Here is a 56596-nt window from a genome sequence, read left to right as displayed (position 1 = left end):
CCCGCCCGCTGGTCCAGCTTCGACGCATCGTCACCCAGTGGCGCCAGCGCGGCGGGACGCTTGAAGCCCCGGACCGCCGCGGCATGCCGGACGAGATTCGCGACCTGGCGGAGAGCTTCGTGGCCGGCGCGGAAGCGCTGGCGGCGCGGGAGACGGACCTGAAGGCGGCGCGCGAAAGGGCGGAGATCCTGGCCTCCGAGGTCCATCACCGCGTCAAGAACAACCTCCAGATCGTGAGCAGCCTGCTGGCCTTGCAGGCGCAGCGCGTGACGGACCCTGCCGCCAGGACGGAGTTCGAGGCCGCGCGCGACCGGATCGGCGCGATCGCCACGCTCCATCGCCACATGTACACCCATCACGATCCGGAGGCGATCGACCTCGGCGCCTTCATCGAGGAACTGGGCGTGCAGCTTTTCGCCGCGGTCGGGGACCGCCCCGGCCGCCGCATCCAGCTCGACGTCTCGGCGCCCGCGCTGCGGATCTCCTCCGACCAGGCGGTGCCGCTGGCGCTCATCATCACGGAAGCCGTCTCGGCCGCGCTGAAGCAGGGCTTTCCGCCCAGCCGCGGCGGCCGCATCACCATCCGCGTGGAGGCCGACGACCGCCGCGCCAACCTCGCCATCAGCGATGATGGCGTGACGCCGCGCAGCGACGACCAGCTGCGCGCCATGCTGCTGCGCGGCCTGGCGCGCCAACTGGGCGGCGAGTTGAAGCGGCAGGAGGCGGGGCTGACGCTGGATTTCCCCCTGCGCTCGCCCCTGCCCCGCCCGCCGCCTTCCGTCAGGCCGCCCCCTGCACCGGAGCGGGGCTCCCCGCGTTGATCTCCGCCGGCGCGGTGCGCTGGCGCTTCACCAGCAGCTTGTTCAGCGCGTGCACATAGGCGCGGGCGGAAGCGACAATCGTATCCGTATCCGCCCCCTGCCCGTCCACATGCTTGCCGCCTTCCTCCAGCCGCACCGTCACGCGCGCCTGCGCGTCGGTGCCACCGGTGACGGACTGTACGGCGTAGAGCTTCAGGTTCACCTCATGCGGGAAGGCCTGGCGCAGCGCCGCGAAGGTGGCATCCACGCCGCCATCGCCGCCGGCCACGCCCTCGCGCGCCTCCCCATCCACTTCCAGCGCGATGGAGGCGATGGGCCGCGTGTGCATGCCGGTGGAGACGCTGAGCCCGACCAGCTTGATGCGGTCATTGGCGCGGACGACCTCGTCATCCACCAGCGCCACGATGTCCTCGTCATAGACGACCTTCTTGCGGTCGGCGAGGTCCTTGAACCGCTTGAAGGCGTCGTTCATGGCGTTGTCGCCGACATCGTAGCCCAGCGCCTTCAGCTTGTCCTTGAAGGCGGCGCGGCCCGAATGCTTGCCCAGGACCAGCGACGACTTCGTCCAGCCCACGCTTTCCGGCGTCATGATCTCGTAGGTGGAGCTGTCCTTCAGCATGCCGTCCTGGTGGATGCCGCTCTCATGCGCGAAGGCGTTGCGGCCGACGATCGCCTTGTTCGGCTGCACGTCGAAGCCCGTGATGGTCGCCAGCAGGCGCGAGGTGCGCAGGATGTTCGGCGTGGCGACGCCGTTCGCGAAGGGCAGCGCATCATGCCGCGTGCGCAGCACCATCGCGATCTCCTCGAGCGACGCATTGCCCGCGCGCTCCCCGATCCCGTTGATGGTGCATTCCACCTGCCGCGCGCCGGCGCGGATCGCCGCGATGGTATTCGCCACCGCCAGGCCGAGGTCGTTGTGGTTGTGGGTGGAGAAGATGACGCGCTCCGCCCCCGGCACGCGGTTGCGGACGGTGGCGAAGATGTTGTGCATGTCCTCCGGCACCGCATAGCCGACGGTGTCGGGAATGTTGATGGTGGTGGCACCCGCCTTGATCGCGGCCTCCACGCAGCGGCAGAGGAAGTCGATCTCGGTGCGCGTGCCGTCCTCCGCGCTCCATTCCACATCCGCCGTCGCGTTGCGCGCGGCGGTGACGGAGGAGGTGACCAGCGCCAGCACATCCTCCGGCTCCATCCGCAGCTTCACGCGCATATGCAGCGGGCTGGTGGAGACGAAGGTGTGGATGCGGCTGCGCGCCGCGGGCTTGATGGCTTCGGCCGCCCGCGCGATGTCACCCGGCGCCGTGCGCGCCAGGCCGCAGACCACCGGCCCGTCCTTGCTGAACTTCTGGGCGATGGCGTGAACGCTTTCGAAGTCGCCGATGCTGGCGATGGGGAAGCCCGCTTCCAGCACATCGGCGCCAAGTTCGTGCAGTGCCTCCGCCATGCGGATCTTCTCCTCCAGGTTCATGGAGAAGCCGGGGGATTGCTCACCATCGCGCAGCGTGGTGTCGAACACGATGATGCGGTCGGGGTCCATCGCCCCGAAGGACGGATGATTGATGGCCATGGGAGGCGTTCCTTCAATTCGTCGTTGAGCCATGCGCGAGGGCGCAACTGCCCTCAGGGTCCCCTGAGCGATGCCGGCCTGGATCGGCCGGGCGTTACGCCCAGGGGTGGCTAAGTCGAAGAAGAAGAAGCGCGCGCAGGCACAGACCCGCCCGGGGGGCGTTGGTCGGCTCGAAAAGGCGCGCGCGGAGCGTCATGGCTGCCCGCACCCTAACCGCGACCGCGCGGCCCTGCAAGCACTGGCGCGCAAGCCGCGGCGGGGTCACGATACCGCCGTTAAGGGTGGGGAAACGAAGCCGATGGCGTTCAAGGTGGTGGTCGGCCGCAGGCTGGCGGCGGCAGGGATGGCGGTGCTGGAGGCGCGGCGCGACCTCGACATGACGATCCTGCACGACCCGACCGAGGCCGAATGGCACGCCGCCCTGGCCGATGCCGAGGCCTGCATCGCCTGGACCAACCGCGTGGACCGCGCCGCGCTGGCCATCGCGCCGAGGCTCCGCGCCGTCTCCCGCATCGGCGTCGGCTACGACACGGTGGACATCCCCGCCTGTTCGGAGCGGGGCGTCGCGGTGATGGTCGCCAACGGCTCCAACGACCTGTCCGTCGCCGAACACGCCATGATGCTGCTGCTGACGGTGGCGCGCCGGGCCGTCGACATCCACAACCACGTCGCGCGAGATGGCGGCTGGTGGCCGCAGGACGGCCTGCGGATGGTGGATCTGGCGGACCGCAAGGCGCTGGTCGTGGGCTATGGCCGGATCGGCACCCGCGTCGCGCAGTACCTCAAGGCGTTCAGGCTGGACGTCGCCGTGCTCGACCCGAACTTCGCCCCCCACCGCATCGCCGCCGACGGCTTCCGCTGCGTCCGTGACCTGCATGCCGGCCTGGCCGAGGCCGATGTCGTGACGCTCCACTGCCCCTTGATGCCGGCCACCTACCACCTGATGAACGAAGCCGCCTTCGCCGCCATGAAGCCCGGCGCCATCCTGGTGAACACCGCCCGCGGCCCCGTGGTGAAGCAGGATGCGCTGGTGGCGGCGCTACGATCCGGCCACCTGATGGGCGCCGGCCTCGACGTGCTGGAGGTGGAGCCCGCCCTGCCCGGCAACCCCCTCCTCACCCTGCCCAACGTCGTCATCAGCCCGCATTCCGCCGCCAGCACGAAGGAGGGCCTGGACCGCATGGCCGCCTTCGCCGCGCAGAACATGCTGGACGCGCTGGATGGCAAGCCGGACCCGGCGATGATGGTGAACCCCTGGATATTGCAGGGGCGCTGAAGCCAGGCTCCAGGCCCCGACAGACCCCTGTCAGCCGATGGTTCCCGCTGACCGCAGGCGGGTCAGCGCCAGCGGATCGGGGAGCCCCAGTTCGCCGCTTTGACCATGCAGGGACAGCAATCCCTGCACGACCTCCTCGCAGAGTTCCAGGTCGATCGTCGCCGCCCCAACTGCATTCAGCAACGCCTGCACCGCGTCGACGCCGCCGAAGTGGGAGCGCCGCTGCGTCAGCGGGCCGTCGATCTCGTAGGGACAAAGGAAATTCCGGCCGTCCGGGAAGGGCTCCGGCTTGCCGATGCGAAGCACCAGGTCAGCCATGCCGCGCACCTGGTATCGCCGCTCGGCAATCACCTCCATCGCACCCCTTCACGCCTCCGGCGCATGCCGGCGAAAATGTTCGACATTGGCGGGGTGGTGGGGGTGAAGCGCCGGGTCAGGAAGGTCGAGGTGATCTTTTGCACCGTCCAAACTCAGGCGCCCTTCCAGATATTCGTCGGAAAGCTCCAGCTTCAGCCGGATTGCATAAATGGCGAGGATCAAGGCCTGCAATGCGTCAGCGCCGCCGAACGACCCCTTGATGCTGGTCTTCGGCCCCTGGATCTCATAGCCGCAGAACCAGTTTCCGTTCTCCTCCATGATGGGCTGTTCGATCGCCACGCGGAGTTCGGGCCGGCCATCCACCTCATAGACCCGGGTCGCGATCACCCCCCGTGTCACGGGGTGGTGCCGGGCGGATGCACCGCCCACCAATGCCGCGCGATATCCGCCCGCCGCGCCACCCAGACCTCGTCCCGGTGCTTCGCCACATGCGCGAGGAAGCGCTGCAAGGCCCGCGCGCGCCCGGGCCGCCCGACCAGCCGGCAATGCAGTCCCACCGACATCATTTTCGGGCTGCCCGCGCGCCCTTCCTCCAGCAGCAGGTCGAAGGCGTCGCGGAGATGCCGCTCGAACCCATCGGGATCGCCGAAGCCCGGCGGCACGGCGAACTTCATGTCGTTGTTGTCGAGCGTGTAGGGGATGACCAGCACGTCCTTCCCCTCGACCTTCACGTAATGCGGCAGGTCGTCATCATAGCTGTCGCTGTCATACAGGAACCCGCCATGCCGCGCGACCAGGCGGCGCGTCATCGGGCTGAACCGCCCCGTGTACCAGCCGACCGGCGGCGTGCCCGTCAGCCGCGCGATGGTCTCCACGCAGCGGTTGATATGCTCGACCTCCTCGGCCTCGCTCATCGAGTGGTAGTCGAACCAGCGCCAGGCGTGGGACGCCACCTCATGCCCCGCTTCCGCGAAGGCGCGGGCGACATCCGGGTTCAGTTCCAGCGCGCGGCCCACGCCATAGACGGTGAAGTTCAGCCCCTGCTGCGCGAAGAGCCGCATGACGCGCCACACGCCGGCCCGCGCGCCGTAGTCGAACTGCGTCTCCGTGCTGCGGTTGCGCTCGCCGACCGTGGGCGACCCGCCCGGCACCTCATGGAGGTAGAGCTCGCTGCCCCGGTCGCCGTTCAGGACGGTGTTCTCGCCGCCCTCCTCGTAGTTGAGCACGAAGGAGAGTGCGAGCTTCGCGCCGCCCGGCCATTTCGGGTCGGGCGGGTTGGCGCCGTAGCCGCGGAGGTCGCGGGGATAGCCGGAGCCGTCATCGGGGAAGCGGGCGTCTGTCATGCCCGGAACAGTGGCAAGCGCCGCCCCTCCCGGTCAATCGCGGCAGATGAACGGCACGAAGCTGCTCGCCGTCCCCGCATTCATCGCCGCGATGGTCATGACATCGGCCATGGCGATCTCCTGCGGCGACCGCGGACAGACATCCCGCGTGCGGCAGCCGGAGGCGATGAAGGCCTCGTGCCGAGCGAGGAACTCCTCCGACAGCCCGACGCGCCCGAACCGCGCCAGCGCCTGCGGCCACATCTCGCCGTAGCGGCTGCATTTCTCCGCGGTCCAGTCGCGGGACTGCGCGGCCGCTGGCGAGGCCAGCAGTACCAGCAGGATCGCCAGCCGGATCATCGTGGCACCACCGGCACCGCCACCTCGTTCCGCCGCAGCGCGGGGATGGTCCAGGGCGGATCGTAGAACCAGCCCACCACCTCGCCCGCCGCAACCCAGCGCGTGGCGGGCAGCGCCGCTTCCAGACGTGCCCGCGCCGCCGCCACCGCCGCCGGGCTCGGCACGCCCGTGAAGCGCAGCACCGCCACCGTCTCCCCCGGCACCTCCGTGATCGAGACGCGCGGGTCGTTCGGCGCCGGCGGATCGCGCAGCGCGGCGGGCAGGAAGAAGCGGATGCGGTAGCCGCCCGGCGTCGCCGCCTGCGCCACCGGCGCAGTCATGGCGATGCGCATCCGATCCTGCGCGACCGGCGCCGTCATCGCGATCCGCGCCGATCCCTGGTTGCCCCCGAAGATGTAGCGCGCCAGGCGGGAGAACCCCTCGCTCCGCGCCGCCTCCTCGGCTCCCTCCACCACCGTCTCGGCGGCCAGGCGCGGCGCGTAGCGGCGGAATTCGATCCCGGATTCCGTGCCCAGCGCCTCGTAGCGCGGCTCCTCCGTCCCCGACCTCACGCCGACAACCGAGCAGGCGGAGAGGAGGACGGTGGAGGCGAGGGTCGCAAGGCGCTTGAGCATGGCGGCACCGCTACCACCCCGCGCCTGCCATCGCGAGCCATTCCGGCCGCCGTCACGCGCTTGCGACGGCCGCGGCGAGTCCGACGGGCGGGCTCGCCAGCGGCTTGCGGCCCCGCGCCATCGCCACCGCACCGGCCATGCTGGCCTGAGCCAGCGCGACCTCCGCCGCCCCTTCCGCGAAGGCGGCTTCGGCGGCTTCCGCGACAAGCCGGTGATAGCCCGCGACATCGCCGCCCCGGAACGCCGCCCAGGCGCCCGGCACCAGCCGCACATCGAGCGTCGCGCCATGCCGCGCGGCCGGTTCCTCGAACACCCTGCGGCTCGGCTCCATCGTCGTCTCGACGGCGCAGAGCACCACCACGCGCCCGCCGCCCTTCGTCGCGGCCTCCGCCAGCGCCGCATCCACCCGCAGCACCGGCACGGGCGCGCGGGCCAGCGCGACGCCCGGCCCGACCGTGGAGCAGGTCAGCAGCACCGCATCCACGCCGGGCCCGGCCAGCGCCTCCAGCGCGCGTGCCGTCCGCGCGGCGATCGCCTCCGTCAGCCCGCCCGCGGCTTCCGCGTCCTTCAGCAGCGTCTCATTGACCGTGTGTCGCAACACCACGCCCGGCGGGCAGGCCGCGTCGAACACCGCGACATTGCTCCCGGCCGTGTGCAGGCAGGCGATGGTCTTCATGGTGCTTCCCCCCAGAAACGACGAAGGGCGGCGGGTTGCCCCGCCGCCCCCCGAGACGGCGTCTCCGCCCGCCTCAGTTCCGCGCCTTGTCCACCAGCTGGTTCTTCTTGATCCAGGGCATCATGCCGCGGAGCTTCTCGCCCACTTCCTCGATCGGGTGCTCGGCCAGGCGGCGGCGCGTCGCCTTGAAGGAGGCCTGGTTCACCTTGTTCTCCAGCATCCAGTCGCGGGCGAACTTGCCCGACTGGATGTCATTCAGCACCCGCTTCATCTCGGCCTTCGTCTCCGCCGTGATGATGCGCGGACCGGTCACGTACTCGCCGTATTCGGCGGTGTTGCTGATCGAGTAGTTCATGTTGGCGATGCCGCCCTCATAGATGAGGTCGACGATCAGCTTCACCTCGTGCAGGCACTCGAAATAGGCCATCTCGGGGGCGTAGCCGGCTTCCACCAGCGTCTCGAAGCCCGCCTTGATCAGCTCGACCAGGCCGCCGCAGAGCACGACCTGCTCGCCGAACAGGTCGGTCTCGCATTCCTCCTTGAAGGTCGTCTCGATGATGCCCGAACGCCCGCCACCGACGGCGGAGGCGTAGGAGAGCGCGATCTCCAGCGCATTGCCGGACGGGTTCTGGTGCACCGCGACCAGGCAGGGCACGCCGCCACCCTTCTGGTATTCGCCGCGCACCGTGTGGCCCGGGCCCTTCGGCGCGATCATGAACACGTCGATGTCGGCGCGCGGCTCGATCAGGTTGAAATGCACGTTGAGGCCATGCGCGAAGGCAATGGCGGCGCCCGGCTTCAGGTTCTCATGCAGGTGGTCGCGGTAGAGGTCGCCCTGCAGTTCGTCCGGCGTCAGCACCATCGTGACATCGGCCCACTTCGCCGCATCGGCCGGGGACATCACCTTGAAGCCCGCGGCTTCCGCCTTCTTCCAGGACCCGCCCGGCCGCAGCCCGATGACGACGTCGGCCACGCCGCTGTCGCGCATGTTCATGGCATGGGCATGGCCCTGGCTGCCGAAGCCGATGACCGCGACCTTCTTGGCCTTGATCAGGTTCACGTCCGCATCGCGGTCATAGTACACGCGCATTCTCAGGCTTTCCTTCTAGCTAACCCGGGTCTCGGGTCTGTGATGCACCAATTCATGGATGAACCCAAGCTTCCGCGCCACGGGGGCAGACAGGACAAACGGGTATAGGTCCGGTGTCCCCATGCTGCGGTTGATCTCGTTCATCGCCACCGTCAGCGGCGTCCAGGCCGCGAGGATGTCGTCCATGCCGGCGCGGTAGGGGTCGAAATCCACCTCCGCCTCCAGCACGCCCTCCCGGTCCAGCCGCGGGCGGATGCGCAGGCCGACGCTGCCCGCCGTCTCCAGGCTATCGACCATGTGCAGGTAATGGGCGAAGCACTCCGCCCAATCCTCATGCGGATGCGCGGCCGCGTAGGCGGAGATGAACTCCCCCCGCCAGTCGTCATTCGCGCCCCGCGCGTAATGCGCCTGCAGCGCGGCCGCGTAATCCGCGCTCTCATCGCCGAAGAGCTCGCGGAATTCCGCCGTTCGGCCGGCGCGTTCCACCAGCACGATGAAGTACCAGTGCCCCACCTCATGCCGCATATGGCCGAGCAGGGTGCGGTAGGGCTCGTTCATCAGCCCGCGGCGCTTCTCGCGCTCCGCGTCATCCGCCTCGCGCAGCGCGATGGTGATGTGCCCCTCGTCATGCCCGGTCATGGCGGGCTGGCCGTCCACATCGGCCAGGAAGCTGAAGCGCAGCTCCGCCGTCTCATGCGGCAGGCCGAGACGCTGCAGCGTGTAGAGAAGCCGCCGCTTCGCCCCTTCCAGCTTGCGCCACAGCGGCAGGTTCTCCGCCACCGTCAGGTCCGGCACCACCTCGTTGTGGCGGCAGGACGGGCAGAAACTCTCCTCGTCATCCGCGGGCAGGAACCAGTTGCAGGCGTCCTGCGCGGCGTTGGCGCAGGGCTTCCACGGACGATGGTCCAGCATGGCGGTCACGCCATCGGCCTCGAAGGCGGAGATGCGGCCGTGCCGGGGCAGGAACCCCAGCGCGGATCCGCACTTCTCGCAGGAGGTATTCTCGAAATGCAGCAGGTTGCTGCACTTCTGGCAGGCAAAAAGGCGCATGACTCGGGCTCCACGGTCGGTTCGCGGTGCGAACGGCGCGAGACCCGACAAGGTTTCAGCCCATCAGCGCATGGGTACCGCGCGCAATCGCAACGGCCCCGGTGCGGGAGATTTCCTTCAGCCCGATCGGCCGCATCAGCGCGCAGAAGGCGTCGATCTTCTCGGCATTCCCCGTCATCTCGAAGACGAAGCTTTCCGTCGTCGCGTCCACGACCCGGGCGCGGAAGGCATCCGCCAGGCGCAGCGCCTCCACCCGATGGTCGCCGGTGCCGACCACCTTGATCAGCGCGAGTTCACGGACGAGGTGCGGCCCCTCCAGCGTCAGGTCGCTCACCTTGTGCACCGGCACCAGGCGATCGAGCTGCGCCTTGATCTGCTCGATCACCATCTCGGTGCCGGAGGTGACGACGGTGATGCGGGACAGCCGCCCCTCCGCATCGACGGGGGCCACCGTCAGGCTGTCGATGTTGTAGCCGCGGCCGGAAAACAGGCCGATGACGCGGGCGAGCACGCCGGCCTCGTTTTCAACCAGCACCGCAATGGTTGCGGCGCGCATGGCAGTTCCGGTCTTGTCGGACATGGGATTCGATCTTGGTCAGAAGGTCGGGAAAGCGGGGCGCGCGAACGCCCCGCGGTGGTCACGCGGCGTGGTGGTCAGACGAGGACCTTGCCCTCATCCGTCACGCCGGCGACGCCGCCTTCCTGCCCCGGGCCGAGGATCATCTCGTTATGCGCGGCGCCCGAGGGGATCATCGGGAAGCAGTTCTCGTCCTTGGCCACGGCAATATCGGCGATGACCGGACGATCCGTCGCCAGCATCTCCCGGATCACGTCGTCAAGCTGATCGGCCGAGGTCGCACGCAGCCCCACGCCGTGGAAGCTCTCCGCCAGCTTGACGAAGTCCGGCAGCGCGGCGGAGTAGCTCTCGGAATACCGGCCGCCATGCAGCAGTTCCTGCCACTGCCGCACCATGCCCATGTATTCGTTGTTCAGGATGAACACCTTCACCGGCAGGCGGTACTGCGCCAGCGTCGCCATCTCCTGGATGTTCATCAGGATCGACGCCTCGCCGGCGATGTCGATGACCAGCGCATCGGGATGCGCGATCTGCACGCCCATCGCCGCCGGCAGGCCGTAGCCCATGGTGCCGAGCCCGCCCGAGGTCATCCAGCGGTTCGGCTTCTCGAAGCCGAAATACTGCGCGGCCCACATCTGGTGCTGGCCGACCTCGGTCGTGATGTAGGTGTCGCGGCCGGATTCCCGCGTGATCTCGTACAGGCGCTTCACCGCATGCTGCGGCTTGATGATCTTGCCCTGCTGCACGTAGCGCAGGCAGTCCTTCGCGCGCCAGGCGTCGATCTGCTTCCACCAGGCGGCCAGCGCCTCCCGGTCCTGCGTGGTGGTGTCTTCCTTCCAGGCCTGGATCATCGCCGCCAGGATGCGCCCGGCATCGCCGACGATGGGCACGTCCACCTTGACGTTCTTGTTGATGGAGGACGGGTCGATGTCGGCGTGGATCTTCTTGGAGCCCGGCGAGAAATGGCTGAGCTTGCCCGTCACCCGGTCATCGAAGCGCGCGCCCATGTTCAGCATGACGTCGCAGCCATGCATCACGAGGTTCGCCTCGTAGGTCCCGTGCATGCCCAGCATGCCGATGAACTGCTTGTCCTGGGACGGGAAGGCGCCAAGGCCCATCAGCGTGTTCGTGCAGGGGAAGCCCGTCAGGTGCACGAATTCCGTCAGCAGGCGCGACGCCTCCGGCCCCGCATTGATGACGCCGCCGCCGGCATAGACCACCGGCTTCTTCGACGCCTTCAGCAGCGCCACCGCCTTGCGGATCTGGCCCATGTCGGGCTCCGCCTGCGGGCGGTAGGACCGGTGCGGCTGGGTGGCGGGCGGCGCTTCCGCATAAGGCGCCTTGTTGATCAGGATGTCCTTCGGCAGGTCGATCACCACCGGGCCGGGGCGGCCGCTGCGGGCGACGTGGAAGGCCTCATGCACCACCCGCGCCAGGTCGTCGGACCGCTTCACCAGGTAGTTGTGCTTGGTGGCGGGGCGCGTGATGCCGGTGGTGTCGGCTTCCTGGAAGGCGTCGTTGCCGATCAGGTGCGTCGGCACCTGGCCCGTCAGGCAGACCAGCGGCACGCTGTCCATCAGCGCATCCAGCAGGCCCGTCACGGCATTCGTGGCACCAGGGCCGGAGGTCACCAGCACGCAGCCCACCTTGCCGGTGGAACGCGCATAGCCCTCCGCCGCATGCACCGCGGCCTGCTCATGCCGCACCAGGATGTGGCGGATGGCGTTCTGCTGGAAGATCGCGTCGTAGATCGGCAATACCGCGCCGCCGGGATAGCCGAAGATGACCTCGACGCCCTGGTCCTTCAGCGCGCGGAGGACGACTTCCGCACCCGACATCGTCAGGGGCGTCTGGTCGGCGTGCTGGGTGGTGGCGGACATGGGTCGGTCGGCTTTCCTGTGGCTGGCGTGGCGGCGCGAGGCACCGCGAACGCCCCGTCATCTACGCCCCCGGACTCCCCCCGTCAACGCGACGATCAACAAAAGCGATAATTTTTGCCAGTTCGCATTCCGAAAATTGCTCTAGACCCTCGCACCGCGCATGGATGCTATGCGTGAGCGCAGGGGGCGCCAGCGCATGATGCCGGAACCAGGTCGCCTGGCGCTTGGTGTATTGCCCCGTATTGAGGATGGCGCGCGTGGACGCCGCCTCCAGCGTCATCCGCCCCGCCTGGACGGCCAGCAGTTCCGGCACCCCATGCGCGCGCATCGCCGGCAGCGCGGGGTCCAGCCCCTGCGCCCCCAGCGCCGCCACTTCCTCCATCGCGCCGGCCTCCAGCATCGCCTTCCACCGCCGCGCGATCGCCGATCGCAGCGCGGGGCGAGGCGGGTCGAGCACCACGGCGGCGAAGCGCCAGGGCGCCGGCACGGCGCCCCCCTCCCGCTGCCAGGCGCGCAGCCCCCTGCCCGTTCCCGTCACCACCTCATAGGCACGGGCAAGGCGCTGGCTGTCGGTTGGCCGGAGCGAGGCCGCCGTCTCCGGGTCCAGCGCCGCCAGCCGGGCATGCAGCGAAGCCGGCCCCTCCGCCTCCAGCAGCCGCCGCGCCTCCGCCCGCGCCGCCTCCGGCACCGGCGGCACCTCGGCCAGCCCCTCCGTCAGCGACAGGAAATAGAGCCCCGTTCCGCCACACAGGATCGGCACCCGCCCCGCCGCGCGGGCTTCCTCCATCGCCGCAAGCGCCGCGCACCGCCACCACGCCACCGTCCCGGCTTCCGCGGCCGGCCGCACGCCATAGAGGGCATGCGGCACCATCGCCTCCTCATCCGGCGTCGGCCGCGCCGTGATCACCCGCAATTCCCGATAGACCTGCATCGAATCGGCATTGATGACGGTGCCGCCGACGCGGAGCGCCAGCGCCAGCGCCAGCGCGCTCTTCCCGCTGGTGGTCGGGCCGGCGACGATGATCGCGGGGGGCAGGTCTGGGCTTGTCATGCGCCTGATGTTGCACAGCCCGGACGCCAATGGCATGGGGCGCCCCGCATGCCCCATATCCTGACCCTGGTCGCCGCCCCCGGCGCGCTCGACCCCGCCCTCGTCTCCCGCGTGCGCGGCGCGCTGGAAGCCCTCGGCGCCGCCCCCGGCACGCCGGACTGGCTGGCGGAGCGGGAGGCCGTGGACATCCCCTTCGCCGATGCCGCCGCCGAACAGGCCGCCGCCGCGGCCCGCGCCGCCCTGGCCGATGCGCCCGTGGACGCCATCGCCATGCCCGCCGAGGGCCGACGCAAGCGCCTTCTCGTCGCCGACATGGACAGCACCATCGTCACCAGCGAGACGCTGGACGAGATCGCCGCCTATGCCGGGCTCAAGGAGAGGATCGCGGAGATCACCCGCCGCTCCATGAATGGCGAACTCGATTTCCGCCAGGCGCTGGTGGAGCGCGTCGGCATGCTGGCGGGCCTCGATGTCTCGGCGCTCGAGGCCACCTGGGCGCAGACTGCGATGATGCCCGGCGCGGCCGAACTCGTCGGCACCATGCGCGCCAACGGCGCCACCTGCTGCCTGGCCTCCGGCGGCTTCACCTTCTTCACCGGCCGCGTGGCGGAGAAGCTCGGTTTCCACCACCACGTCTCCAACGTGCTGCTGATCGAGGATGGCAGGCTGACCGGCAAGGTCGCGGAGCCCGTCTTCGACCGCAACGCCAAGCTCACCACGCTGAAGCGCCTGGCCACCGAGAACAGCCTGCCCCTGGCGGCGACGCTCGCCGTCGGCGACGGCGCCAATGACCTCGACATGATCCAGGCTGCGGGGCTCGGCGTCGCCTACCGCGCCAAGCCGGTCGTCGCGGCCGCCGCCCGGGCGCGGGTGGACCACACGGACCTGCTGGCGCTGCTCTACATGCAGGGGTATCGGCGGGCCGACTTCGTCACCGCCTGACGCTGCGGCGGGGGGGCTGCCCCCCCAGCCGCGCCCGTCAGCGCGGCCTGATCTCCACCGCCAGCACCTCCTCATCCGCCCGCGCCTTCGTCACCAGGTTCGCATTCCCCGCATGGGCGGAGTGCACCAGCCCGACGCCGATGATCAGCGCCTCATCCACCGTCCGCTGCACCAGCGCCCGCAGCAGCCGGTTCCGCTCCGCATCGTCCAGCGTGGAGCGCGCCCGCGCGATCTCGGCATCCACCGCCGGCACGCCGTAGCCCGTGAAGTTCAGCGTGCCCAAGCCCGGCACCGTGCCGTTGGTGTGGATCTGGGAGCTCAGCAGGTAGGACGTCTCCCCGGTCAGGGACCCGAAGACGGTCACGAAGACCCCGTATTCCCGCCGGTTGCGCCGCGTCAGGAAGGTCGCCTGCGGCACCACCTCCACCGTCGTGCGGATGCCGATCCGCGTCCAGGCGGCCGCGATCGCCTGGCAGATGCGCGGCACCCGCGCCGGAGAGCAGAAGAGGTTCAGCCCGAAGCCCTGCCCCCAGCCCGCTTCCGCCAGCAGGGCGCGGGCCGCGTTGAGGTCGGCCGCCGGCAGGGCACGGTCCGGGATGGCGCCGAAGACGAAGGGCGGCACGGGCTGGTCGGTCGGCTCGGCATAGCCTTCCATGATCTGGCGCGCGATGCCCTCCCGGTTCAGCGCCAGCGACATGGCGCGGCGGACGCGCACGTCCCGCATCGGGTTCTGGCCGTTCGCGTCCACGCCGGGCGGGCTGGCGCGCTCCACATCCGGGTAGATGTTGACCGCGTAGATGGAGGGTGCGGCGAAGAGCGCCACGCGCCGGTCGGCCGCGATGCGCGCCGCATCCTGCAGCGGCACGTTGTTGATGAAGTCCACATCGCCGGCCAGCAGCGCTGCCACGCGCGCCGGATCGTTCGGGATCGGCGTCAGCACCGCCTGTTCCCAGGGCACGCGACCGCCCCACCACTCCTCGTTCCGCCGCAGCACGAGCGGCGCGTTGGTGGACCAGGAGCCGAGCTTGAAGGGCCCCGTCCCGATCGCCGCCTGGCCGCTGTTGAACTCGGGATTGCCGAGCCCCGCCACGGAGCGCGGCACGATGAAGATCTGCGTCAAATTGGTGGGCAGGATCGGCAGCGGCCCGGAGGTCCGGATGCGGAAGGTGAGGTCGTCCACCACCTCCACCCCCGTCACCCCCGACAGGTAGATGGAATAGGGGTTGGGGTTGCCCGGCACGTTCGGCACCCGCTGGAAGCTGGCCGCGATGTCGGCGGAGGTCAGCGGGCTTCCGTCATGGAAGCGCACGCCGGCGCGCAGCTTGAACTCCCAGGTCGTGTCATCGACGACGCGCCAGGACTCCGCCAGGCCCGGGCGCAGCGCCATCTGGTCGTCGCGCATGACCAGCGTCTCATAGATGTTCCGCAGCGCCCCCGTATTGGCCAGGTTCAGCAGCCAATGCGGGTCGAGCGTGCTGGGCGGGGCCTGCATGCCGATGCGCAGCGTCTGCGCCGCGGCCGGCGGCGCCAGCGGCGCGGCGAGCGCGATCGAAAGCCCGAAGGCCAGCCTTGTCACGAAGCCCATGCAGCCCGATCCCCTTCCGCGCCGGCCCCGCCGGCATCCCGTAAGGCGCGAGAGTGCCACCCTCGCCGCGCGCTCGGCCAGGGGTGGGCGGCGCCGAATTCAGTAGCGCGAGGCACCGTGTTGCCTCTATGTTCCTGTCGCCACGGCCCCTCCATGTCCGCCTCGCGGCGCTCCGGCCCCCGCGAAAATCGCGACTAAAGGTGCATAAGTGGCATAAACGGCTTAAAGTCCTAACCCGTTTTAGTGGCAGTTCTGCAACAGGCCAGCACCATCGCCGGTTGTTTCGCGGCACGCTGCGCCGCGGCATGGCCCTTCCTGCGGGCTTGCCGCTGGGATATGGCTTCGCCTCCGCAAGCCACTCCCCTGGAAGCCCCCGCCGCATGGCCCGCCTCCGTTTCTCCTCCGGGAGCCGATTCGAGGAAGAGATCGGCTATTCCCGCGCCGTCGTGGACGGCGACTGGATCTTCGTCTCCGGCACCACCGGCTACGACTACGCGACCATGACGATCGAGCCCGGCGTGGTCGAGCAATGCGACCAGACCTTCCGCAACATCGAAGCCGCGCTGCGCCAGGCCAATGGCCGCATCGACGACATCGTGCGCGCCAACTTCATCCTCCAGGACCGCGCGGATTGGCCGCCCTGCTGGCCGGTGGTGAAGAAGTGGCTCGGCCGGGTGCGCCCGGCCTCCACCATGATCGTCGCCGGCCTGCAGGCGCCGGAGATGCGGATCGAGATCGAAGTGACGGCCCGGCTGCGGCGCCGCGAAGGGGACAAGTAGCATGCGCTTCGCCGTGGACCGCCTGGACCACCTGGTCATCACCTGCCGGGACGTGGAGACCAGCGCCGGCTGGTACCAGCGCGTGCTGGGGATGGAGCGGGAGGAATTCGGCGAACAGCGCCGCACCGCGCTCCGCTTCGGCGGCCAGAAGCTGAACCTCCGCCCGAAGGAGGCGACGCAGCAGGCCTGGTTCTCCTCCGTCGTGGCGGAACCCGGCACGCAGGACCTCTGCTTCGTCGTCACCGTCTCCGCCGATGACGTGGTGTCCCACCTCCGCGGCTGCGGCGTGCAGGTCGAACTCGGCCCCGTGCCGAAGCAGGGCGCGCTTGGCCCCATCACCTCCGTCTATTGCCGCGACCCCGATGGCAACCTGATCGAGATCGCGACCTACGGGGACCGCTTCCCGGAATAGCGTCCATGGGGAAGCGTGATGGGCGGCCGCGGTCGCGGCTGCCTATCTTGCGGGGTGGAGGGTCCCCATCATGACGAACGCCACCCGCACCGAGACGGACAGCCTCGGCACCATCGACATCCCGGCCGACCGGCTCTGGGGCCCGCAGACGGAACGCGCGCGGCGCCTCTTCCGCATCGGGACGGAACGCTTCCCGCCCGGCCTGATCCGCGCCGTGGGGCTGCAGAAGCAGGCGGCGGCGGAGGCCAATGCGCGCCTCGGTGAACTTCCCGCCGACATCGCCGCTGCCATCGCCGCCGCAGCCGGAGAGGTCGCGGAGGGCCGCCACGATGCCGAGTTCCCGCTCCCGGTCTGGCAGACGGGGTCCGGCACCCAGACCAACATGAACGCCAACGAGGTCATCTCGAACCTCGCCAACCGCGCCCTCGGCCAGCCTCTCGGCAGCCGCAGGCCGGTGCATCCGAATGACCATGTGAACCGCGGCCAATCCTCCAACGACAGCTTCCCGACGGTCATGCATGTGGCGGCGGCGGAGGCGGTCTCCCGCCGGCTGATCCCGGCGCTCGGCGTGCTGCTGGCGAGCCTCTCGCGCCGCGCGCGGGACTGGGAGGCGATCGTGAAGATCGGCCGCACCCACATGATGGATGCGGTGCCCGTCACGCTCGGCCAGGAAGCGGCGGCCTGGGCGCGGCAGGTGGAACACGGCATCGCGCGGCTGCAGGACGCGCTGCCGCGGGTGCTGGAACTGGCGCAGGGCGGCACCGCCGCCGGCACCGGGCTCAACCGCCACAAGGATTTCCCGCAGGTCTTCGCGGAGATCATCGCCGCCCGCACCGGCCTGCCCTTCCGCCCCAACCCCAACACCTTCGAGGGCATGGGGGCGCATGACGCGCTGGTCGAGCTGTCGGGCGCGATGAACACTATCGCCGTCTCGCTCAACAAGATCGGCAACGACGTCCGCCTGCTCGGCAGCGGACCCCGCGCCGGCTTCTCGGAACTGGTGATCCCGGCCGACGGACTCTCCTCCTCCATCATGCCGGGCAAGACGAATCCGACGCAGTCGGAGGCGCTGACGATGGTGGCCGCCCAGGTCATGGGCAACCATGTCGCCGTCACCATCGGCGCGGCGCAGGGCCACCTGGAGCTCAACGTCTTCAAGCCCGTCATCATCCACAACGTCCTGCAATCCGCGGGGCTGCTGGCGGATGCGGCGGAAAGCTTCGCCGCCAACATGGTGGACAAGCTGGAGCCCAACCACGCCCGCATCGCCGACAACCTCGCGAAGTCGCTGATGCTCGTCACCGCGCTCAACCCGCGCATCGGCTACGACAAGGCCGTCGCCATCGCCAAGCTCGCGCTGGCGGAGGACATCACGCTGAAGGCCGCCGCCGCGCGGCTCGGCCATGTGAGCGAGGCCGATTTCGACCGCTGGGTGGTGCCGGCGGAGATGGTGCATCCCGGCACCACGCTGGATGGCGGCGGATGAGCGGCACGGCCCGCCACCTCCGCAAGCGATCCTTCCGGCTGGCGGGCCACCGCACCTCCGTCGCGCTGGAACCCGCCTTCTGGGCGGCGCTGGAAGCGATCTCCGCGCAGCGCGGCAGCAGCCTGGCGGCGCTGGTGGCCGAGGTGGATGCCGCCCGCACCGACATCACCATCCCCCTGGCGAGCGCTTTGCGCGTTGCGGCACTGGACGCGGCGCGTGACGGCGAACTGACAAGGCGGCTTGACACAACACCGTCGGGTTAAGGTCCGGGTAACGGCGGGCGTGGAACAATGGCCTGGCGACGACGGATGAGTGGCTCGGCTGATGAAATTCCTGGGCGGAGGCGCTGACACGGCGCTGGTAGCGGCGATCGAACGGTCGCAGGCCGTCGTCGAATTCTCGCCCGCCGGCCGCATCCTCCGCGGCAACGACCGTTTCCTGCACAGCATGGGCTATGCGGCGCAGGAGGTGCTCGGCCAGAACCACGCCATGTTCCTGCCCGCCGAGGAACGCGACGGCAGCGCCTATCGCGCGTTCTGGGACAGGCTCCGTCGCGGCGACCATCAGTCCGGCGAGTTCCGACGCATCGCCAAGGGCGGGCGGGAGGTCTGGCTGCAGGCCACCTACACGCCCATCCGGGGCCTCGGTGGCCGGGTGACGCGCGTGGTGAAGTTCGCCAGCGACGTCACCGAGGCCAGGCAGCGCGCCGCCAGCGACGCCGCCCGCATCGCCGCCATCGACCGGGTCCAGGGCGTCATCGAATTCGCGCTGGACGGCACCATCCTCGACGCCAACGCCAATTTCCTCGCCGCCATGGGCTATGCGCTGGAGGAGATCCAGGGCCGCCACCACCGCCTCTTCATGCGGGATCGGGACCACCAGGCGCCGGACTATGCCGCCTTCTGGACCGCGCTGCGCCAGGGGGAGGTCCGCGCCGGCGAATTCATGCGCATCGCCAAGGGCGGGCGAGAGGTCTGGATCCAGGCAAGCTACAACCCCGTGCTGGACCCGGCCGGGCGCCCCGTGCGCATCGTCAAGTTCGCCACCGACATCACCGCCGCCAAGCGCCGTGCAGCCGATGACGCCGCGCAGATCGCCGCCATCAACCGCGCCCAGGGCGTGATCCAGTTCGGGCTCGACGGCACCATCCTCACCGTGAACGAGAACTTCGTCACCGCCACCGGCTACGGGGCGGAGGAGCTGATCGGCCAGCACCACAGCCTGCTGATGCCCCCGGGCGAGGCCTCGACCGAGGCCTATCGCGCGCTGTGGCAGGCGCTCGGCCGGGGGGAGGTCCGTGCCGGCGAGTTCCGGCGCCAGGGCAAGGGCGGGCGGGAGATCTGGCTGCACGCCACCTACAACCCCGTCTTCGACCCCGCCGGCCGCGTGCTGAAGGTGGTGAAGTTCGCCACCGACATCACGGCGGAGATGCAGCGCCGGCGCCTCTTCGCGCTGCTTTCGCTGGTGACGGACGAGACCGACAGCAGCGTGATCATCTGCGACGCCGCCGGCCGGATCGAATACGTGAACCGCGGCTTCACGCGCATGACCGGCTATTCGGCGGAGGAATCGCTAGGCCGGAAGCCCGGCGACTTCCTGCAGGGCCCGCAGACGGACAAGGCCACGGTGGCGCGCATCCGGGACCGGCTGCGGGAAGGTGTCCCGGTCAATGAGGAGATCCTAAACTACAGCAAGGCCAAGGAGCCCTACTGGATCTCGCTCGCCATCAACCCGGTGCGCGGCGCGGATGGCCAGGTGGAGCGCTTCGTCGCCGTCCAGGCCAACATCACCGCGACGAAGCAGGCGGGGCTGGACGCCGCCGCGCGGCTGGACGCGATCGACCGCGCCAACATCGTCATGGAATGGGATGCGGCGCGGCGCCTGGCCCGTGCGAACGACGCCGCGGTCACGGCACTCGGCCATGCGACCGAGGATGCGCTGCTGCGATCACCGACGCTCGCGCATGACCGGGTCTTCGATGCCACGCAGGCGGAGGTCATGGCAAAAGGCGACGCCCTCACCCTGACGGTCGAGCTCCACCATGTCGACGGCTCCCCCATCCATCTCTCCGCCACGGCCCAGCCGCTGATGGATGTGGAGGGACGGCAGGTGCGCACCGTGCTCTACGCCGCCGACGTCTCGGCCCGGCGCAAGGCGGTGCGGGAGACGGAGCGCGTGATGACGGAGGTGCTGGACCGCATCAACCGCGTCGCCTCCGAGATCGGCGGCCTTTCCGCCCAGACCAACCTCCTCGCGCTCAACGCCACGATCGAGGCCGCCCGCGCCGGGGAAGCCGGCAAGGGCTTCGCGGTGGTGGCGGCGGAAGTGAAGACGCTGGCGGCGCGATCCGCGACCGCGACGGGGGAGATTTCCACCCTCGTCTCCGACACGCGCAGCCGGATCGAGGACCTGATCGCGATGGCGTAGCGGGGCTATTGCGCCGCGCGCCACCGCGCCCAGGCGGCCGTCTCCGGGAGGGCGCGCGGGCCATCGGCGGGCCCGGTCAGGCGAAGCCCGAGGTCGGGCGCTTCCGGCACCGCGGGGCGAGAGAGGATGTGCAGGTCGAGCGCGCTGCGGGCGAGGTCGATCTCGCCTCCGATGGTCGCGGTCGCGCCGCCTTCCGCCGCCAGCCGCGCATCCTCCAGCCGCAAGCGCCCGGCCGTGAGCCGGCCCGTGGCGTCCAGCCGGTCGAAGGCCGTCGCGCCATCCAGCAGCGCGCGACGCGTCGCCCGTTCGGCCGCGATGGGATCCGCCAGCGTGGTGGCCTGCGCGGCCGCCGCCAAGTCGAAGCCCGCCACCACGCCGTCCCGCATGGCGATGCCGATCTGCCCCTCCAGCGTGCCCAGCAACGCCGACGGCGCATGGCCGGTGGCAGAAAGCGCGAAGCTGGTATCGCCGCGCCCCGCGGTCAGGTCCACCGGCACGCCGAAGAGCGGGCCCGCGATGCTGGCGCCGGCCAGCCGGCCCTCCGCGGTCAGCCGCGGCGGCGACCGCGCGTCGATCGCCAGGCTTGCCTGCGCCTCCAACTCTCCACCGGCCAGCCTGGCGCGTACAGCCTCCACCGCCATGCGCCCCTCGGCGAGCTTCACCGTCGCCTGCGCCTGCTCCGCCACGATGCCCGCGATCTCGAGCCGCGCGGCCTCCAGCGCCACCTCGCCGTCGATCCCGGCCAGCGCCTCCAGCCCCAGCGGGTCGCCGCTGCGCCATCCCACGAAGGGCAGCGGCAGCCTTTCGGCGGAGAGCCGTCCCGTCAGCCGGGGGCGGCCACCCAGCGCCAGCGCCAGGGCGCCCCGCGCCCGCATCGCGCCGGCGACCAGTTCGAAGCTTTCCGCCGACACGCCCTGCGGCCCGGCGGCGAGCGAGGCGATGAGGGAGAAGGACCCCTCCCCCAGCCAGCTGCCGGCGTCGCTGCGGAAGGCCTCCGCCAGCAGGCGCGGCGCGCCGGGATGGCGCAGCGTGATGCTGGCCGAGCCCTTGCGCTGCGGCAGGTCGAGCGTGCCGGTCGCCTCCAGCCGCAGCTCCCCGATCTCCGCCCCGCCGCGCAGCGCCAGGGCATCCAGCGTGCCGCCGCCGGACAGGCGGAGCGCCAGCGGCATGCCGGCGATCGCGGTGCGGTCCGGCCACTCCCCGGGGACCAGGCCCATGACGCCGCGGCCCGAGGAACCGCTGGCCTCGATGGTCAGGTCCTGCAGCCGGAGCTGCGGGCCGAGCGCCAACACGCCGGAGGCGGCGACGTCCGTATCCGCCAGGCGGCCGGACAGCCGGCGCAGCGTCAGCCTGCCATTCTCCAGCGCGCCATCCAGCGAGGCGCGTTCCATCACCGCCTCCCCCAGCGTCACGCGATCCGCGGCCAGGCGCAGGTTCAGGTCCACCGGTCCCAGCGCGCGGCTGGCCTGCGCGGGATCGAGGCCCTGCGGCAGCCAACGGGCGAGGTCCAGGCGATCCATCGTCAGGCCGATGCCGAGCGCCGGTCGCGGGCCATGGCGCAGCACGCCGGCGCCGGAGAGGCGGATATCGCCGAGGGTGGCCGCCAGTTCGGGGATGGCGGCCTGCGCCTCCTCCAGCACCAGGCGGAAGCGCCCCTCCCCCCGCCGCAGCAGGCCCGGATCCAGCTCCTCCACCGGAAGCCCCACGGCGCCGAGGGTGGCGCGCATGTCGGGGCCCGCGAAGCGCGCGCGGAGCTCCAGCCGCCCCCCCGCGGTCGCCCCCGCGAACTCCATCTCCGCCTCCCCGGGCAGCAGCAGGGAGACGTCGGTCAGCGTCAGGCGCCCATCCTCCAGCGTCGCGGCGCCGCGGATGCGCCGCAGCGCCACGCCCTGGAAGCTGCCGGCCTCCGCCGAGAGGTCGAGCGCCATCGGCACGGGGCGCGCGGCACCCTGCCGCAGCGCCGCGACCCAGCCATCCAGGTCAAGCCGGCTGGCGACCAGCGCGACATCGAGCCGCGGCGCCGGCAGCAGGCGGAGCGCGATGGAGCCCCGCGCCGGCACGCCACCGACATCCATCACCAGCTGATCCGCCGCGATCAGCTCGGCGGAGGCGTTCAGGCGGCCCGCGAGCCGGAAGGGCACCGCGGGGCCGGCCATCAGGGCGGCGAGGTCCGGGCCACGCGCCTCCACGCTGCCCTCGAAGCCCGCACCCGGCACCAGCACGCCGCGCGCCGTCCCGCTGGCTTCCGGCAGCGTGAGCGACAATTCGAGGGTCGCGACGCCGTCCCAGCCAGGCCGGCCCAGCGTGCCGGAGAAGCGCGCGGCGCGCCCTGCCCAGGTGAAGCTGCCCGAGGATTCGATGGCCTGCGCGAGCCCCGCCGAGGTCAGGCGGGCATTGACGCCTTCCAGCACCGCGTCGCCGATGCGAACCCGGCTGTTCTCGACCCGCGCATCCAGCTCCGTGATCCAGGCCGGGGGCCGCAGCGTCAGCAGCGCACCGGGCGGCCAGGGCAGCGTCAGCTCCGCGCCGACCAGCGCGATCTCACGCGGCGCGAGCCGGCCGGCGAGCAGCGCGCCGAGGTCGAGCCGCACCCGCAGGAGCTGCGCCGTGACGCTGAACTCCTCCCCCGGATCGCCGATGGCGACGCCGCCGGCGCGGACCATCGGCTGGGGCAGCAGCAGCAACTCGACCGGGCCGTCCAGCGTGACGGTCCGGCCCAGACGGTCGCTCGCCAGTTCGGCCAGGCGGCCGCGCCAGGGCTCCCAATCCACCAGGCGCGGGCCGAGCCAGAGCCCCAGCACGGCCAGCAGCAGAAGGGAGACCAGCGCGGCGGCAAGGCGCTTCATCCGGCGGACGGGCTGCCCCAGCCGCCGCCGCCCGGCGTTTCCAGCGCCAGCACGTCGCCGGGTTGCAGCGCGGCGCGGTCGCAGCCCTGCATCGGGTCGATGCGGCCATCGACGCGCTCGACCCATTGCCGCCCGGGCGCGCCGGCCCCGCCGCCCTGCAGGCCATGCGGCGCGACGCGGCGGCGGGAGGCGACGATCACCGCCTCCATCGGGCGCAGGAAGCGGATGCGCCGGCGCGAGCCATCGCCGCCCGCGAAGCGCCCGGCGCCGCCGGAGCCGCGGCGGATGGAAAACTCCTCGAGCCGCACGGGATAGCGGAGTTCCAGCACCTCGGGGTCCGTCATGCGCGTGTTGGTCATGTGCGTCTGCACCGCGGCCGTGCCCGGGAAACCGGGGCCGGCGCCGGTGCCGCCGCAGACCGTTTCGTAATATTGGTAAACCGCGTCCCCGAACAGCAGGTTGTTCATCGTCGCCTGGGCGGAGGCACAGGCGCCGAGCGCCGCGAGCAGCGCGTTGCAGGTCATCTGGCTGACCTCCGTATTGCCGGCGACGACCGCGGCCCCAGGGCGGGGCGAGAGGAAGGTGCCCTCCGGCACGACGATGTCGAGCGGCACCAGGCAGCCATCATTGAGGGGGATCTCCTCCCCCACCAGGCAGCGGAAGCAGTAGAGGACGACGGCGCGGCAGACCGCGGCGGGGGCGTTGAAGTTATCGGGGCGCTGCGGGCCGGTGCCGGTGAAGTCGATGGTGGCGCGGCGGTTCGCGCGATCGACGCGGACCGCGACCTTGAGCGGCGTGCCATCGTCGATCGTCGTCTCGAAGGCGCCATCCTGCAGGCGGTCGAGCACGCCGCGCACGGCGGCCTCCGCATTGTCCATGACGTGCTTCATATAGGCCCGCACCGTGTCGAGACCGAAATCGCGCACGGCGCGTTGCAGTTCCTGCACGCCCTTCTCATTCGCCGCGACCTGCGCGGTGATGTCGGCGACGTTCACGTCGGGGCTGCGGGCGGGGTAGCGGGCGGAGCCAAGGAGTTCGCGGAACTCCGCTTCCCGGAAGCGGCCCTGCGACACCAGCAGGAAGTCGTCGATGACGACGCCCTCCTCCTCCAGCGTCGCGGAGCCCGGGGGCGTGGAGCCGGGCGTCAGGCCGCCGATATCCGCGTGGTGGCCGCGGCTGCCGACGAAAAACAGGATGGTGGTGCCAGCCTCGTCGAAGACCGGCGTGATGACCGTCACGTCTGGCAGATGCGTGCCGCCGTTGTAGGGGTTGTTGAGCGCGACCACGTCGCCCGGCCGCAGCGTGGCGCCGCGGGAGCGGATGACGGTCCTGACGCTTTCCCCCATCGCGCCGAGATGGACCGGCACATGCGGCGCGTTCGCCACGAGGCGGCCCGTCTCGTCGAAGATGGCGCAGGAGAAGTCGAGTCGTTCCTTGATGTTGACGCTGAGGGAGGTGTTCTGAAGGACGGCGCCGGTCTGCTCGGCGATCGACATGAAGAGGTTGTTGAACAGCTCCAGCATCACGGGATCGACGCGGGTGGCATCGGCGATGCGCGCGGCCTGCCGCTGCTCCGTCCGGCGGAGCACCAGGTGATTGGCTGGCGTGACTTCCGCGGTCCAGCCGGGCTCGACGACGGTGGTGGCGATGGCCTCCCGGATCAGCGCGGGGCCGGCGATGCGGTCGCCGGCGCGCAGCGCGTCCCGGTCCAGCACCGGGGCCTCCCGCAGGGCGCCGCCGGTGAAGACGCTGGTGGTGGCGAGGCGGGGCAGGTTCTGCCCGGCGTCGCGCGGCGGCAGCGGGGCCTCGTTCACCGCCTCGCCGGGCGAGGTCACTTCGACCACGCAGGCCTCGACGACGATCTGGCGTTCCGGCGTGGCGAAGCCGAAGCGGCGGCGATGGGATTCCGTGAAGGCCTCCACCACCGCCGCATGATCGCCGAAGGGCACGGGCAGGAAGCTGTCGGTACCGGCATAGCGCAGGTGCAGCCGGCGCGCGGCCCGCAGGGCCCCGGCCGCCGCGCCCTGGCGCACCAGCTCGGTGCGGCCGGCTTCCTCCAGCCCATCGAGGCGCGTGGCGAGCTCGGCCATGGCATCCGCGGCGAGCGGCGCTTCGACCGCGGCTTCCCGGATCGCGCTCTGGTCCGCGAGGCCCATGCCGTAGGCGGAGAGCACGCCGGCGAAGGGGTGGATGAACACCGTCTCCATGCCGAGTTCGTCCGCCACCAGGCAGGCATGCTGGCCGCCGGCGCCGCCGAAGCATTGCAGCGCGTAGCGGGTGACGTCGTGGCCCTTCTGGATGGAAACCTGCTTGATGGCATTCGCCATGTTGGCGACGGCGACACGGAGGAAGCCTTCCGCGACGGCGTGCGGATCCTGGGGCTGGCCGGTCGCCACCTCGATCTCCGCCGCCAGGGCCGCGAACTTCTCGCGGACAATGTCGGCGTCCAGCGGCTGGTTGCCATCGGGGCCGAAGATGGCGGGGAACTGGGCGGGCTGGATCTTGCCGACCATGACGTTGGCGTCCGTCACGGTCAGCGGACCGCCGCGGCGATAGCAGGCGGGGCCGGGCACGGCGCCGGCGCTCTCCGGCCCGACGCGAAAGCGGGCACCGTCGAACTTCAGGATCGACCCGCCGCCGGCGGCCACCGTGTTGATCGCCATCATCGGCGCGCGCATGCGCACGCCGGCCACCTGCGTCTCGAAGGCGCGCTCGAACTCCCCGGCATAGAGCGCGACATCGGTGCTGGTGCCGCCCATGTCGAAGCCGATGATGCGGTCGAGCCCCGCCATCGCCGCGGTGCGCGCGGCGCCGACGATGCCGCCTGCCGGGCCGGACAGGATCGCGTCCTTGCCCTGGAAGGACCGCGCCTCCGCCAGGCCGCCGGAGGATTGCATGAAGTAGAGCTTCACGCCCGGAAGCTCACCCGCCACCTGCTCCACATAGCGGCGGAGGATGGGGGAGAGGTAGGCATCCACCACCGTCGTATCCGCCCGCGGCACGATGCGCGGCAGCGGGGAGGCCTCGTGGCTAAGGCTGATCTGGGTGAAGCCGGCCTCGCGCGCCAGCTCGCCGACGCGCTTCTCATGCGCGGGATGCGCCCAGGCATGCATGAAGGCGATGGCGACGGCGCGGATGCCATCGGCGAAGGCGCTGGAGAGCGCGGCGCGGGCGGCGGCCTCGTCGAGCTTCTCGATCTCGGTGCCATCCACCGCCATGCGGCCGCCGATCTCGGCGACACGCTCAAGCAGCAGGTCGGGCAGCCGCACCTCGAGGTCGAAGAGCCGCGGGCGGGCCTGGTTGCCGATGCGGGCCATGTCGGCGAAGCCGCGGTTCACCAGCAGCAGGACCCGTTCGCCCTTGCGTTCCAGCAGGGCATTGGTCGCAACCGTCGTGCCCATCTTCACGGCGTCCACGACGCCCGGCGGGATGGCAGCGCCATCCGGCAGGCCGAGGCAGGCGCGGATGCCGGCGACCGCGGCATCGCGGTAGCGGCCGGGGTTCTCCGACAGCAGCTTGCGGGTGGACAGCGCCCCCGACGGATCGCGCGCGACGATGTCCGTGAAGGTGCCGCCGCGATCGATCCAGAACTGCCAGCCGCCCATCACGCATCCCCTTTGGCCGTTGATCACACCCCGGCAGCGGCCGCGCAAGGCCAGCGGGGCGATACGCGGCTTCATTGACAATTTGTCGATAAATCGTCAACGTTATTCCGCAACCGGGGAGACCCTTCCATGGCGCCGTCGCGACGCGGGGATGCAGCCCCGGTGGTCTCCTCCGCCCATCTCGCGGCGGGTGCCTCGCCGGGCCTGTCGGAAGTGGAATTCGGCCTGATCCTGGCGGGCCATGGCTTCGCGCGCTGGATGGTCCGCTGCATGGCGGCGGCCGGGCGGCCCGGGATGTCGCCGACCGAGATCCTCATCCTGCACACCGTCCGCCACCGCGACCGGCCGAAGCGCCTGGCCGATATCCTGCTGGTGCTGGACATCGAGGACACGCATGTCGCGACCTATGCCATCCGCAAGCTGGAGGAAGCCGGGCTGGTGACGACGGGCCGGGCGGGCAAGGAGAAGGTGGTGAGCGCGACGGAAGCCGGCGCCGCGCTCTGCGCGGCCTATGCGGGGGTGCGGGAGCGCCTGCTGGCGGAGCCGCTGCGGGCCTCCGGACCGTCGGAGGAGCAATTGTCCAGCGTCGCGCAACTGCTGCGCGCGCTGTCCGGCTACTACGACCAGGCGGCCCGGGCGGCAGCAACTCTCTGACAGGCCCTGTGGCGCGCCGGACGACCGTGCTAGGACCGCGGGAGCGATCATCGAGGCCGGCTTGAGCATCTGGGGCAAACTCATCGGCGGCGTGGCCGGCTTCGTCACCGGCGGGCCGCTCGGCGCCGTGGTCGGCGCGGCGCTGGGCCATGCGGCCGACAATGGCGTCATGCCGGGGCGGCAGATCGGGCCGGGGGCGGCGGACCTCGCGGCGTTCCTCGGCAACAAGGAAACGCTCTTCGCCATCTCCGTCATCGTGCTCTCGGCCAAGCTCGCCAAGGCCGATGGCCCGGTGAAGCGGGAGGAGATCGACGCCTTCAAGGCCATGTTCCGCATCCCGCCCGAGAACCTGCGGGAGGTCGCGCAGATGTTCGACGAGGCGCGCAAGGATGCCGAGGGCTGGGAGCCCTTCGCCGAGCGGATGGGAGAGGCCTTCGCCGACAACCGCGCGCTGCTGGAGGACGTGCTGACCGCCCTGTTCTACATCGCCCGCGCCGACGGCCCCCTGACGAAGGGCGAGTTGCCGGTGCTGCAGGGCGTGCACCTCCGCTTCGGGCTGGACCATGGGGCCTGGGACCGCGCCAAGGGGGGCGGCGCGCCGGGCGGGGCGGCGCAGCGCGCGACGGAGGACAAGGACGCCTATGGCGTGCTCGGCCTGACACCGGCCGCCACGGATGAGGAGGTGCGCCAAGCCTGGCGCAAGCTGATGCGGGAGAACCACCCGGACGGCCTGGCGGCGCGCGGCGTGCCGCCGGAATTCGTCGATCGCGCCACGCGCAAGGTGGCGGAGATCAACGCCGCCTGGGACAAGATCAAGCGCCAGCGCGGGCTGTAGTCGTGCGGATCCGCGACCTGCCCAGCCCGAACCAGGATGACCGCCCGGCCAGCCAGGCGATCGACATGCTGGTTCTGCACTACACCGGCATGCAGAGCGGCCAGGCGGCGATCGACCGGCTGCGCGATCCCCTCGCCGCCGTCTCCTCCCATTATGTGGTGGAGGAGGACGGCACCGTCTTCCGGCTGGTGGAGGAGGAGCGGCGCGCCTGGCATGCCGGTATCTCCCACTGGCGGGGTGCCAGCGGGCTGAATGGCCGCAGCATCGGGATCGAGATCGTCAATCCTGGCCACGAATTCGGCTACCGCCCCTTCCCCGCGCTTCAGATGGCGGCGGTCTGCGATCTCTGCCTCGACATCCTCTCCCGTCATCCCATCGCGCCGCGCGACGTGGTCGCGCATTCCGACGTCGCGCCTGACCGGAAGGAGGATCCGGGCGAGTTGTTCGACTGGGAAGGGCTGGCGGCGAATGGCGTCGGGCTCTGGCCGAAGAACGCCGCGCCGAACGTTAACGGCGATGCGCTCGATCTGCTCAGCATGATCGGATACCGGACGGACCTGCCGCTGCCCGTCCTGCTGCGCGCCTTCCAGCGGCATTGGCGCCCGACGCGGGTGGACGGGCTGCTCGATGCCGGCACGCTGAAGCGCCTGCGCGTGGTGGCTGCCGCCGCGGCATGAGCGCGGCGCGCATCGCCGCGATCCTGGAGGCGAGCCGGACGCATCGCGATGCCCTCCAGGCGCTGGCCCTGGCCGGACCGCGCCATGCCTGGATCGGCGCAGGCTTCGTGCGCAACGCGGTGTGGGACACGCTGAGCGGCGTCACAACCTCCACCGCCGGACTCGCCGACATCGACGTCGTGCACTGGGACGATTCGTCGAGCGACACGGCGTTCGAGGACGCGCTGCGCGGGGCGCGGCCCGGCCTGCCCTGGTCGGTCACCCATCAGCGCGGCATGGCGGCGGCGAACGGCCATGGCGCCTACCGCGACGTTGCCGACGCGCTGGCGCATTGGCCGGAAACGGCGACGGCCGTCGCGGCACGCCTCGTCGCCGGGCGCGTGGAGGTGCTGGCGCCACTTGGGCTGGATGACCTGATGGCGATGGTGGTCCGCCCCGGGCCGGCGCATGCGGCGCGGCCAGGCGTGGTGCGAGACCGGCTCCGCGCGAAGGGATGGCGCATCCGCTGGGCGGCCTTGCGCATTGTCGGGCTGAAAGACGATTGACCGCGGCGCGCAGGGGCGCGATGTGGGGGGCGGTGCCGGGTGGCTGGGCGACCGCTGGCCCTGGAGTGATCCAAGGCTGGAGGAAAGTCCGGGCTCCACGGGAATACGGTGCCGGTCAACGACCGGCGGGGGTCAAACCCCAGGGACAGTGCCACAGAAAGCAAACCGCCTCGGCGTGGAAGCACCCCGAGGCAAGGGTGAAAGGGTGGGGTAAGAGCCCACCGCATCCACGGCAACGTGGGTGGCATGGTAAACCCCACCGGGAGCAAGGCCGAATAGGGGTGGCCGGCAGTGCGGCGCGGGGTTCGCCCCGTGGCGCGGATGCAGGGGCGTTCCCGCCCCGCCGCCCGGGTTGGCCGCGAGAAGCCTGTGGCGACACAGGCTCCAGAGGAATGGTCGTCCATCGCTTTCGGGCGGGGACAGAACCCGGCTTACAGGCCGCCCGGCACCACGTCTTCCCCGTTATGCACAGGCTGTGGATGAACGGCGAAGGAACAAAGAAGGAATAGATGCAATGTATACTGCATTGCATTTTTCTTCTCTCGCTATGTCCTAGAACTGGAGGATAGAGTGCTGGAAATGCTTACTTTTCGCTCCCTCGTTTAGGGTTCGCTAACGGTATTTCCCCTTGTCGTCCCGCCAAATCCCATGCTATCCCAAGCCATCCCGTGAGGGACCCGGCTCGGGGGGGCATTTTGGGTCTCAAGGGGGATGGTCGGGCGAGCCGGTGAGGTCGGGGGGCCTCACCGGCCGCTGAGCGGGGGACGATAGCCCAAGGGCTGTCGATGGGGGCAGCAGCATAGCGCGATGACCCAGTTCGTGGGCACGCATTTCGGAAAGCGGGACGCCAAGGGCCGCATTTCCGTGCCCGCGCCCTTCCGCGCCGAACTGGAAGCTGCCGCCACGAACCAGCTCGTCTTCCGGGTTTCCCATCAACATCCCTGCATCGAGGCCCGCAGCCGTACCGTGTTCCAGCACATGCTCGACAGCATCCTGAGCCTTGAGCATTTCTCGGAGGACCGGGAGGCGCTGGAAGCCGGCATCATCGCCGACAGCATGGCGCTGCGCATCGATGGCGAAGGCCGCCTCGTCCTGCCGGATGAGATGGTGGAGGAGGTCGGGCTGAAGGGCGAGATCGCCTTCCTCGGCAAGGGCGATCGTTTCGAGATCTGGGACGCCGAAGCGGCGCGGGCGCATGTCGCCGCCGCGAAGAAGCTGGTGCGCGAACGTCGGCTCACGATTGCCGCGATGCCTCTCAACACGAATCCGAAGAGCGTGCCATGACGGGCCACGTTCCCGTCATGCTGGAGGAAGTGCTGGCGACTCTGCAGCCCCGCGCCGGTGCCCGGTACCTCGACGCCACCTTCGGTGGCGGCGGCTATGCGCGTGCGATTCTTGATGCTGCCGACTGCACCTTGTGGGCGCTGGACCGCGACCCCGATGCGATTGCGCGTGGCGCGGCGATGGCCGCGTCGTATCCTGCGCGGTTGCATCTGGTGCATGCGCGATTCGGCGACATGCTTGATGCCCTCACCGAACGCGGCATCGAGTCCCTCGATGGCGTCGTGATGGATCTCGGCGTCTCCTCCTTCCAGATCGACCAGGCGGAGCGCGGCTTCTCCTTCCGCGCGGATGGTCCGCTCGACATGCGGATGGACCGCAGCGGCCCCTCGGCAGCCGACCTGGTGAACACGCTGGGGGAGCGCGAACTGTCTTCCATCATCGCCGAGTTCGGGGAGGAGCGGCATGCGCGCCGCGTTGCCCGCTCCATCGTGCGGGAGCGCGCCGCGGAACCCATCGTGACGACGGCGCGGCTGGCGGAGATCGTGCGCGCTTCGGTGCCGCGCGACCCCTCCGGCATCGATGGCGCGACGCGGTCCTTCCAGGCGCTGCGCATCGCGGTGAATGACGAGTTGGGCGAGATCGAGCGCGGGCTGGAGCAGGCCATGCGCCTGCTGGCGCCGGGCGGCCGGCTGGTCGTCGTCGCCTTCCACTCGCTGGAAGACCGGCTGGTGAAGCGCGCCATGGTCGCCGCCGCCGGGCGCGGGGGCCATGCCTCCCGCCATGACCCTGCCTCCCTGCTGCCGCGCGGGGAAGCTGATTTCACCCTGCTGACGCAGCGCGCGCTGCGGCCCGGGGATGAAGAGACTGCCAGCAACAGCCGGGCGCGTTCCGCGCGCCTGCGCGCCATCGAACGCCGCGTCACGCCGCAGGGGTTGCCGTCATGATCCGGCCCTTCACCATCGTCTGCTTCGTGGCCTTCGCGGGCGCCGGCGCCTGGCTGTACCAGGTGAAGCATCACGTCGCGACCTATGACCGCGAATTGCGGGACGTGCGCCGGCAGACCGAACAGATGCGCGACCGCATCTCCATCCTGCGCGCCGAATGGGCCCTGCTGAACGAGCCCGACCGGCTCCGGCAGGTCGCCACGCGGCATCTGCCGCTGGAGCCGATGCAGCCGACGCAATTCGCGCGCGCGACGGAGATGGAGCGCCGCCTGCCGCAGGCCGTGGCCTTCGCCGGCCCGCCCAACCTCTTCGCGCCGCCGGAAGCGCCGCGCCAGGCCGGCAACGTGATGGTGGCCGCCGCGCAGGTGCCGGCGCCGGCACCGCCCGCCGCCCCGGCGGCGCGCCCGCAGCCGGCGGCGGCACCTGCCCCGACACCGTCCCGCCCCGCGCCGGCCGCCGACCCGCGCGCACCCGAAGCGCCGGCGCTGCAGGCGCTGGCCGCGACGGTCGCCGCCCAGCGCGCGACGCAGACGGCGGTGCCGCCGCCCGCGCCGCCGCGCCCGGCACCGCTGCGGGACGTGGCGCCGCGCGCACCCTCACCCACCCTGGCGCAGTTGACGCCGGGCGTGATCCGCCAGGCGACCGCCGCGCCGGTCGCCACCCCGGTCGCGCAGCCGCGACCCGCTGCCCCTGCCCCGGTGCAGGCCGAGCCTGTGCGCGTGGCGCGTTCGGCACCGCCGCCCGCGCCGGCGCCAGCGCCGGCGCCGCCGACCTTCGTCTCCGCGCTCGGCGGCGGCTCCAGCCTCGGTCGCCCGGCACTGGCCCCGCCCGTGCCTTTCGGCTCGGCCTCCGCCGCCACGCTCGGCGGCCTCGCGCCTCCGCAGCCGCGCTGACCGGCGCATGAACCCGCTCCCCCCCGCCCCGGATGCCGCGCCGATCGGCCGCACCATCGGCCGCGATGCGCCACCGCGCACCGACCTCGTCCGCGTGCCGCGGCCGGAGCTCGCCCGCCGCGCGGTGCTGGAGCGGTCCCGTCGGCGGCTGGTCGTCGCCGCGAGCGGCTTCGGCCTGCTTTTCGCCGTGGTGGGCTTCCGCCTGGCCGATGCCACGCTGATCTCCCCGGCGGAGCCGCGCCGCCTGGCGGCGATGTCCCGGTTCGACACCGCGCCGCAGGAACATCTGCCCGGACGCGGGACCATCGCCGACCGCAACGGCGAGATCCTGGCGGTCTCGCTGCCCGTCACGGCGCTCTATGCCAATCCGCAGGAGATCCAGAATCCAGCGGAAGCCGCGCGTCGGCTGGTGCAGGTGCTGCCGCAGCTGGATGTGGAGCGCGTCACCGCGCGCCTGTCCGGAGAGCGGCAATTCGCCTATGTCGCGCGCGCGCTGACGCCGCGCGAACAGCAGGCGGTCAATTCGCTCGGCATCCCCGGACTCTACTTCCAGCAGGCGGAGCGGCGCGTCTATCCGCAGGGCCGCGCGGCCGCGCATATCCTGGGCGGCGTCGATGTGGACGGGAACGGCACGGCTGGTGTCGAGAAGTATTTCGACGAACGCCTGCGCCTGCGCCGCGGCGATCAGCTTCGCCTGGCCGTCGATGTGCGCGTGCAGCTGGCGCTGCGTGATTCCGTCCAGCGCGCGATCACCGAGTTCAACGGCATCGGCGGCGCCGGCATCCTGATGGATGTACAGACCGGCGAAGTGCTGGGCATGGTCTCCCTGCCCGACTTCGACCTGTCCGAGCCCGTGCGTATCGACAACACGCCGCAGTCGCGGGAGGAGCAGGGCCAGAACCCGCGCTTCAACCGCACGACGGTCGGCGTCTATGAGCCGGGTTCGACCTTCAAGCTGCTGACGGCGGCGATGGCGCTGGAACTTGGGACGATCAATGTGTGGGGCGGCTACGACGCTTCGCGACCCATCCGCTTCGGGCGCTTCACCATCAACGACTACCGCGGCAAGAATCGCTGGCTCGCCCTGCCGGAAATCCTCGCCTACTCCTCTAACCTGGCCTCCGCCCATATGGCCGCGGCGGTTGGCCCGCAGCGGCACCGCGACTTCATGGTGCGCATGGGCATGGGCAGCCGCCTGCCGATCGAGCTGCCGGAAACCGCCGTCCCCCTGATCCCGACGCCGAACAGCTGGCGCGAGATCAACACCATGACGATCGGCTTCGGCCACGGCATTTCCGTGACGCCGCTGCATGTCATCACCGGCGTCTCCGCGATCGTGAATGGCGGCATCCTGCGCCCGCCGACGCTGATCGCTCGTGAACCCGGCGTGCCGGTCGAAGGCACGCGGGTGCTCAGCGAACGCACCTCCGACACCATGCGCCGGCTGATGCGCCTGGTGGTGACGGAAGGATCGGGCAAGAGCGCGGATGTCCCGGGCTATTTCGTCGGCGGCAAGACGGGGACGGCGCAGAAGACGGGACCGCGCGGCGGTTACCTGGAGAACAAGCGCATCACCGCCTTTGTCGGCGCCTTCCCGATGAACGCGCCACGCTATGCGCTTTACGTCATGGTGGACGAGCCGAAGCCCAACGCCCGGAGCCACGGCTTCGCCACCGCGGGCTGGGTGGCGGCGCCGGCCGCGGGCATGGTGGTGCGTCAGGTCGCCCCCATCCTTGGCATGGCGCCGGAGACGGACCGCGTGCCGGAGATCCAGGCCAGCCTCGCCATGCCGCTGCAACCGGGGCGCCCCCCGGCCGCGGCGGCGCGGCCCGCGGGGGCTCCGGCCACGCCACCGCGCCCCGCGACGCAGCCGGCGGCCCAGCCTGCCGCGACGCCCCCGCAACCCCAGCCGCGCGCCATCCCGACCGCGCCGACCGCCGCCGCACCCGCCCGCGCCGCGGAGGCCCCGCGCCCCGCCGCCGCGCCCCCCGCCGCGCAGCGGGAGGCGAGCCTTGCGCCCCGATGACGGCCCGGCGATGCGCCCGCTGCCCGACCTCCTGCGCGACGTGGCGGGCATCGTCTCCCCATCCCGTGACCTGCCGGCGATCAGTGGGCTGACGGCCGACAGCCGGGAGGTCCGTCCCGGCTTCCTCTTCGCGGCTTTACCCGGTGCCTGTGCCGATGGGCGGGGATTCATCGCTGCGGCCGTCGCGGCCGGCGCTGCCGCGGTGCTCGCGCCCGAGGGCACGGCGTGGCCGGAGGGCGTGGCCGAGCGGCCACTGATCCTGGCCCGCGATGCACGGCGTGTCCTTGCCAAGCTCGCGGCCGCCTTCCACGGCGCGCAACCTGCCACGCTGGTCGCCGTGACGGGGACGAACGGCAAGACCAGCACGGTGGATTTCCTCCGCCAGCTCTGGACGCTGGCGGGCCTCCGCGCCGGGTCGATGGGCACGCTCGGGCTGGTCGCCCCGGGCTTCCCGCCCGGGCCGTCCCTGACCACGCCGGATCCGGTGGCGCTGCAGGCCAGGCTGGCGGAGCTGGCGCGCGGCGGCGTCACTGCGGTGGCGATGGAGGCGTCCTCGCACGGCATCGAGCAGCGGCGGCTGGACGGCGCGACGCTGGCGGCGGCCGGCTTCAGCAACCTGACTCGCGACCATCTCGATTATCACGGCAGCATGGAGGCCTATCGCGCCGCCAAGCTCCGGCTGTTCGACGCGCTGCTGCCGGCAGGCGCCGCCGCGGTGGCCAATGCGGACATGGAACCGGCGACGCTCGCCGCGCTGCGGGATATCGCCCCGCGCCGCGGCCTTCGGCTGCTGACGGTGGGCGAGGCAGGGGAGGCGCTGCGCCTGGTCGGCCACGTGCCGCTGCCGCACGGCCAGCGCATCCAGGTCGAGGGGATGGGCGAGCAGCGCGACCTCACGCTGCCGCTGCCCGGCCGCTTCCAGGCCGATAACGCGCTGATGGCGGCCGCGCTGGCGATCGCGACAGGGATGCCGCCCGGCCGGGCGCTGGACCTGCTGCAGGGCCTCATCGGCGTGCGCGGGCGGATGGAGCTGGCCACGCGGCTGCCGAACGGGGCCGCCGCCTATGTAGATTATGCCCATACGCCGGACGCGCTGGAGCGCCTGCTGGTCGCGCTGCGCCCGCATGTGGCGCCGGGTGCGCGGCTCCATGTGCTGTTCGGCGCCGGTGGGGACCGCGACCCCGGCAAGCGCCCGCTGATGGGCGCCGCCTGCGCGCGGCTGGCCGACCGCTGCTGGGTGACGGATGACAACCCCCGCAGCGAGGATCCGGCCGCCATCCGCGCCGCGGTGCTGGCGGGCTGCCCGGGCGGGATCGATGCCGGGGACCGGCACGCGGCCATCGCGCGCGCGCTGTCCGACCTCGGGCCCGGCGACGTGCTGGCCGTGGCGGGCAAGGGCCATGAAAGTGGCCAGACCATCGGCGGCGTCACGCTGCCCTTCGATGACGTGCAGGTCGTGCGTGGCCTGGCCGGGGACCGGGCGGCATGACGACCCTGTGGGACAGCGCCGCGCTGCGCAGCTCGACCGGCGGCAGGATCGATGCCGAGGTCGCCATTACCGGCGTCTCCATCGATAGCCGATCGGCTGGCCCGGGTGACCTCTTCATCGCGCTGCGCGACGCACGGGACGGGCATGATTTCGTGGCCGATGCCCTGGCGCGCGGGGCTGCCTCCGCCATGGTGGACCGGGACCCGCCGGGCCTTGCGGCCGGCGCCCCCCTGCTGCGGGTGGGTGACACGCTGGCCGGGCTGACGGCGCTCGGCGCCGCCGGGCGCCAGCGCTCCGGCGCGCGCTTCGTGGGCGTGACCGGCAGCGTCGGCAAGACGACGACGAAGGAGATGCTGCGCACCGCGCTTTCGGCCCAGGGGCCGACGCATGCGGCGGTCGCCAGCTACAACAATCATTGGGGCGTGCCGATGACCCTGGCGCGCATGCCCCAAGGCAGTGCCTTCGGCATCATCGAGATCGGCATGAACCACCCCGGGGAGATCGCGCCGCTGGCGCGGCTCGCCCGGCCGCATGTCACCGTGATCACGGCCATCGAGGCCGCGCATATCGGCCATATGGGCAGCCTGGAGGCGATCGCGCGGGAGAAGGCCTGCATCATGCAGGGGCTGTTGCCCGATGGCATCGCCGTGCTGCCCGCCGAAAGCCCTTTCCTGCCCCTGCTGCGGGACCTCGCCGGCGGTGCCGCGGTGACGACCTTCGGCGAGGGCGGCGATGCCCGTGCCACGGCGATGGAGCCCGATGCCGAGGGCACGACCATCACCGCCGATGTCGCGGGCCAGGTCCTGCACTTCCGGCTCGGCACGCCGGGGCTCCACATGGCCCGCAACGCCGTCGCAGCCCTGGCCGTGGTGCGGGCGCTCGGCGCGGATGTCGCCGCGGCGGCGGAAAGCCTTTCCGGCTTCCGGGCCCTGGCCGGCCGGGGCGACCGGCAGCGGATCGCCACCCCCGACGGGGGCAGCGCCACGCTGCTGGACGAGGCCTATAACGGCCAGCCGCCCTCCATGCGGGCAGCGCTGGCGCTGCTGAAGCTGCTGCCAGCCCGCCGGCGGATCGCGGTGCTGGGGCAGATGGGGGAGCTCGGCGGCTTCGCGGAGGCGGAGCACGCCGCGCTCGCCCCGCACATCGCGGAATCCGCGGATCTGGTCTTCGCCTGCGGCCCATTGATGCGTCATGCCCTGGCTGGCATTCCCGCCGCCCTCCAGGGGGCGTGGGCACCGACATCCCGCGAACTCGTCGCCCCCGTTCTTGCCGCGCTGCGCGATGGCGATGCGGTCCTCGTTAAGGGCAGCCTGGCCACGGGGATGAAGACCGTGGTGCAGGCGCTGACCGAAAGTGCTTCCCGATGATCTTCAACCTGCTCTCGCCGCTCGCCGACGAGTTCATCATGTTCAACCTGATCCGCTACACGACGTTCCGGGCGGGGGCCGCCTGCATGACGGCGCTGTTCGTGGCCCTTGCCTTCGGCCCGGCGCTGATCCGCTTCCTCCGCGCCCGCCAGAATGGCGGCCAGCCGATCCGGGAGGATGGGCCGCAGAGCCACCTGCTGACGAAGAAGGGCACGCCCACCATGGGTGGCGTGCTGATCCTGCTGTCGCTCTCCGTCTCGACCCTGCTCTGGGCGGATCTCCGCAACGGCTATGTCTGGGCCGTGCTGATGGTGACCCTCGGCTATGGGGCGCTGGGCTTCGCCGATGACTGGCTGAAGGTCACGAAGCGGAACACCAAGGGCGTGTCGGGCCGGCAGAAGCTGATCACCCAGGCACTGATCGGCCTGGCGGCCGCGCTGTGGATGGCCTGGCTGATGCCGCCGCACCTCGCCGACAAGCTCGCGGTGCCCTTCTTCAAGGAAGTGCTGATCCCCTTCAGCATCGTGTTCCCGGCGCTGGCCATGCTGGTGATGATGGGCGCGTCGAACGCCGTGAACCTGACCGACGGGCTGGATGGCCTGGCCATCGTCCCGGTCATGATCGCGGCCGGCGTCTTCGCGCTCATCGCCTACCTCGTCGGCAACCGCATCTTCGCGGACTACCTGCAGCTGCACGCGGTGCCGGGTTCCGGCGAGCTGGCCGTGTTCTGCTCCGCCCTGATCGGCGCGAGCCTCGGCTTCCTCTGGTTCAACGCGCCGCCAGCCGCCGTCTTCATGGGTGACACCGGATCGCTGGCGCTGGGTGGCGCGCTGGGCGCGGTGGCCGTCGCGACGAAGCATGAGGTGGTGCTGGCCATCGTCGGCGGGCTGTTCGTGGTGGAGACGGTGTCCGTCATCATCCAGGTCTTCTGGTACAAGCGGACTGGCAAGCGCGTCTTCCTGATGGCGCCGCTGCACCACCATTTCGAGAAGAAGGGCTGGGCCGAGCCCACCATCGTGATCCGCTTCTGGATCATCGCCATGGTGCTGGCGCTGATCGGCCTGAGCACGCTGAAGATCCGATGAGCGATTTCCGCCCCTTTGCCGGAGAGCGCATCGCCGTGGTCGGCCTGGGCAAGGCCGGGCTGCCCGCGGCTGTGCGCCTTGCGGAGTGGGGGGCGGAGGTCACTTGCTGGGATGACCGGGAGGAAGGGCGGCTCGCCGCGGAACGGGCGGGCTTCGCGCTGCGCGATCCATCGGCCGGCCCCTTCACCCAGGATGCGCTGCTGCTTTCGCCCGGCATCCCTCACCTGCTGCCCAGGCCCCATCCGGCGGCGGTGCGGGCGCGGGAGGCCGGGCGGCCGATCCTCTGCGACGTCGAATACCTGTTCCTCGCGGTGCGGGCGGCGGGCAGCGCGGCGCGCTTCGTCGGCATCACCGGGACCAACGGCAAATCCACCACGACGGCGCTGCTGCACCACCTGCTGCTGCGGGCCGGACGGGTGTCGGAGGTCGGCGGCAATCTCGGCCCGGCGGCCTTGGGACTCAACATGTTGGGGTCGGAGGGGACCTACACCCTCGAAATGTCGTCGTACAGCTTGGAGCGAATCGCGACCGTCGGGTTCAACGTGGGGGTTATGCTGAACCTCAGCCCCGACCATCTCGACCGGCATGGAAGCATGGCCGGCTATGCCGCTGCGAAGGCGAATGTCTTTGCGCGCCAGGGCCGGGATGACGTCGCGGTGCTCGGGCAGGACGACGAATTGTCCACCGCCATGGCCGGGTCGGTAACCGCCCGTCTGGTGCCGATCTCGGGCCTGCACGCCGTGCCGGGGGGCATCTGGGCAGAGGGTTCGTCGCTGCGGGATGCGGCCGGGGAGATCGCCGATCTGCGGGAGGCCCCTGCCCTGCCCGGCAGCCACAATGCCCAGAACGCGGCGGCGGCGGCGGCGGCGGCCTTCGCGCTGGGGCTGGACCGCGGCGGGATCGCTGCGGGGCTGGCCAGTTTCCCGGGCCTGCCGCACCGGCAGGAAAGGGTCGGGACGCTGCGGGGCGTGAGCTTCGTGAATGACAGCAAGGCCACCAACGCCGACAGCGCGGCGCGGGCGCTGGCGTCCTATGACCGTGTCGTCTGGATCGCGGGCGGGATGGCTAAGGAAGGCGGGATCGAGAGCCTCGCCCCCCTCTTCCCGCGCATCGCGCGCGCCATCCTGATCGGGCGCGATGCGCCGGCCTTGGCGGCGACGCTCGCGGCGCATGGCGTTGCGCATGAGGTCGCCGGCACGCTGGACGCTGCGCTGCCCCGGGCGGCGGATGCGGCGTTCGGCGGTGCGGCGCCCATCGTGCTGCTGTCGCCGGCCTGCGCATCCTTCGACCAGTTCAGCGGCTTCGATGCGCGCGGCGACCGCTTCCGCGCGCTGGTCCAGGCCATGGGCGCTACCGCTACCGGGAGGGCGGCATGATCCAGGTTTCCCGCGCGGACACCTCCACGCTCGGCCGCTGGTGGTGGACCGTCGATCGCTGGACGCTGGCGGCGCTGCTGGCGCTGATCGGCTTCGGCTATGTCATGATGCTGGCCGCCAGCCCGGCGGTGGCGGAGCGCATCGGCGCGTCATCGCGCAACATGTTCTTCCTGCGCCAGATCTTCTACCTCGCCATGGCGGCGGCGGTGCTGGTCGCGGTTTCCATGCTCTCCGTGAAGCAGGTGCGGCTGCTGGCCTGGGTCGGGCTGATCGGCGCCGTCGCTATGGTGGCGGCGACGCTGGTGATGGGCGTGGAGATCAAGGGCGCGCGGCGCTGGCTGGCGCTGCCGGGCCTCGGTTCGCTGCAGCCCTCGGAATTCCTGAAGCCCTGCTTCGCCGTGGTCGCGGCCTGGCTGATCGCGGAAGGCAAGCTGAACGGGCGCTGGGGCGCGACGCTGCTCGTGCTCGGCATCTTTGCGGTCATCGCCGGCCTGCTGAAGGGCCAGCCGGATATCGGCATGCTGCTGGTGGTCACGGCCGTCTTCTTCGCGCAGTTCTTCGTGGCGGGCCTCAACCTGTTCATCGTCGGCTTCTTCGGCGCGGCCGGCGTCGCGCTGGCGGGGCTGGCCTACATGATCTTCCCGCACGTCCAGTCCCGCGTGCACCGCTTCCTCGACCCCGCCGCCGGCGACAACTACCAGGTGACGGTGGCGCTGGAGGCCTTCGGCCATGGCGGGCTGCTCGGCCGCGGGCCCGGCGAGGGGCGCGTCAAGAACGTCCTGCCGGACGCGCATGCGGACTTCGTCTTCGCCGTGGCCGGGGAGGAATTCGGCCTGGTCGTCTGCCTGCTGATCCTGGGTCTCTTCGCCTTCGTCGTCGTGCGCGGCCTGATCCGGCTGATGGGGGAGATGGACCTCTTCATCGTCCTCGCCTCGGCGGGGCTGTTGACGCAGTTCGGGCTGCAGGCCTTCGTCAACATGGCCTCCTCGCTGCACCTGATCCCGACCAAGGGGATGACCCTGCCCTTCGTCAGCTATGGCGGTTCCTCGGTGCTCGCCATCGCGCTCGGCATGGGCATGCTGCTGGCGCTGACGCGCAAGCGCCTGTCCCGCGCCGAGGATGATCGATGAGAGGACCGGCCGTGCGCCCCATCGTCATCGCCGCCGGCGGGACCGGAGGCCATCTGTTCCCCGCCGAGGCCTTGGCGGCGGAACTGCTGGCGCGCGGGGAGCGGATTGCGCTGATGACGGATGCGCGGAGCGCGGCCTTCGAAAGCCCCGCCTTCAGCAATGCCGAACGCTTCGTGCTGCGCGGGTCGGGCATCGCTGGCCGCGGCATCAAGGGCGCAGCCAAGGGCGCGCTCTCCCTCGCCGCCGGCACGGTGGAGGCACGGCGCATCCTGACGCGGATCGATGCTTCGGCCGTGGTGGGTTTTGGCGGCTATCCGTCGGTCCCGCCGCTTATCGCGGCGCGCACCCTGCCGCGCGCGACGCGGCCGGTGACGGCGCTGCATGAACAGAACGCGGTGCTGGGCCGCGCGAACCGGCTGCTGGCGCCGGGCGCCGACCTGCTGGCGCTGTCGGTCGCGGATACCGCGAAGGTGCCGTCCTCCGCCCATGCGCAGGTGGTCGGCAACCCCGTGCGCCCGGCCCTCGCCGCGCTGGCGGAGGAAGGCTACACGGCCCCGGCCGAGGACGGCGTGATCCGCCTGCTGGTTCTGGGCGGCAGCCTGGGCGCGCGCATCTTCGCCGATGTCGTGCCGGCCGCCGTGTCGCTGCTGCCGGAAGCGCTGCGCCAGCGTCTCGTGGTGACGCAACAGACGCGCGCCGAGGATCTGCCGCGCGTCGAGACGGCGTATCGTGAGGCCGGCGTTCCGGCTGACCTCTCGCCCTTCTTCGGCAATATCGCGACGCGGCTTGCCATGGCGCATCTCGTCGTGGCGCGGGCCGGGGCCTCGACCGTCGCGGAACTCGCCTGCGCAGGGCGGCCTTCCGTTCTGGTGCCGCTGCCGCATGCGATCGACGACCATCAGACCGCCAACGGAAGGTCGCTGGACAGCGCCGGCGCGGCGTGGCTGATGCGCCAGCCGGACTTCACACCGGATGCGCTGGCGAAGCACCTGGCGGCGATGTTCTCCAACCCGCCGGTGCTGGCCCGCGCGGCGGCGGCGGCGTCCCGGCTGGCGCGCCCGGATGCGGCGCGGCGGCTGGCTGATCTCGTGCTCACCCTGACCAATCGTGCCGAGGCACGCGAATTGACGCGCGGCGATGCGCGGCCGGAGTCCAACTAGATGCGCGCCCTTCCCCTCTCGATCGGCCCCATCCACTTCGTCGGTATCGGCGGTATCGGCATGTCCGGCATCGCGGAGGTGCTGCACAACCTCGGCTATTCGGTCCAGGGCAGCGACATCGCGGAAGGGTACAACGTCACGCGGCTGCGTGACGCCGGCATTCCCGTGATGGTGGGGCATGATGCCGCCAATCTCGGCGGCGCGCAGGTCGTCGTCGTCTCCACCGCCGTGAAGCGCGACAATCCGGAGGTGCAGGCGGCACGCGCACGGCTGATCCCCGTGGTGCGTCGGGCGGAGATGCTGGCGGAGCTGATGCGCCTGAAATGGGCCGTCGCGATCGGCGGCACCCATGGCAAGACGACGACGACGAGCCTGGTCGCCGCGGTGCTGGAGGCTGCCAAGCTCGACCCCACCGTCATCAATGGCGGCATCATCAACGCCTATGGCACCAATACGCGCCTCGGTTCCGGCGACTGGATGGTGGTGGAAGCGGATGAGAGCGACGGGTCCTTCCTGAAACTGCCCGCCGTCTGCGCCGTCGTCACCAACATGGACCCCGAGCATCTGGACCATTGGGGGACCGAGGAGGCGATGAAGGAGGGCTACGCCCAGTTCGTCGGCAACATCCCCTTCTACGGCTTTGCGGTCCTCTGCGCCGACCATCCGGAGGTGCAGGCGATGATCCCGCGCCTGTCGGATCGCCGTATCATCACCTACGGCTTTTCACCCCAGGCGGATGTGCGCGCGGAAAAGCTGATCACCGACCGCATGGGCGCGACCTTCGAGGTCGCGGTGCGCGACCGCGCGACGGGCCGCAGCCGCACGCTGAAGCCGATGCGCCTGCCGATGCTGGGCAGCCACAACGTCCAGAACGCACTGGCCGCCGTCGCCATCGGCGTCGAGATGGACATCGACGAGGGCACCATCCGCACCGCGCTGATGGGCTTCAAGGGTGTGAAGCGCCGCTTCACCCGCACGGGCGAGGCCGGCGGCATCACCGTCATCGACGATTACGGCCATCACCCCGTGGAGATCGCCGCGGTGCTGAAGGCCGCCCGCCAGGCGGGCGCGCGGGACGTCGTCGCCATCGTCCAGCCGCACCGCTACTCGCGCCTGGCCTCGCTGTTCGAGGAGTTCTGCGCCTGCATGAACGACGCCGGCACGGTGATCGTGGCCGATGTCTATGCCGCGGGTGAACAGCCGATCCCGGGCGTCGATCGCGATGCGCTGGTCGAGGGGCTGCGCGCCCGCGGGCATCGTTCCGTCGTGCCGCTTCCGGGCCCGGACAGCCTGGCGGAGATGGTGAACGCCATCGCGCGGCCGGGCGACTACGTCGTCTGCCTCGGCGCCGGCAACATCACGACCTGGGCGCATGCGCTGCCCGAGCAGCTGACCGTGCTGCAGTCCCGCACGCGGCCGCGCCTTGTCGGGGGCAGCAAGTGACGGCGATGGAGGACAGGCGCGCCCTGGCCACGCTGCCGCCGCTGCGCGGGCGGGTGCAGCAGGACGCGCCACTGGCACCCTTCACCTGGTTCCGGGTCGGCGGGCCAGCCGAATGGCTGGTGCGCCCGGCGGATGTCGATGACCTGCTGCTGCTGCTGCGGGATCTGCCGGAGAGCGTGCCGCTGAGCATCATCGGCGCGGCCTCCAACCTCATCATCCGTGATGGCGGCGTCCGTGGCGTCGTGGTGCGGCTGGGCGGCAAGGCCTTCGGTGAGGTTTCCGTCGATGGCGATGGCATCATCGCCGGGGCGGCGGCGCTCGACGCCGTGGTGGCGGAGCACGCGGCGGCGACGGGGCTGGCGGGGCTCGAGTTCCTGTGCGGCATCCCGGGCGCCATCGGCGGCGCTGTGGCCATGAACGCCGGCGCCTACGGTTCGGAAGTGAAGGATGTGCTGGACTGGGCAGAGGTGGCGACGCCCGCCGGCGTGATCCGCATGGCGGCGCAGGACTTTGCCTTCGCCTATCGCAAGGCGGTGCTGCCGGCGCGCGGGGTCGTGACCCGTGCGCGCTTCCACGCACGGCCAGGGGACGCGGCTGCCATCTCGACACGCATGGCCGAGATTCGCGCGGCGAGGGAGGCGACGCAGCCCGTCCGCGCCCGCACCGGCGGCTCCACCTTCAAGAACCCGCCCGGCGCCAAGGCCTGGGCGCTGGTCGATGCCGCGGGCTGCCGCGGCCTGGTGCGTGGCGGCGCGCAGGTCAGCGAGAAGCACACGAACTTCCTGCTCAACCTCGGTGGCGCCACGGCCGCCGACATCGAGGGGCTGGGCGAGGAGATGCGCGCGCGGGTGCTCGCCACCAGCGGCGTCTCGCTGGAATGGGAAATCAAGCGGATCGGCGAGGTGACGCCATGACGAAGCACGTGGCGGTTCTGCATGGCGGTTTCTCGGCCGAACGCGAGGTGAGCCTGGCGACCGGCGGGCAGGTCGTGGGCGCGCTGCGCGCGGCGGGCTTCGAGGTCACGCCGATCGAGGTGGGGCATGACCTGGGCGCCGTCATCGCGGCGCTGCAGGCGGCGAAGCCCGATGTCGTCTTCAATGCCCTGCATGGACGCTTCGGGGAGGATGGCTGCATCCAGGGCGTGCTGGACTGGATGGGCCTGCCCTATACGCATTCCGGGGTCCGCGCCTCCTCCCTCGCGATGGACAAGGCGGCGTCCAAGGCCGCCTTCGCCGCCGCCGGGCTGCCCGTGCCGCCCGGCCGCATCGTGACGCCGGAGGAGCTGGAGGCGGAGGACCCCCTGCCCCGCCCCTATGTCGTGAAGCCGATCAATGAGGGTTCCTCCGTCGGCGTCGAGATCCTGCGGGAGGGCGACAATCGCCGCGCGGAGATTGCGCAGCGCTGGAAGTTCGACCGCCGCATCATGGTGGAGGCCTTCATCCCGGGCCGCGAGCTGACCGTCGCCGTCATGGGCGACCGGACGCTGGAGGTGACGGAGATCGACACCGGCCACGTCTTCTACGACTACGATGCGAAATACGCCGATGGCGGCAGCCAGCACACGCTGCCGGCGCCGGTGCATCCGGCGACGCGCGCCAAGGCGATGGAGATCGCGCTGCGCGCCCACCAGACGCTCGGCTGCCGCGGTGTGTCCCGCGCAGACCTCCGATACGATGATACGGCGGGCGAGCCGGGCCAGCTCTATCTGCTGGAAGTGAACACCCAGCCCGGCATGACTCGCACCAGCCTGGTGCCGGAGCAGGCCGCGCATGTCGGTATCCCCTTCCCCGACCTCTGCGCCTGGATGGTGAGGGAGGCGCGCCATGGCCCGTAACGCTCCTGTCTCGACACGCCGCCGGACGGCCAGGCAGGACCCGGATCGGCCCAGCCGGCTGCGGCTGTGGCTGAAGCGTCGGCGTGGCCTGATGCGGCCGGCGGCGCTTGGCGTGATGGCGACGATGCTGGTGATCGGCGCTGGCTACGCCGTCTATGCCAGCGATCCCGCGGGCCGCATGCGGGCCGTCGTAGAGAATGTGGGCGAGATCGGGCTCTCGGCCGGTCTCGAGGTGACGGAGGTCGTCGTCCAGGGCCGACGCAATACGCCGGCCGACCTCATCAGCGGCGCCATCGGCGCCCAGCGCGGCGATCCGATGCTGGCCTTCTCCCCGGAAGAGGCCAAGGCGCGGCTGGAGACCATCGCCTGGGTCGAGGCGGCGCATGTCGAGCGCCGCCTGCCCGGTACGATTCTCGTGCGCCTGACGGAGCGCACGCCCTTCGCGATCTGGCAGCACAACAGCCGCTTCGCCGTCATCGATCGCGAGGGCCGCGTGGTGGCGACTGAAACGCTGGACGCCTTCGGCCCACTGCCACTTGTGGTCGGCGCCGGTGCCGACAAGCATGCGGCCGCGCTCTATGACCTGCTGCTGGCGCATCGCAACGTGCTGGAACGCACGCAGGCGCTGGTCCGCGTCGGCGAGCGGCGCTGGAACCTCCGCCTCCACAACGGCACCGACGTGCTGCTGCCGGAGGGGCAGGAGGCGCCGGCCCTGAACCGCCTTTCCGAACTTCAGTCGCGCAGCGCCCTGCTCGACCGGCCGCTCGTCGCCGTCGACATGCGACTGCCGGACCGGCTTGTGCTGCGCCAGCAGCCGGCACCGGAACAGCCTGCGCATCCGCAGCGCCGCGCCACGGCGAGCACGCGCGGATGAACGCGCTCTCCCGCCTTCCCGCCGGCATCGATCCCCCGCCCGAAAAGCGCCGCCGCGGCGCGCGGAACGGCCCCTTCGGCGTGCTCGATATCGGCACGACCAAGGTCGTCTGCCTGATCGCGCGCATCGAAGGCGATGGGGAGCCGCGGGTGTTGGGCTTCGGCTGGCAGCGCGGACGCGGGGTGAAGGGCGGGTCCATCATCGACCTGGAGGAGGCGGAACGCGCCATCCGCGCCGCCGTCGGCCAGGCGGAGGAGATGTCGGACACGCAGCTCTCCGGCGCCATCGTGAACCTCTCCTGCGGCCAGCCCGATTCGCGGCTGCTGCATGTGCAGTGGCCGATCGGCGGCCGCGCCGTGACCGATGCCGACCTGCGCGCGATCCTGCATGAGGGTCGCCGCCGCGGCACGGAGGATGGGCGGGAGACGGTGCATGGATCGCCCGTCTCCTTCACGGTCGATGCCACGCCGGGGGTCGAGGATCCGCGCGGCATGGTCTGCGATACGCTCGGCGCCCGCGTGCACCTGGTGGATGCGTCCCAGGCCGCGCTGCGGAACCTCGGCGCCTGCCTCGCGCGCTGCGACCTGGAGGTGGAGGAACTGGTCTCCGCCCCGCTCGCCGCGGGCCTTGCGACGCTGGTGGAGGATGAGAAGCGCATCGGCGCGACCGTCATCGACATGGGCGGCGGCACGACCTCCATCGCCGTCTTCAGCGAGGGGCAGCTGATCCACACGGCGCAGATCCCCGTCGGCGGCTGGCAGGTGACGAACGATCTGGCGCGCGTCCTCTCCACGCCCATCAGCCATGCGGAACGGCTGAAGACGCTGCATGGCGGCGCGCTGGCGGCGGCGGATGACGAGCGGGAGATGCTGCCCGTGCCGCTGGTCGGCGAGGATGAGGACCACATCGCGCGGGTGCCGCGCGCGATGATCGTCAACATCATCCGTCCGCGGCTCGAGGAGACCTTCGAGTTCGTGCGCGAGAGGCTGGAGCAGGCCGGAGTCGCGAAGGAAGCCGGCACGCGCGTGGTGCTGACGGGCGGCGCCAGCCAGATGATCGGCGCGCGCGAACTGGCGGCCCGCGTGCTGGATCGCCAGGTCCGAATCGGGCGCCCGCGCAGCGTGCGCGGCCTGCCGGATACCGCCGGCGGGCCTCCTTTCGCCGCCGCCATCGGCCTTCTGGCCTGGGGTGCCGGCGAAGGTCGTCCCGTGGTGGATGTCGCGCCTGGTATTGACCGGCCGCAGGGCTCGATTCGCCGTCTCTATGAGTGGCTGCGGGATCGCTTGTGATGCGCCCGAACGCCATTCCCCCCATCCCAATCCCCCGGCCGCTGCGCTAGGCTGAGTTCCAGGAGAGGCCCGCACACATGACCCTGAACCTGACCATTCCGATCCACCAGCACACCGATTTCAGCCCGCGCATCACCGTCGTGGGCGTGGGTGGCGGCGGCACGAACGCCGTGAACAACATGGTCGCGATGGGCCTGGACGGGGTGGAATTCCTCGTCGCCAATACCGACGCGCAGTCGCTGGTCCACAGCAAGGCGGATCGCCGCGTCCAGCTCGGCCCGCATCTGACGCAGGGACTCGGCGCCGGCGCGAAGCCGGAGATCGGCCGCGCCGCGGCCGAGGAAGCGACCGAGGAACTGGCCCGCCACCTCGATGGCAGCCACATGGTCTTCGTCACCGCCGGCATGGGTGGCGGCACGGGCACGGGCGCGGCGCCGGTGATCGCCCGCATGGCGCGGGAGCGGGGGATCCTGACCGTCGGCGTGGTGACCAAGCCCTTCGACTTCGAAGGCCCGAAGCGCAAGAAGTCCGCCGATGCGGGGATCGAGGAACTGCAGCAGTTCGTCGATACGCTGATCGTCATCCCGAACCAGAACCTGTTCCGACTGGCGAATGAGCGGACGACCTTCGCCGAGGCCTTCAAGATGGCCGACAACGTCCTCTACATGGGCGTGCGCGGCGTGACGGATCTGATGGTCAATCCGGGCCTCGTGAACCTCGACTTCGCCGACATCCGCACCGTGATGGCGGAGATGGGCAAGGCGATGATGGGCACCGGCGAGGCCGAGGGCGAGGATCGCGCCATTAAGGCCAGCGAGGCCGCGATCAGCAACCCGCTGCTGGAGGACACCTCCATGCGTGGCGCCCGCGGCGTGCTGATCAACATCACCGGCGGCTACGACATGACGCTGTTCGAGGTCGATGAGGCCGCGAACCGCATCCGCAAGGAAGTGGACGAGGACGCCAACATCATCTTCGGCTCCTCGGTCGATGAGACGATGAACGGGCGTCTGCGCGTGTCCGTCGTCGCGACCGGCATCGATGCGCGTGAGGCGCGGGACGCCGAGCGGCCGAAGCTGGTGGCGATGGGCGGCGGCGCGCCGGTGCAGGCCGTGGCGACCGCCAGTGTCGCGCCGGCGCCGGCCATGCGGGCCCCGGGTGGGTTCACGCCGCGAGTCGCCGCGGCGCCGGCGCCCGCCGCGATGCGCCCGGCCCAGCCCTATGTGGCGCCGGTCGCGCCGCAGCCGGTGGCCCCAGCTCCCGCGCCCATGGAAGCCGCCCCGGTCGCCCCGGTGGCCGAGGGTCCGGTGGTGATGGCCCAGCAAGCAGAAGTCGGGCTGCGCGCCCCGGCCGTGACGCGCGCGGCGGCCCCGCCGGCGGCGGCCCAGCCGGGCGGCCTGAACAACCTGTTCCGGAAGGCCACGGGCCTGATGCGGCGCGATGTGCCGGAGGCCCAGGCCCCGGCGCCGGCGCCGCAGCGGATCGAGCCGCCGGCCGCTCCCCGTGCCGTGACGCGTGCACCGCAGCAGGATGAGATGGGGCTCGACATTCCCACCTTCTTGCGCCGGCAGAGCAATTAAGGCTGAAATGCGGCGTTGCTGCACCACAGCAACGCCGCAATTTCAAGGCCTTGCGACGTAATACCGCGAAACAAGGCTTGAATGGCATTCCCTGGGGCAGCCTGCCATTTTGCCCTGGGAGGTCCGGTCCGGGCGTCCTCATCGGTGCGACCGCAAAACGCGGCCCGGTGTTGTTGGAACGGGGGATGTGTTGCTGAACGGGGCCCTTTTCGGTGGCACCAGCGACGCAGCGCAGACTGAGGACGCAAGCAGATGGACGGTTTCCTTCCGATCGACAGGGCCCGGCGCAAGACGCTGAAGACCGCGATCGGCTGCGTGGGCGTCGGCTTGCACAGCGGCCGCCGCGTCTCCTTGACCCTCCGTCCCGCGCCGGCCGGTACTGGCATCATCTTCCGCCGCACCGACCTTGGCATCGATGTGCCGGCTCGCTTCGACCGCGTGGCTGATACGCGGCTATGCACCGCCCTTGTCGCCGCCGACGCACCGCAGGCGCGGATCGGCACGGTTGAGCATGTGATGGCCGCTCTCGCGGGCACCGGCATCACGGATGCAATCCTGGAGATCGATGGCGCGGAAGTGCCCATCCTGGATGGCTCCGCCGCGCCTTTCGTCTTCCTGATCGACTGCGCCGGCACCACCAGCCTCAATCTCCCGGCGCCCGTCATCGAGGTGCTGCGTCGCGTGCGGGTGGAGGAGAAGGGCGCCTTCGTCGAACTGCTGCCGGCCAACACGGCGGGGTTCGAGGCGGAACTGTCGATCGACTTCCCCTCCACCGCCATCGGCAGCCAGAGCGTCGGCATGCGGGTGACGCCGGCCGCCTTCCGGGCCGGGCTGGCCGATGCGCGCACCTTCACCCTCGCCGAGGAGATCGCGCGGCTGCGCGCCGCCGGCCTGGCGCAGGGCGGCAGCCTGGCGAACGCCATCGTGGTGGACGGCCCGCTGGTGCTGAACCCCGGCGGCCTGCGCCGCCCCGATGAGTTCGTGCGCCACAAGCTGCTGGATGTCGTGGGTGACCTGGCGCTGGCCGGCGCGGCCCTTTCGGCGCGCTTCGTCGGGCATCGGTCCGGCCATGCGCTCAACAACAAGCTGCTGCGGGCCCTGTTCGCGGATCGCAGCGCTTGGCGCCTGGTGGAAGGCGAAGTTTCGGTGGATGGCGCTGCCACCCGCCTGCCGGCCGCCGCCGCGCCGGCGATGGCCTGAACAGGACGCCTGAGGTTGCCAGCCGGCAACGGCTGACGCATCACCGCGGCTTGATGGGGCGGATGTCGGCTTTCCTCGAAGCGCGTCCCCCCGCCTTGCCCCCTATGGGTCACGGCGTGGTATAGGGGGGTTCTCATGCGTGACCGGTCCACGATGCTCCGACGTCTGCTGCCTCTCATCCTCATCCTGCCCATCGCGGCGTGCTCCGGCCCAACGGCCTGGGACGGCCGGCAGAGCTCGCTAGGCGCCGCGCGGCCCGGCGCCACGGGCCAGGACACCTCTCCCGAGGCGCTCTATGCCGCGGGGATGGAGGAGCTGAACGCGGAGCGCTTCCAGCGCGCGGTCCAGCTTTTCGACACGGTGGAGCGGGAGCACCCCTACTCCGCCTTCGCCACCAACGCGAAGCTCATGTCCGCCTATGGCGAGTACATGCGCAACCGCTACACGGAAGCGCTCGGCGCGCTGGACCGTTTCATCCAGCTGCATCCCGCGCATCGCGACATCGCCTATGCCTACTACCTGCGCGCGCTCTGCTACTACGAGCAGATCAACGACACGGAGCGTGACCAGCGCACGACCGAGCAGGCGATGGCCGCGCTGCAGGATGTGGCGAACCGCTTCCCCAACACGCCCTATGCCCGCGATGCGCGCCTGAAGATGGACCTGGCACGGGACCACCTGGCGGGCCGCGAAATGGTCGTAGGCCGCTTCTACCAGAACCGGCGCCTCTATACCGCTGCCATCGGCCGCTTCCGCCGGGTGGTGGATGAGTACCAGACGACGAACCACGTGCCTGAAGCCTTGCACCGGCTGACGGAGATCTATCTGGCGCTGGGCCTGACGGATGAGGCGCGGCGCACGGCTTCCGTCCTCGGCCACAACTATCCCGGCAGCGAATGGTACCAGGACAGCTACGCGCTTCTCGTCGATGGCGCGCAGCCGACCGAGCAGGACCGACCCGGCTTCTTCCGCCGGGCCGTGGGCTGGATCTTCTGAGCCGCAGGGCGCGGCGCCTGTCGTGCTGACCGCCCTCGCCATCCGCGACGTGGTGCTGATCGAGCGGCTGGACCTTGTCTTCGGGCCGGGCCTGACGGTGCTGACCGGCGAGACCGGCGCCGGCAAATCGATCCTGCTGGACAGCCTCGGCCTGGCGCTTGGGGCACGCTCCACGGGTGGTGGGCTTGTACGAGCGGGCCAGACCCAGGCCAGTGTTGCCGCCGCGTTCGCGCCCGGGGATCAGCACCCTGCCCGCGCGCTGCTGACCGAACAGGGCATCGAGTCGGAGGAAGAGATCGTCCTCCGCCGCATCGTCACCGCCGATGGCCGCAGCCGCGCCTTCGTGAACGACCAGCCCGTGGGGCTGGCGACGCTGCGGCGGCTGGGCTCGCTGCTGGTCGAGGTGCAGGGCCAGCACGACCAGGTGGGCCTGGCTGATCCTGCGCATCACGCGGGCTTGCTGGATGCCTCCGGCGCGTTGGACAGCCTGCGCGGCGCCGTCGCTGACGCCCACCGCCAGTGGCGGGAGGCGGAGCGGGCCCTGGCCACGGCGCGGGAGGAGATCGCGGCCGCCCAGCGGGACGAGGAGTTCCTGCGCCATGCCGTCGGCGAACTGGAGGAACTCGCGCCGATCGAGGGCGAGGAGGACCAGTTGGCCGCCGAACGCCAGCATTTGCAGCAGGGCGAGCGCCGCGGCGAGGCGATCGCGGAGGCGCTGGCCGCGCTGCAGCCGCGCGACCGCCGCAGCGCCAATCCCGGGTCCGCGCTGCGCAGCGCCTCCCGGGCGCTGGAGCGCCTGCCAGCCCCGAACACCGATGCCGAACCGGCCCTGGAAGCGCTGGGCCGGGCGCTGGATGCGCTGTCGGATGCGGAGACGGCGCTGGAGCGGCTGGCGCATGAGGCTTCCGCCGATCCGCGCCGGCTTGAACATGTCGAAGAGCGGCTCTTCGCGCTGCGAGCCGCCGCGCGGAAGCATCTGATCCCGGTCGTGGAACTGCCGGGTCTGCTGGTCTCCCTCAAGGCGCGGCTGGCGGCGCTGGATGCCGGCACCGGCCAGGTTGCGGCGGCCGAACAGCGGGCCCGGGAGACGCGTGCGGCTTACGTCGCCGCGGCCGCACGTCTGACCGCGGCCCGGCGCGAGGCGGCGCAGAAGCTGGAGAAGTCGATCGCCCGCGAATTGCCACCGCTGAAGCTGGACCGCGCCCGGCTGGTGGTGGAGGTGGTCGAGAAGCCGGAGCCCGCCTGGGGGCCGGATGGCGTGGATCGCGTCACCTTCCTCGTCTCCACCAATCCCGGCCAGCCGCCGGGGGCCCTGGACAAGGTCGCCTCGGGCGGCGAGCTCTCGCGCCTGATGCTGGCCTTCAAGGTGGTGCTGGCCCGCGGGTCGCCCGTGCCGACCCTGGTCTTCGACGAGGTCGATAGCGGTGTCGGTGGCGCCACCGCGGCGGCAGTCGGTGACCGCCTGGCTCGTGTGGCAGAGCGGCTGCAGGTGCTGGTGGTGACCCATTCGCCGCAGGTGGCCGCGCGGGGCGGGCGGCATTTCTCAGTCGCCAAGCAGGTCAAGGCCGGGCGGGCGGAGACGCGCGTGGTGCCGCTCGACGTGGCGGCGCGGCGGGAGGAAATCGCCCGCATGCTGGCGGGCGAGAAGGTGACGGAGGCCGCGCGCATGGCCGCCGACAGCCTGCTGGCAGGCGGCCTCTTGTGATCCGCGCCGGGCTGCCCGGCGATGCCGAGGCCGTCGCCGCGCTGATCAACGCCATCAACAGCCTGGACGGCACGCCGCCCGCAATGCCGATGACGGCCACGGTCGTGCGCCGGGACCTGATCGGCGCCACGGCCCGCGCGCTGCTGCGCGTGGCGGAGCGCGACGGCGTGGTTGTAGGCTTCGCGACCGCCGGCTTCGTCTATGACGCCGAACGCCAGGCGGATGCGCTGATGCTGCTCGACCTCTACGTCCTGCCGGACCATCGCCGGCAGGGCCTCGCACGAGCGCTGATGGCACGGCTGGCAGCGGAAGCGCGGGACCACGGCGCCGGATGCCTCTGGTGGGGCGTCGATGACGGCGATGACGAGGCGACCGCCTTCTACCGCGCCATCGGCGCCGTGAGCGAAGGCCGCTTCAGCGGCGAGATCCTGGAGGGGGAGGCGCTGCGGCGCCTGGCGGCAGAGCATGGATGACCAGGCCTGCGACCGCGCGCTGCGGGCGCGCCAGGTTGACGCGCTGACGGATGAGGAGGCGCAGGCGGAATTGGCAGCGCTGGCGGCCGAGATCGCCCATCATGACGAGCGCTACCACAAGATGGACGCGCCCGAGATCAGCGACGCCGACTACGATTCGCTGGTCCGCCGCAACCGTGCCATCGAGGCGCGCTTTCCCGAGCTGGTGCGCGACGACAGCCCGAGCCGCCGCGTCGGCGCGGAGACGGCGGAGGGTTTCGCCAAGCTGCGCCACGGCGTGCCGATGCTGTCGCTCGACAACGCCTTCGCCGATGCGGATTTTCTCGAATTCTGCGCCTCCATCCGGCGCTTCCTGCGGCTGGACGCGACCGAGACACTGGCCTTCGTGGGGGAGCCGAAGATCGACGGCCTGTCGATCAACCTGACCTATGAGGATGGCGTCTTCGTCCGCGGCGCCACGCGCGGCGACGGGACGGAGGGCGAGGACGTCACCCGCAACCTGCTGACGCTGGGTGACCTGCCGAGGCAGCTCACCGCCCCCTTCCCCGCCCGGGTCGAGATCCGCGGCGAGGTCTTCATGGACAAGGCGGATTTCCTTCAGTTTCGCGCGCAGCAGGAGAGGGCGGCGGCGGAGCGGGACGAACGACGCGCGCGGGGCGAGAAGGTCGGGCCTGCCGTGACCATTCCAGCCAATCCCCGCAACGCGGCGGCCGGGTCGCTGCGGCAGCTTGATCCGACCATCACGGCGCAGCGGCCCCTGAAGCTCTTCGCCTATGCGATGGGGGACGCCAGCGAGCAGCCGGCGGAGACGCATGAGGGCTGGCTGCAGCGGCTGCGCGACTGGGGATTCGCCGTGAATCCCGTCTCCGAACTGCTCCCCGATGAACAGGCCGCACTCGGCTTCCAGAAGCGGATGGGCGAGCAGCGCGCGGGGCTCGCCTATGACATCGACGGCGTCGTCTACAAGCTGAACCGGTTGGACTGGCAACGCCGCCTCGGCTTCGTGGGCCGTGCGCCGCGCTGGGCCATCGCCTGGAAATTCCCGGCGGAGCAGGCGACGACCGTGCTGCTGGACATCGAGATCCAGGTGGGGCGCACCGGGGCGCTGACGCCGCGCGCCGTCATGCAGCCCGTCAGTGTCGGCGGCGTCATGGTCAGCCACGCCAGCCTGCACAATGAGGATGAGATCGCGCGGAAGGATGTCCGCATCGGCGACACGGTGATCCTGCAGCGCGCCGGCGACGTCATCCCGCAGATCCTGGGCGTAGTGCTGGACAAGCGGCCGGAGGGCGCACAGCCCTTCGCCTTCCCGGACCGCTGCCCCGCTTGCGGCAGCCATGCCGTGCGCCCGCCGGGCGAGGTCGTGAAGCGCTGCACCGGCGGGCTGATCTGCCCGGCCCAGACGGTGGAGCGCCTGATCCACTTCGCCCGCCGCACCGCCATGGATATCGAGGGCCTGGGCGCCGAGAACGTACAGAAGCTGTTCGAAGAGGGCCTGGTGAAGAGCCCCGCCGACATCTTCCGCCTGGCGCAGCACGCCGACACCATGCGTGGCTGGGAAGGCTGGGGCGCGCGGTCGAAGAAGGATGCGAAGAAGGTCGCCAACCTGCTCGCCGCCATCGAGGCGCGGCGCAGCGTGCCCTTCGAGCGCTTCATCTTCGCCCTCGGCATCCGCCGGATCGGCGAGGCGAACGCCAAGCTGCTGGCCCGGCACTATCACAGCTTCCCGGAATGGCGGGCGAAGATGCTGGCAGCCACCACGATCGGATCGGAGGCGCGGGAGGAACTCGGCTCCATCCAGGGCATCGGCCCCGCCATCGCGACCGAACTTGCGGAGTTCTTCGCAGAACCCGGGAATCTCGCCGCCCTCGACGACCTGGCCGGTGAGGTGACGCCGCAGGAGACGGTCGTGGTCGCGGCGGAGGGCAACCCCTTCGCCGGCAAGACCGTGGTCTTCACCGGGTCGCTGGAGACGATGTCCCGCGACGAGGCGGAAGCGCAGGCAGAGCGGCTGGGCGCCAAGGTGACCAAGAGCGTGTCGAAGAAGACCGATTTCGTCATCGTCGGCGCCGATGCCGGCAGCAAGGCGACCAAGGCGGCGGAGCTTGGCCTGCGGGTGCTGACGGAAGCTGAGTGGCGCGGGATGGCGGGACTCGGCTGACGCTTGCGCGGGCGGGCCAGCCGGTCCTATCTGCCGACATGTCCGCCTTCTTCCTCTCGGCCCTGCTGCTGTCCGTCTCCGCGTATATCCATACGCTGTCGCAGGACCCGGCGATGCGCCCGGCCAATCCGATCGCCGACCAGTTCTGGCGCGGGCTGTCCTATCTGTGCCTGGCGGGGTGGGTGCTGATCATCCTGCGCGGCTTCTATGACCGGCACTGGGCGGATGGGCTGGCGGCGCTGCTCGGCTCCTTCGCCGTCAACTGGTGGTTCGGCCACCGCGGCCCGAAGCGGACATGGCCGGGCATCTCCATGCTGTTCGGCGTCGTGGGCCTCGGGCTCGCGACCTATTCCTTCCTCTACGAGTAGGGCGGCAGGTCGAGACGCGTCGCCTCGGCATTGCCGGGCTCGGCCGGAAAGCGGCTGCGGACCAGTGGGTCGTGGCCCGGGATCACCAGGCTCTCATCGCCCCCTGCCAGGGCACGCGCGCGTCGCCATCCCTGCACCATGGCGCCGAGGTCGAAGACGATCGGGAAGGGATTCTCCCGCGCCATGTTGGCGTAGTAGTGGCTGGCATCGCCGGCGATGACGAGCGGCCCGCGCGCCGTCACGATGCGGACCATCTGCAGCCCGCCGGAATGGCCGCCGACGCCGTGCAGCGTGACGCCGGGCGCGACCTCCGCTTCCCCGTCGTGGAACACCACGCGCTCCGCATAGACGGCGCGGACCAGGCGGACGACGTCCTCGACCTCGAAGGGATGGCGCAGGCAATGGCTGCACATGTGGCGGCCGGTGGCGAAGGAGACCTCATTGTCCTGGATGTGCAGGCGAGCATTCGGGAAGAGGTCGAGGTTGCCGGCATGGTCGTAGTGCAGATGCGTCACGACCACATC

50 protein-coding genes and 1 other RNA gene (2 of these 51 only partly in view) are annotated in these 56596 nt (G+C 71.0%); 35 read left to right on the top strand and 16 right to left on the bottom strand.

Annotation, left to right across the window (positions count from 1 at the left end; translation table 11 throughout):
* A protein-coding gene (locus G3576_RS08240) for a sensor histidine kinase (protein WP_164693869.1) crosses the window boundary here: on the top strand, nt 1-821 show its 3' portion. The gene continues 817 nt to the left of window position 1, outside the view; only the last 821 of its 1638 coding nucleotides appear in the window; its start codon lies beyond the left edge, outside the window; its stop codon occupies nt 819-821.
* On the opposite strand, the gene G3576_RS08235 is transcribed toward G3576_RS08240, so the two are convergent.
* The gene (locus G3576_RS08235) at nt 781-2388 is read right to left on the bottom strand and encodes a 2-isopropylmalate synthase (protein ID WP_164693868.1); all 1608 of its coding nucleotides are present in this window, start codon (nt 2386-2388) and stop codon (nt 781-783) included. The genes G3576_RS08240 and G3576_RS08235 overlap by 41 nt on opposite strands.
* A gap of 298 nt (nt 2389-2686) precedes the next feature.
* On the opposite strand from G3576_RS08235, the gene G3576_RS08230 reads away from it, so the two are divergent.
* Nucleotides 2687-3664 carry an NAD(P)-dependent oxidoreductase gene (locus G3576_RS08230; protein ID WP_164693867.1) on the top strand — a complete coding sequence of 326 codons (978 nt, stop codon included), beginning with the start codon at nt 2687-2689 and terminating at the stop codon, nt 3662-3664.
* Nucleotides 3665-3694: 30 nt separating this feature from the next.
* Here G3576_RS08230 and G3576_RS08225 read toward each other — a convergent pair whose 3' ends face one another.
* The 11 genes from G3576_RS08225 to miaA all read right to left on the bottom strand — a co-directional run bounded on the left by G3576_RS08225 (nt 3695) and on the right by miaA (nt 12602).
* Nucleotides 3695-4021 carry a DUF6968 family protein gene (locus G3576_RS08225; RefSeq protein WP_164693866.1) on the bottom strand — a complete coding sequence of 109 codons (327 nt, stop codon included), beginning with the start codon at nt 4019-4021 and terminating at the stop codon, nt 3695-3697.
* A gap of 9 nt (nt 4022-4030) precedes the next feature.
* The gene (locus G3576_RS08220) at nt 4031-4369 is read right to left on the bottom strand and encodes a DUF6968 family protein (RefSeq protein ID WP_164693865.1); all 339 of its coding nucleotides are present in this window, start codon (nt 4367-4369) and stop codon (nt 4031-4033) included.
* A gap of 8 nt (nt 4370-4377) precedes the next feature.
* Nucleotides 4378-5325, bottom strand: a complete 948-nt coding sequence (gene puuE, locus G3576_RS08215) for an allantoinase PuuE (RefSeq protein ID WP_164693864.1) — start codon at nt 5323-5325, stop codon at nt 4378-4380.
* Between the two features lie 33 nt (nt 5326-5358).
* Nucleotides 5359-5664 (bottom strand): hypothetical protein, encoded by a 306-nt coding sequence (locus G3576_RS08210; protein WP_164693863.1) that lies wholly within the window; start codon nt 5662-5664, stop codon nt 5359-5361.
* Complete coding sequence (locus G3576_RS08205; protein ID WP_164693862.1) at nt 5661-6278, bottom strand: SOUL family heme-binding protein; 618 nt, start codon at nt 6276-6278, stop codon at nt 5661-5663. Before G3576_RS08205 ends, G3576_RS08210 begins: the two co-directional genes overlap by 4 nt.
* A 52-nt stretch (nt 6279-6330) precedes the next feature.
* Nucleotides 6331-6954, bottom strand: coding sequence for an aspartate/glutamate racemase family protein (locus G3576_RS08200; protein WP_164693861.1), 624 nt, complete (start codon nt 6952-6954; stop codon nt 6331-6333).
* Nucleotides 6955-7027: 73 nt separating this feature from the next.
* Nucleotides 7028-8044 (bottom strand): ketol-acid reductoisomerase, encoded by a 1017-nt coding sequence (gene ilvC / locus G3576_RS08195; RefSeq protein WP_164693860.1) that lies wholly within the window; start codon nt 8042-8044, stop codon nt 7028-7030.
* A 15-nt stretch (nt 8045-8059) separates the two neighbouring features.
* Nucleotides 8060-9094 (bottom strand): zinc-binding metallopeptidase family protein, encoded by a 1035-nt coding sequence (locus tag G3576_RS08190; protein ID WP_164693859.1) that lies wholly within the window; start codon nt 9092-9094, stop codon nt 8060-8062.
* 55 nt (nt 9095-9149) lie between these two features.
* The gene (gene ilvN, locus G3576_RS08185) at nt 9150-9650 is read right to left on the bottom strand and encodes an acetolactate synthase small subunit (RefSeq protein WP_235951581.1); all 501 of its coding nucleotides are present in this window, start codon (nt 9648-9650) and stop codon (nt 9150-9152) included.
* Nucleotides 9651-9748: 98 nt separating this feature from the next.
* Entirely contained in the window at nt 9749-11551 is a 1803-nt protein-coding gene (locus G3576_RS08180) for an acetolactate synthase 3 large subunit (RefSeq protein WP_164693857.1), read from the bottom strand.
* A 61-nt stretch (nt 11552-11612) separates the two neighbouring features.
* Entirely contained in the window at nt 11613-12602 is a 990-nt protein-coding gene (miaA, locus tag G3576_RS08175) for a tRNA (adenosine(37)-N6)-dimethylallyltransferase MiaA (RefSeq protein WP_164693856.1), read from the bottom strand.
* Between the two features lie 48 nt (nt 12603-12650).
* On the opposite strand from miaA, the gene serB reads away from it, so the two are divergent.
* Nucleotides 12651-13544 carry a phosphoserine phosphatase SerB gene (serB, locus tag G3576_RS08170; RefSeq protein ID WP_164693855.1) on the top strand — a complete coding sequence of 298 codons (894 nt, stop codon included), beginning with the start codon at nt 12651-12653 and terminating at the stop codon, nt 13542-13544.
* 37 nt (nt 13545-13581) lie between these two features.
* On the opposite strand, the gene G3576_RS08165 is transcribed toward serB, so the two are convergent.
* The gene (locus tag G3576_RS08165) at nt 13582-15129 is read right to left on the bottom strand and encodes an ABC transporter substrate-binding protein (RefSeq protein ID WP_164693854.1); all 1548 of its coding nucleotides are present in this window, start codon (nt 15127-15129) and stop codon (nt 13582-13584) included.
* Between the two features lie 380 nt (nt 15130-15509).
* Between G3576_RS08165 and G3576_RS08160 the strand changes: the two genes are divergently transcribed.
* From G3576_RS08160 to G3576_RS08140, 5 genes are all read left to right on the top strand, one after another.
* Nucleotides 15510-15908, top strand: a complete 399-nt coding sequence (locus tag G3576_RS08160; RefSeq protein ID WP_164693853.1) for a RidA family protein — start codon at nt 15510-15512, stop codon at nt 15906-15908.
* 1 nt (nt 15909) lies between these two features.
* Nucleotides 15910-16320, top strand: a complete 411-nt coding sequence (locus G3576_RS08155) for a VOC family protein (protein WP_164693852.1) — start codon at nt 15910-15912, stop codon at nt 16318-16320.
* Between the two features lie 70 nt (nt 16321-16390).
* Nucleotides 16391-17806: a class II fumarate hydratase gene (locus G3576_RS08150; RefSeq protein WP_164693851.1), complete on the top strand. Its 1416-nt coding sequence runs from the start codon at nt 16391-16393 to the stop codon at nt 17804-17806.
* Complete coding sequence (locus tag G3576_RS08145) at nt 17803-18069, top strand: ribbon-helix-helix domain-containing protein (protein WP_164693850.1); 267 nt, start codon at nt 17803-17805, stop codon at nt 18067-18069. The genes G3576_RS08150 and G3576_RS08145 overlap by 4 nt, the downstream gene beginning before the upstream one ends.
* A gap of 61 nt (nt 18070-18130) precedes the next feature.
* Nucleotides 18131-20233 carry a methyl-accepting chemotaxis protein gene (locus G3576_RS08140; RefSeq protein ID WP_164693849.1) on the top strand — a complete coding sequence of 701 codons (2103 nt, stop codon included), beginning with the start codon at nt 18131-18133 and terminating at the stop codon, nt 20231-20233.
* 5 nt (nt 20234-20238) lie between these two features.
* On the opposite strand, the gene G3576_RS08135 is transcribed toward G3576_RS08140, so the two are convergent.
* On the bottom strand, nt 20239-23079 hold the full coding sequence (locus G3576_RS08135) for an AsmA family protein (protein ID WP_164693848.1): 2841 nt from the start codon (nt 23077-23079) through the stop codon (nt 20239-20241).
* Nucleotides 23076-26684, bottom strand: a complete 3609-nt coding sequence (locus G3576_RS08130) for a hydantoinase B/oxoprolinase family protein (RefSeq protein ID WP_164693847.1) — start codon at nt 26682-26684, stop codon at nt 23076-23078. Before G3576_RS08130 ends, G3576_RS08135 begins: the two co-directional genes overlap by 4 nt.
* Before the next feature lie 129 nt (nt 26685-26813).
* Here G3576_RS08130 and G3576_RS08125 point away from each other — a divergent pair, with 129 nt between their 5' ends.
* The 27 genes from G3576_RS08125 to G3576_RS07995 all read left to right on the top strand — a co-directional run bounded on the left by G3576_RS08125 (nt 26814) and on the right by G3576_RS07995 (nt 56072).
* Nucleotides 26814-27338, top strand: a complete 525-nt coding sequence (locus tag G3576_RS08125) for a winged helix DNA-binding protein (RefSeq protein ID WP_164693846.1) — start codon at nt 26814-26816, stop codon at nt 27336-27338.
* A 61-nt stretch (nt 27339-27399) separates the two neighbouring features.
* A complete protein-coding gene (locus G3576_RS08120; RefSeq protein WP_164693845.1) occupies nt 27400-28173 on the top strand; it encodes a TerB family tellurite resistance protein in 774 nt (257 codons plus the stop codon).
* Between the two features lie 2 nt (nt 28174-28175).
* The gene (locus G3576_RS08115) at nt 28176-28850 is read left to right on the top strand and encodes an N-acetylmuramoyl-L-alanine amidase (RefSeq protein ID WP_456237330.1); all 675 of its coding nucleotides are present in this window, start codon (nt 28176-28178) and stop codon (nt 28848-28850) included.
* Complete coding sequence (locus tag G3576_RS08110) at nt 28847-29395, top strand: nucleotidyltransferase family protein (protein WP_164693844.1); 549 nt, start codon at nt 28847-28849, stop codon at nt 29393-29395. Before G3576_RS08115 ends, G3576_RS08110 begins: the two co-directional genes overlap by 4 nt.
* 35 nt (nt 29396-29430) lie before the next feature.
* Nucleotides 29431-29845: RNase P RNA component class A (gene rnpB / locus G3576_RS08105), an RNA gene on the top strand.
* A gap of 357 nt (nt 29846-30202) precedes the next feature.
* The gene (locus tag G3576_RS08100) at nt 30203-30679 is read left to right on the top strand and encodes a division/cell wall cluster transcriptional repressor MraZ (RefSeq protein WP_164693843.1); all 477 of its coding nucleotides are present in this window, start codon (nt 30203-30205) and stop codon (nt 30677-30679) included.
* Complete coding sequence (rsmH, locus tag G3576_RS08095; RefSeq protein ID WP_164693842.1) at nt 30676-31623, top strand: 16S rRNA (cytosine(1402)-N(4))-methyltransferase RsmH; 948 nt, start codon at nt 30676-30678, stop codon at nt 31621-31623. Before G3576_RS08100 ends, rsmH begins: the two co-directional genes overlap by 4 nt.
* Nucleotides 31620-32516 carry a cell division protein FtsL gene (gene ftsL, locus G3576_RS08090; protein WP_164693841.1) on the top strand — a complete coding sequence of 299 codons (897 nt, stop codon included), beginning with the start codon at nt 31620-31622 and terminating at the stop codon, nt 32514-32516. The genes rsmH and ftsL overlap by 4 nt, the downstream gene beginning before the upstream one ends.
* 7 nt (nt 32517-32523) lie before the next feature.
* Entirely contained in the window at nt 32524-34542 is a 2019-nt protein-coding gene (locus G3576_RS08085) for a peptidoglycan D,D-transpeptidase FtsI family protein (RefSeq protein ID WP_164693840.1), read from the top strand.
* A gap of 10 nt (nt 34543-34552) precedes the next feature.
* On the top strand, nt 34553-36031 hold the full coding sequence (locus tag G3576_RS08080) for a UDP-N-acetylmuramoyl-L-alanyl-D-glutamate--2,6-diaminopimelate ligase (protein WP_164693986.1): 1479 nt from the start codon (nt 34553-34555) through the stop codon (nt 36029-36031).
* Entirely contained in the window at nt 36028-37398 is a 1371-nt protein-coding gene (locus G3576_RS08075; RefSeq protein WP_164693839.1) for a UDP-N-acetylmuramoyl-tripeptide--D-alanyl-D-alanine ligase, read from the top strand. Before G3576_RS08080 ends, G3576_RS08075 begins: the two co-directional genes overlap by 4 nt.
* Nucleotides 37395-38483, top strand: coding sequence for a phospho-N-acetylmuramoyl-pentapeptide-transferase (gene mraY / locus G3576_RS08070; protein ID WP_164693838.1), 1089 nt, complete (start codon nt 37395-37397; stop codon nt 38481-38483). The genes G3576_RS08075 and mraY overlap by 4 nt, the downstream gene beginning before the upstream one ends.
* Nucleotides 38480-39859 (top strand): UDP-N-acetylmuramoyl-L-alanine--D-glutamate ligase, encoded by a 1380-nt coding sequence (gene murD / locus G3576_RS08065; RefSeq protein ID WP_164693837.1) that lies wholly within the window; start codon nt 38480-38482, stop codon nt 39857-39859. Before mraY ends, murD begins: the two co-directional genes overlap by 4 nt.
* Complete coding sequence (locus tag G3576_RS08060; protein ID WP_164693836.1) at nt 39856-40989, top strand: FtsW/RodA/SpoVE family cell cycle protein; 1134 nt, start codon at nt 39856-39858, stop codon at nt 40987-40989. Before murD ends, G3576_RS08060 begins: the two co-directional genes overlap by 4 nt.
* On the top strand, nt 40986-42149 hold the full coding sequence (gene murG / locus G3576_RS08055) for an undecaprenyldiphospho-muramoylpentapeptide beta-N-acetylglucosaminyltransferase (RefSeq protein ID WP_164693835.1): 1164 nt from the start codon (nt 40986-40988) through the stop codon (nt 42147-42149). The genes G3576_RS08060 and murG overlap by 4 nt, the downstream gene beginning before the upstream one ends.
* Nucleotides 42150-43592, top strand: a complete 1443-nt coding sequence (gene murC, locus G3576_RS08050; RefSeq protein WP_164693834.1) for a UDP-N-acetylmuramate--L-alanine ligase — start codon at nt 42150-42152, stop codon at nt 43590-43592.
* 5 nt (nt 43593-43597) lie between these two features.
* Nucleotides 43598-44506, top strand: coding sequence for a UDP-N-acetylmuramate dehydrogenase (murB, locus tag G3576_RS08045; RefSeq protein ID WP_164693833.1), 909 nt, complete (start codon nt 43598-43600; stop codon nt 44504-44506).
* On the top strand, nt 44503-45426 hold the full coding sequence (locus tag G3576_RS08040; RefSeq protein WP_164693832.1) for a D-alanine--D-alanine ligase: 924 nt from the start codon (nt 44503-44505) through the stop codon (nt 45424-45426). The genes murB and G3576_RS08040 overlap by 4 nt, the downstream gene beginning before the upstream one ends.
* Complete coding sequence (locus tag G3576_RS08035; RefSeq protein ID WP_235951579.1) at nt 45416-46300, top strand: cell division protein FtsQ/DivIB; 885 nt, start codon at nt 45416-45418, stop codon at nt 46298-46300. Before G3576_RS08040 ends, G3576_RS08035 begins: the two co-directional genes overlap by 11 nt.
* Nucleotides 46297-47589, top strand: a complete 1293-nt coding sequence (gene ftsA, locus G3576_RS08030) for a cell division protein FtsA (RefSeq protein WP_164693831.1) — start codon at nt 46297-46299, stop codon at nt 47587-47589. The genes G3576_RS08035 and ftsA overlap by 4 nt, the downstream gene beginning before the upstream one ends.
* 77 nt (nt 47590-47666) lie before the next feature.
* Nucleotides 47667-49169: a cell division protein FtsZ gene (ftsZ, locus tag G3576_RS08025; protein WP_164693830.1), complete on the top strand. Its 1503-nt coding sequence runs from the start codon at nt 47667-47669 to the stop codon at nt 49167-49169.
* Nucleotides 49170-49421: 252 nt separating this feature from the next.
* On the top strand, nt 49422-50369 hold the full coding sequence (gene lpxC, locus G3576_RS08020; protein WP_164693829.1) for a UDP-3-O-acyl-N-acetylglucosamine deacetylase: 948 nt from the start codon (nt 49422-49424) through the stop codon (nt 50367-50369).
* Nucleotides 50370-50504: 135 nt separating this feature from the next.
* The gene (locus tag G3576_RS08015; RefSeq protein WP_235951577.1) at nt 50505-51365 is read left to right on the top strand and encodes an outer membrane protein assembly factor BamD; all 861 of its coding nucleotides are present in this window, start codon (nt 50505-50507) and stop codon (nt 51363-51365) included.
* A gap of 22 nt (nt 51366-51387) precedes the next feature.
* The gene (recN, locus tag G3576_RS08010) at nt 51388-53070 is read left to right on the top strand and encodes a DNA repair protein RecN (protein WP_164693828.1); all 1683 of its coding nucleotides are present in this window, start codon (nt 51388-51390) and stop codon (nt 53068-53070) included.
* On the top strand, nt 53067-53543 hold the full coding sequence (locus G3576_RS08005) for a GNAT family N-acetyltransferase (protein ID WP_164693827.1): 477 nt from the start codon (nt 53067-53069) through the stop codon (nt 53541-53543). Before recN ends, G3576_RS08005 begins: the two co-directional genes overlap by 4 nt.
* Nucleotides 53536-55704 (top strand): NAD-dependent DNA ligase LigA, encoded by a 2169-nt coding sequence (ligA, locus tag G3576_RS08000; protein ID WP_164693826.1) that lies wholly within the window; start codon nt 53536-53538, stop codon nt 55702-55704. Before G3576_RS08005 ends, ligA begins: the two co-directional genes overlap by 8 nt.
* Before the next feature lie 38 nt (nt 55705-55742).
* The gene (locus G3576_RS07995) at nt 55743-56072 is read left to right on the top strand and encodes a hypothetical protein (RefSeq protein WP_164693825.1); all 330 of its coding nucleotides are present in this window, start codon (nt 55743-55745) and stop codon (nt 56070-56072) included.
* Here G3576_RS07995 and G3576_RS07990 read toward each other — a convergent pair.
* On the bottom strand, nt 56063-56596 hold the 3' portion of the coding sequence (locus tag G3576_RS07990; RefSeq protein ID WP_164693824.1) for an N-acyl homoserine lactonase family protein. Its footprint extends 255 nt past the window's final position; only the last 534 of its 789 coding nucleotides appear in the window; its start codon lies beyond the right edge, outside the window; it ends in the stop codon at nt 56063-56065. The genes G3576_RS07995 and G3576_RS07990 overlap by 10 nt on opposite strands.

The organism is Falsiroseomonas algicola, from assembly GCF_011040385.1.
Classification (GTDB): Bacteria; Pseudomonadota; Alphaproteobacteria; order Acetobacterales; family Acetobacteraceae; genus Falsiroseomonas; species Falsiroseomonas algicola.
The sequence above is the reverse complement of the archived record's forward strand: the minus strand, read 5'-3'. Positions and strand labels throughout refer to the sequence as shown.

Excerpts from the sequence above, each read along its gene's own strand:
- G3576_RS08015 (WP_235951577.1), top strand. The coding sequence starts at position 50,505 with ATGCGTGACCGGTCCACGATGCTCCGACGTCTGCTGCCTCTCATCCTC.
- G3576_RS08200 (WP_164693861.1), bottom strand. The coding sequence starts at position 6,954 with ATGAAGACCATCGCCTGCCTGCACACGGCCGGGAGCAATGTCGCGGTG.
- G3576_RS08145 (WP_164693850.1), top strand. The coding sequence starts at position 17,803 with ATGAGCGGCACGGCCCGCCACCTCCGCAAGCGATCCTTCCGGCTGGCG.
- G3576_RS08125 (WP_164693846.1), top strand. The coding sequence starts at position 26,814 with ATGGCGCCGTCGCGACGCGGGGATGCAGCCCCGGTGGTCTCCTCCGCC.
- G3576_RS08110 (WP_164693844.1), top strand. The coding sequence starts at position 28,847 with ATGAGCGCGGCGCGCATCGCCGCGATCCTGGAGGCGAGCCGGACGCAT.
- G3576_RS08155 (WP_164693852.1), top strand. The coding sequence starts at position 15,910 with ATGCGCTTCGCCGTGGACCGCCTGGACCACCTGGTCATCACCTGCCGG.
- murD (WP_164693837.1), top strand. The coding sequence starts at position 38,480 with ATGAGCGATTTCCGCCCCTTTGCCGGAGAGCGCATCGCCGTGGTCGGC.
- G3576_RS08165 (WP_164693854.1), bottom strand. The coding sequence starts at position 15,129 with ATGGGCTTCGTGACAAGGCTGGCCTTCGGGCTTTCGATCGCGCTCGCC.
- G3576_RS08060 (WP_164693836.1), top strand. The coding sequence starts at position 39,856 with ATGATCCAGGTTTCCCGCGCGGACACCTCCACGCTCGGCCGCTGGTGG.
- G3576_RS08035 (WP_235951579.1), top strand. The coding sequence starts at position 45,416 with ATGGCCCGTAACGCTCCTGTCTCGACACGCCGCCGGACGGCCAGGCAG.
- G3576_RS08080 (WP_164693986.1), top strand. The coding sequence starts at position 34,553 with ATGCGCCCGCTGCCCGACCTCCTGCGCGACGTGGCGGGCATCGTCTCC.
- ilvC (WP_164693860.1), bottom strand. The coding sequence starts at position 8,044 with ATGCGCGTGTACTATGACCGCGATGCGGACGTGAACCTGATCAAGGCC.
- ftsL (WP_164693841.1), top strand. The coding sequence starts at position 31,620 with ATGATCCGGCCCTTCACCATCGTCTGCTTCGTGGCCTTCGCGGGCGCC.
- G3576_RS08150 (WP_164693851.1), top strand. The coding sequence starts at position 16,391 with ATGACGAACGCCACCCGCACCGAGACGGACAGCCTCGGCACCATCGAC.
- murC (WP_164693834.1), top strand. The coding sequence starts at position 42,150 with ATGCGCGCCCTTCCCCTCTCGATCGGCCCCATCCACTTCGTCGGTATC.
- ftsA (WP_164693831.1), top strand. The coding sequence starts at position 46,297 with ATGAACGCGCTCTCCCGCCTTCCCGCCGGCATCGATCCCCCGCCCGAA.
- murB (WP_164693833.1), top strand. The coding sequence starts at position 43,598 with ATGGAGGACAGGCGCGCCCTGGCCACGCTGCCGCCGCTGCGCGGGCGG.
- G3576_RS08180 (WP_164693857.1), bottom strand. The coding sequence starts at position 11,551 with ATGTCCGCCACCACCCAGCACGCCGACCAGACGCCCCTGACGATGTCG.
- G3576_RS08085 (WP_164693840.1), top strand. The coding sequence starts at position 32,524 with ATGAACCCGCTCCCCCCCGCCCCGGATGCCGCGCCGATCGGCCGCACC.
- G3576_RS07995 (WP_164693825.1), top strand. The coding sequence starts at position 55,743 with ATGTCCGCCTTCTTCCTCTCGGCCCTGCTGCTGTCCGTCTCCGCGTAT.
- G3576_RS08075 (WP_164693839.1), top strand. The coding sequence starts at position 36,028 with ATGACGACCCTGTGGGACAGCGCCGCGCTGCGCAGCTCGACCGGCGGC.
- G3576_RS08140 (WP_164693849.1), top strand. The coding sequence starts at position 18,131 with ATGAAATTCCTGGGCGGAGGCGCTGACACGGCGCTGGTAGCGGCGATC.
- serB (WP_164693855.1), top strand. The coding sequence starts at position 12,651 with ATGCCCCATATCCTGACCCTGGTCGCCGCCCCCGGCGCGCTCGACCCC.
- puuE (WP_164693864.1), bottom strand. The coding sequence starts at position 5,325 with ATGACAGACGCCCGCTTCCCCGATGACGGCTCCGGCTATCCCCGCGAC.
- ligA (WP_164693826.1), top strand. The coding sequence starts at position 53,536 with ATGGATGACCAGGCCTGCGACCGCGCGCTGCGGGCGCGCCAGGTTGAC.
- lpxC (WP_164693829.1), top strand. The coding sequence starts at position 49,422 with ATGGACGGTTTCCTTCCGATCGACAGGGCCCGGCGCAAGACGCTGAAG.
- ilvN (WP_235951581.1), bottom strand. The coding sequence starts at position 9,650 with ATGCGCGCCGCAACCATTGCGGTGCTGGTTGAAAACGAGGCCGGCGTG.
- murG (WP_164693835.1), top strand. The coding sequence starts at position 40,986 with ATGAGAGGACCGGCCGTGCGCCCCATCGTCATCGCCGCCGGCGGGACC.
- G3576_RS08160 (WP_164693853.1), top strand. The coding sequence starts at position 15,510 with ATGGCCCGCCTCCGTTTCTCCTCCGGGAGCCGATTCGAGGAAGAGATC.
- G3576_RS08225 (WP_164693866.1), bottom strand. The coding sequence starts at position 4,021 with ATGGAGGTGATTGCCGAGCGGCGATACCAGGTGCGCGGCATGGCTGAC.
- G3576_RS08230 (WP_164693867.1), top strand. The coding sequence starts at position 2,687 with ATGGCGTTCAAGGTGGTGGTCGGCCGCAGGCTGGCGGCGGCAGGGATG.
- G3576_RS08190 (WP_164693859.1), bottom strand. The coding sequence starts at position 9,094 with ATGCGCCTTTTTGCCTGCCAGAAGTGCAGCAACCTGCTGCATTTCGAG.
- mraY (WP_164693838.1), top strand. The coding sequence starts at position 37,395 with ATGATCTTCAACCTGCTCTCGCCGCTCGCCGACGAGTTCATCATGTTC.
- rsmH (WP_164693842.1), top strand. The coding sequence starts at position 30,676 with ATGACGGGCCACGTTCCCGTCATGCTGGAGGAAGTGCTGGCGACTCTG.
- G3576_RS08210 (WP_164693863.1), bottom strand. The coding sequence starts at position 5,664 with ATGATCCGGCTGGCGATCCTGCTGGTACTGCTGGCCTCGCCAGCGGCC.
- G3576_RS08100 (WP_164693843.1), top strand. The coding sequence starts at position 30,203 with ATGACCCAGTTCGTGGGCACGCATTTCGGAAAGCGGGACGCCAAGGGC.
- miaA (WP_164693856.1), bottom strand. The coding sequence starts at position 12,602 with ATGACAAGCCCAGACCTGCCCCCCGCGATCATCGTCGCCGGCCCGACC.
- ftsZ (WP_164693830.1), top strand. The coding sequence starts at position 47,667 with ATGACCCTGAACCTGACCATTCCGATCCACCAGCACACCGATTTCAGC.
- G3576_RS08205 (WP_164693862.1), bottom strand. The coding sequence starts at position 6,278 with ATGCTCAAGCGCCTTGCGACCCTCGCCTCCACCGTCCTCCTCTCCGCC.
- G3576_RS08135 (WP_164693848.1), bottom strand. The coding sequence starts at position 23,079 with ATGAAGCGCCTTGCCGCCGCGCTGGTCTCCCTTCTGCTGCTGGCCGTG.
- G3576_RS08040 (WP_164693832.1), top strand. The coding sequence starts at position 44,503 with ATGACGAAGCACGTGGCGGTTCTGCATGGCGGTTTCTCGGCCGAACGC.
- G3576_RS08235 (WP_164693868.1), bottom strand. The coding sequence starts at position 2,388 with ATGGCCATCAATCATCCGTCCTTCGGGGCGATGGACCCCGACCGCATC.
- G3576_RS08130 (WP_164693847.1), bottom strand. The coding sequence starts at position 26,684 with ATGGGCGGCTGGCAGTTCTGGATCGATCGCGGCGGCACCTTCACGGAC.